This is a genomic window from Chthoniobacter flavus Ellin428 (assembly GCF_000173075.1).
In the GTDB taxonomy this organism is placed as follows: domain Bacteria; phylum Verrucomicrobiota; class Verrucomicrobiia; order Chthoniobacterales; family Chthoniobacteraceae; genus Chthoniobacter; species Chthoniobacter flavus.
In genome coordinates, this window is sequence record NZ_ABVL01000006.1 from 112556 (window position 1) to 169742 (window position 57187).

A 57187-nucleotide genomic window follows, 5' to 3' on the forward strand; every position below is an offset into this window, starting at 1 on the left:
GACGCCGACCTCGTCGCCGAACGGCGCGAGGGCCGGCAGCGGATCTATCATCTCAATTCCAAGCCGTTGAAGGACGTGTGGAATTGGATCGAGGATTTCCAGCAGGTGTGGAGTGCGCGCCTGGATGCGCTGGAGGCGCATTTGGACAAGAAGCACGGGAAGGTGAAGGGGCGGCCGGCTCGCTGACGGGAGAAAAACAGAAACGCCGCGCTTCCTTGCGGAAACGCGGCGTTGAGAACTTTTTCTGTGGTCGCTTAGGCGAGCGAGTCGAGCTTGGCGACGATCTCGGTCTTGGGCTGGCGGCCGACCAATTGGCCCTGCACTTCGCCATTCTTGAAGAAGAGCAACGCGGGGATGGAATTGATGCGGTAGCGCGCGGCGACCTGCTGATTTTCGTCCACATTCACCTTGGCCACTTTCGCGGAGCCCGCCTTGGCGGTGGCGATCTCATCGATCACCGGCGAAAGCTGCACGCACGGACCGCACCACGGTGCCCAGAAATCCACGAGGACGGGTTTGTCCGACTTCAGGACTTCGGTGTCAAAATTGGCATCGGTGACGGTGACGACGTTTGCGTTGGCCATGAGGTAATTGAGGTGGTGTGAAAGAATCAGGAAACCGAACTCGCGCTGTAGGCCCAGAAGACGAGGCCGAGCGAGATGAGTGAGATGAGGAGGGCAGCGATGCTGAGGATATTGACCATGCCATCCGGTTCGGCCTCGGCTGCGGCGCCCACGGCAGCAGTGCCGAGGGTCGGGACGGGCTGGAGGCTGCTGGCGCTGGTCACCGAGGCGGCCGGTTGCTTCACCAGCGGCTGGGTCTGCTGCATCTTGACCGTGGCCTTCGGCAGGGCGGGCTTGCCGCTTTCCGGCGGGAGCGTGATGCGCGCGGTTTCCTTCTTCGGAGCCGCAGCTCTCTGCGTCACAGGTTCGACAGCCGGATTGGAGCCACTGGCAGGCTTGGCCACACTGGCCGGCGGAGGCGTCGGCTTGAGCGGGACGGTCGGCTTGGCGCCGAGCGACGGCGGCTTCGGCGGAGGATTGACGCCGCTCATCGGCTTCATCGCGCCTGAACCCACCGGCGACGGCGGCTTGGGCGGAGGCGGAACGAAAGGCTTGCCCGCGCCGGCCGGCGGAGCGGAAATGGTTGCCGCTTCGGAGGCGGGCGGAATCTTGGTCGTTTCCTTCTTGGGAGCGCTGCTGGCGCCAGGAGTCGAGGCAGGCTTGCCAGGGAGGTTAATACGTACGGTCTCACGCTTGGCCGTCGGCTGATCCGGCTTCGGCGGCAGCGTGATGCGGATCGTCTCCGCTTTCGTAGCGTCTTCTGTGGATTCGGAGGGGGCGGGAGGAAGTTCGTCTGACATAATTTTTTTTGGCGCGTTGGGTTACATGTCACCGGTGGATTTGGCTGTCAATACGATTGTCCCCTCGGAGCGGATTTAGTGCCAGGGGCAAGAGCCAAGTGGGCAACACAATCTACGTTGGGCAGGGGGAACACTTGGCTCTCGTTACTTGGCTCTTGGCACTTCCCCCCGGCTCTTGGCTCTTGGCACTCCGCCTTTCCCTCCGTTAACCTTTGCCGATGAAGATCCTCCTCACTGGCGGCGCCGGGTTTATCGGTTCCAATTTTGCCGACCTTCTCCTGAAAGAAGGCCATACCCTCAGCGTCTTCGATGATTTCAACACTTTCTACGATCCGGCCATCAAACGGGCGAATATCGCCGGTTTTGGCAAGGATGTGCCGGTTTATGAGGCCGATTTGCGGGATTGGGAGGCCGTGGAACGGGCAGTGCGGGAGCAGAAGCCGGATTGCATCGTGCACCTGGCGGCCCGGGCGGGGGTGCGCCCGTCGATCAAGGAGCCGAAGCTTTATATCGATACGAACATCACCGGCACCTGGCACATTCTGGAGGCTGCGCGGCTGCACAATGTCCCGCGGGTGGTCTCGGCGTCGAGTTCTTCGGTCTATGGTGTGATCAAGACAGCGCCCTTCTCGGAGGATATGCTCATTAACCAGACCATCTCGCCTTATGCGGCGACGAAAATGGCGACGGAGCAGTTTTGCTCAAACTACAGCCATCTCTACGGCATCCGCACGATCTCGCTGCGCTTCTTCACCGTCTACGGACCGCGGCAGCGTCCCGACCTGGCCATCCATTCCTTCACGAAGAGCATTTGGGAAGGAAAGCCGATCAACCAATTTGGCGACGGCACCACCCGGCGGGACTACACTTACGTAGACGATATCCTGCAAGGAATGCGCGCGTGCCTCACTTACGATGGCGCGCTGTGCGATGTCTTCAATCTCGGCGAAAGCCAGACGACGACGCTGAATGAGCTCATTGCGGCGATCGAGCAGGCGCTCGGCAAAAAGGCGATCATCAACAAGATGCCCGAACAGCCCGGCGACGTGCCACTCACCTACGCGAATATCGACAAAGCGCGCCGCCTGCTCAGCTACGACCCGCACACGAAGATCGCCGAAGGCATCCCGAAATTCGTCGAGTGGTTTCACTCGGTGAGGAAGTAACTGCGGCGCCGGCCGCATCAGCGGCGATCTGTCTACATGCGATCACCCTTGATCCGCGTATTTTGACGCGGGCGGATGACGGAGGGGGGCGGAGCCGAAACTGGTTTTGATTCCGGCTTTGGCTCGGGCTCAGGCTGGGCTGGTGGTGGCGGCGGAGCCGATGGCGGTTGGGGTTGAGCGGGAACCGGAGGCTGTGGCTTTGGCTGTGCCTGAGGTGGTGGCTCTGCGGGCTTTGGTGAAGCTGGTGGTGCAGGCGCAGGTGGTGCCGGAGGAGGGGGTGTTTGAGCCACCTTGGGGGGAGGTGGAGGAGAGGGAGGACGAATGGGTGCTGCCGGCGATGCCGGCCTGGCGGGCATTTTAAGAACCGTGGGCGCTTCGGCTTCCACCTGCGCCGGCTTTTGAGGCGCAGGTTGCTGCGGTGGGGGTGTCAACGGCAAACGCGGCGGCGGAGCCTGCGTCACCGCCGGCTTGGGCGCTGGTGGTGGTGGAGGAGGTGGAGGAGGTGGCGGTGTAGCCGGGTGCGATCCTGGAACCGCCGCTTTTTGAGGCGGCTGAACAGGCGATTGTTTGAGAGGAACCCGCTGCAGGGGAGCCGGTGATGGTGCTGGGCCTTGCGGAGTTTGCTGCTTCGGCGGTGTGAAGGGAAATTTGGGCGGCGGCGCTTGCGGGGCCGGGCTGGGTGCGGATGCAGCAGGGGAGGCAGGTTGGGGCGCTTTTGGCGGAGCGGCAGGTGCAGGCTTCTGACTCTTCGGAGCCGGGGCAACGGGTGCTGCCGGTGCCGGCGATGTGGCGCGAAGGGGTTGCGGTTTCCGAGGCAACGCCAATGGCGGGGCAGGAGCCGGCCGGGCTTCCTTGGATGGCGCGGCGGGCGACGGCTTTTGTTCCGGACGCTGAGGCCGGATGATGACCGTGGAACGTGGCGGTGGCGGCACGGGTTTTGGCGCCGCTGGTGCCGTCGAAGAAGCGGCTCCGGAATTTCCGGGCGCAGCCGGTGACGGCGGGATCCAGTCCTCGAGTTCCGACCATTCCTTCATCGCAGGCGAATGAGCCGCCGGCGCGGCCTCCGAGGGCGGGGATTTCTTGCGCCGCACGAAGAGGATGATCGGGACGAGGACGATCGCTCCGAAGACGCCGACGATGGTGAAAATCAGCACTGGATCGAGGTCCTTGCCAGCGTCCTGTGCTTTTTCTGTCGCTTGGGGCGTTGCCGCAGCGATCGCGGGCGTTGCCCCAGCGATTTGCGGTTTGGGTTCCGGTGTCGACTGAGGTTCGGCTGGCGTCGCCACCAGCCTTTTTGGGACTGAAAGACGAGGTCCAGGGACGGGCAACTGTGCGGGTGCGGCTTCCGGTCGGGAAGGAGCTGGCGCCGCAGCCTCCGGCTGGGCGGCGGCGACCGGTTTCGGTGCAGGTGTCGCGAGCGATTGAGGCGTGGGCGTCGTCGCCGCCGGAGCAGGCGTGGCCGCTGCCGCGACGGATGTCGCGGGAGTCTGTTCCGAGGTGGGCGGTGGCTTGAGGAAGCGGAAGCTGTCGATGATCCCGAAGATTTCCGGGTCTTCATCCGCCTTGCCGGAATTCCAGATCATGGCGCGCACCAGATAGAAATGCCCCGCGGTCGGAATGGTGCGCGACAGCGTGGAAATGTAGTTCCCCCGCCATTCACCCTCGCCAGTGCGCTCGTAGCTCTTGATGCCCTGGACGGTGATGAATTTTCCCGAAAGGCGTTTGTTGCCACCGGTGGTGCCGATCTTCTTCTCGTAATCCTCGACGAACTTCTCATCCAACCCGCCGGGCGGCGGCGTGTCGTTGTCCACGAAGACAAGGACCATGTGCTTCCGATCCGCTGAGAGGTAGAAAGAAGCCATCCCTTTCGTGGGATTGACGTCGCTGACATCTTCCCAGCCTGCGGGCATTTCGAGGCTGTAATTATACTTCGGGTATTTCTTGAGCTCAGCGCCAAAGGTGGCAGCTGCAAAGGCAAGAAGGACACCGAAAACGATGGGGGGAAGCGTTCGGAATCGGGACAAGGTCATAAACCGCCGGCGTATCGCATGCGGCGCCCGGGAGTCTTGGGCGGGCAGTCGGTAATGTAAAGGTCAGGCATACCCTGATCCGCAGCGATTGCGCCTGCGAGAGTGGATAATCCGTGGAAATGAGAAATCATAGGTCGCGACCGAGTCGCGGAGCAGTACAACAGCATTCACCGAAGCGTTAGAAAAAGTAAAGCCACGTAGACGGGGAATCGCTGGGTGAGTTCGCAGGTCTGCGGATGGACGGCGTCGGTCGGTCAAATCCGTCGCAGATAAAGCGTGTGCTTGGGAAAGTTCAGCGTGACGACGTGTCGGGCGAAGAAGCGCAGGCCGAGGAAACTGTGATTGGCCGCGTCGACGACGAGTTGGTGAAACATCTCGCCATCGAAGGTGCCCTGCGGGAAACCAGCCTCGACGACCAGTCGGCCTTCACCGGAAGGAAACTGGCGCATCCACGCGGGCTGCTGCCGTTTCCAGGCGCGCTCGAAGAGCTGCGGCGGGATGACGGCATCGACGGTGCAACCGGTGTCCACCTGGTAGAGCATGGGGCCATTGCCGAGGAGATCCGCCTGGATGAAAATGCTGCTGCCCACCGTCTGGATCGGGTAGGGGCGGCCAAGCTCCGGGCCCGTGGCGCGCTCGGGATCGAGGAAGCGGATGGTGTGCGTCGAGAAATCGAGCTGGACGCAATAGTGTCGCAGACAATCCAGCCCGAGGATGCCGTCGATGCCGCGACCGGGCCAGACGCGGTGCAGGTCATCGCTCCACACGTGCGGGCCATTGAGGAGGAGGGTGTTATTCAGGAAGAGCCGCGGCGCATCGTGGATCTGCAAATTCGCGGCGCCCGACCACGCGTATTGCACCGGCTCAATGCCCAGCGACGGACCCAGCTTGCGGCGCACCGAGCTATTGAAAATGGTAATGGGCGAACCGGTATCGACAAGGAAGCGCCAGTTGTCGCCGCGCTCGCTCTGCAGGCGCAGGCAGAGCACGCGATCCGTGCCCAGCCCGCGATCGAAAGCTGTCTCCGGCGGTCGCCGGGGATGAAGCGCATCCGCCGGCTTCGGCGGCGCGACGGTGGCGCAGGAGGAAAGGAGTAGGGCGGCGAACGGAGCGAGGATGTGGCGAAGGAGACGGTGGAAATTCATGCGCGGGATGGGCGCGGAGAGGGAAATGACGAATGACGAAAAGGAGAAATCGAATGCAGGGCGCTGGATGAGGAGTGGCGTCGCCAATCTTTACGGTGCCCCGGCTTCCACGACCATCTTCATTCATCACATCACCCACCGCCCACCATTCGTCATTCGTTCCCGCCGCGCGGGATCATCCGCCATTTCCCTCCGCCCGCCGCCGGGTCATGCCAGATCCAATTGGTATTCCTCCATCAGCCAATGCTCCGCAGCTTCGGTTTCGCGGAAGACGCGGACGGAGAAAGAGTCGTCGACCAGCGTGGCGAACATCCGGCACATGCCGAAGACGGCGTCATTGGTCACGAGGATGGCGCGCGGGCCGGGTTTCGATTCGAGGGCCACGGCGAGCACCGCCTGGGCGGCCTGCCAGATCTGCGCGCTGGTCAAGTAGGGTGCTGAGACACCGCTCACATCGATGAGTTCGCGATAGGGCACCGTTTTATCGCGTTTCTGGGAAGCAAGATGGTTGACGATTTCCGGCACTTTGATGGGGCCTTTGGCCTCCGTGCGGACGATTTTCAACTCATGGTCGATGACGTAGGTGATAGGCATGCGCGGGGGTTTTAGTTCACATCGGGGGGTGATCGTGAAGTGGTTGGGGAAATCTGAAATTACTTCGGGTTTATACGAAGCAAGAGTCAGGCCGGAGTGGTCAGCCGTTCCGCCATGTGTCGCGCTTTTTTTCGGCGCAGACGATGGTCATCACGCCGCTCCTCTAATGAGTCGATGAACTCTCCGGGAGACTCAGGGAAAACCCGACCCGCCAGGTCGAAGGCGGCATCGAGCAATTCCTCCCGTCGCAGCCCAAGCATCTCAAAAAAGGCCTCGCGGGCCTCACCGCCGGAAATATCGCGTGGGTGTTTTTCGAGCAGGGCGCGCAGCACCACGAGATCGTGATCGTCCCCGAGGAATTCGCTGAGGACATCGAGTTCGCCGGCCAGTTCTTCCATGAAGGCCGGCGCCGCGCTGTGACAAAGGGTCACGTGATAGAGCAGGTCCTTGGTCCGCCGGCGCCAGGCGTGCAAGGTGCTGGGCTTCGGCTCGTCGCAGGCCTGGCGCCAGGCCTTCCGTGCCCGACGATAGCTGCGGCGCAGGGCGGCGCGCAGGTCCTTCCAGCGGTAGTCGTCGAGTTGCCATCCGGCGACGCGCACGCGGGCTTCGCGCAGGGTATCGAGCACCGCCTCGCAGCCGCCCGTTTTGTCCAGCTTGGCGCGGGCGCGCTTTTCCTCGGCGGCGAGCACGCGCGCCGCAGCCTGGATGATGGGCGGACGCCGCGTTTCGAAAAAGCGCTCGGCGATCTTTTCCAGCAGTGGAGTCAGCGCCTGGGCATCGCGCATCCGCTGAAACTCGCGCCCGGCATCGCGATAGAAATTTTGTTCGGCGCGGGTGCCTTTCGGTCCGAGCGGCTCGCGCAGCAGTTGCACCAGGGCGCGCAGTTTTTTGAAATGCTTGCGGGCTTCGTGGATCGCCTCGGTGGCTCCGCCGCGTTCGTAGGCCTGCAATTGCTCCTGGGCGGCCGCGATCTCCTGGTCGGCCACGCGCTGTAACTCGGCGCCGATGCGACCGTGGGTCTTGATGCAAAAACTCATGAAAAATCGAGAAGAGAGAGAACGGAATCGTAGCACCACGAATCCGTGCGCGTCCGCACTTATCGAAGTCGTTACGGGGATTTTACAATAGAGGAAGAGCAGAACATCCAACATCCAATCGAAGAAGCCCGCTGCGCACTTCGGTTACGCCATTGGATGTTGGGTGTTCGATGTTGGATGTTCAGCAAATCAGGCTGGCCGCGCCGGAAACCATCCGCGACACTCCCCGCCCATGTCCGCGCCGCGCAACGTCGTCGAACTTCTCCAGGAACTCGTCCGCATCCCCAGCGTGAATCCGCATGGGGACCCCGGCACAGATGGCATTGGAGAGGCGCGCATGGCCGGGTATCTGGCGGAATTTCTACGGGATATCGGCGCCGAGGTGGAATTGCGTGAGGTGCTGCTCGACCGGCCGAATGTGGTGGCGCGCTGGCCGGGAGACCGCGCCGGGAAACCGCGCGTGCTCTTGGCCCCACACACCGATACCGTGAGCGTGGGCGGCATGAGCATCGCCCCCTTCTCCGGCGAACTGCGGGATGGCAAAATCTGGGGACGGGGCGCGAGCGACACCAAAGGCCCGATGGCCTCGATGCTTTGGGCGCTCAAGGAAAACCGCGAAAAATTGTCAGGGTTGGAGCACGAGATTTGGTTTGCCGGGCTCATGAGCGAGGAGGCCGACCAGCATGGCTCCCGCGCCCTGGCCGCGCAGGAGCATTTCGATTTTGTCATCGCCGCGGAGCCGACGGGTCTCGAAGTGGTGCACACCCATAAGGGTTCGGCCTTCTTCAACCTGCGCACCACCGGCCGCGCCGGTCACGCTTCGCGGCCCGATCTGGGCAGCAACGCCATCGACAAGATGCTCGACGCCCTGGCCATCGTGCGCACGGAGTTTGCCGCTGAATTCGCGCAGCAGCGCGATCCCGTGTTGGGCTGCTCTACGCTGAGCATCGGGACCATTCGCGGCGGCACGAAGACCAATATCATCCCGGATTTCTGCGAGGCCACCGTGGACATGCGCTTCGTGCCCGCACATTACCAGCCGGGCATCATGGAGCGTTTCGGTCAGCGGCTAAAACAGGTGTGTCCGGATATCGAAGTCTCCTCGACTCCCGCGCCACCCCTCTACACCGACCCCTCACATCCGCTCATCGCGAAACTCGGCGAATGCGGCGCCAAACCCGTCGGCGCCCCCTGGTTCTGCGACGCCTGTTTCTTCGCCGAACGCGGCATGCCCGCCGTTGCGCTTGGCCCCGGCAGCATCGCCCAGGCTCACACCAGGGACGAATACATCGCCGTTGCGGATTTGGAGGCGGGCGTGGAATTTTTTGGTAGGTTTATTGGAAAGCTATGAAATCCGTGGATCTCCATATTCGTGAAGCTCCGTTGAAGGGACGCAACTATGCGGCGGATGAGCCGATGCATCCGTTACAGATTCGGGCTTATCGCAGGATGACGCCGGCGGAAAAATTGGATCGCATGGCTGCGCTTTACGAAAGTACACAGCAGTTTTTCGCTGCTGGAGTGCGCATGCGGCATCCAGACTGGAGTGAAGAACAAATAAAACGCGAGGTGCGCGATAGCATTCTCTATGGGGTTTCCTAAACCCTTCGTCTACTTCCTGGAGCCTATGGAAGTTTCAGAGCTTCCTTACTGCGTCACTGGGTCTGTGGCTGCCGGTATTTACGGACAAATTCGGACGACCCACGACATCGACTTGGTATTACTGATGGAGGTGAAGGATATCGCCAGGTTGCAGGCGGCGTTTCCAGAATCGGAATATTATGTGCCGCCCCAGGAAACGCTGGTGACAGAGCTCCGTCGCGGACAGCGTGGCTGCCTAAATCTTTACCATCACGAGAGCGGCTTCAAAGCCGACTTGTTCTTTGTCGTGCATGATCCGCTTCATCTGTGGGCGATGAAAAATCGTCGGAGGGTAGGTTATGGAGACCGCCAAATGTGGATCGCCCCGCCCGAATATGTCCTACTTCGCAAGCTGGAGTTCTTCCGGGAAGGGCGTCAGGATAAACACATCGGTGACATGCGCTTTATGCTCGCCGTGACCGAGATGGACCGCCCGTTCATTGAAGCCCAAGTGGAACGCCTCGGATTAAAAGACCAATGGGAAGAATTACTTGAAGCTTATCGAGCAACCTACCGAGAGAATTTCGACTGACTCATAATTCTGCACTTCCGCCGCCGCACATCTGCGCCTAGCTTGCTCCTCCCTTTTTGACCATGAGCCAGCCCCAAACCGCCATCACCCCACGCCGCGACGAAGATTTCCCCGAGTGGTACCAGCAGGTCGTGCGCGCCGCCGATCTCGCCGAGAATAGCGACGTGCGCGGTTGCATGGTCATCAAACCGTGGGGCTATGGCCTGTGGGAAAACATGCAGCGCATTTTCGACGGCATGCTCAAGGAGACCGGCCATCGCAACGCTTACTTCCCGCTCTTCATCCCGCTCTCGTATCTCGCGAAGGAAGCGGCGCACGTGGAAGGCTTCGCCAAGGAGTGCGCGGTGGTGACGCATCACCGGCTCGAGGCGGATGGCCGGGGCGGCCTGCGTCCCGCACCCGCCGCGGAACTCACCGAGCCGCTCATCGTGCGGCCCACCAGCGAGACGATCATCGGGGCCAGCTACGCGAAGTGGGTGCAGAGCTATCGCGACCTGCCCATTCTCATCAACCAATGGTGCAACGTCGTCCGTTGGGAAATGCGTCCGCGCCTTTTCCTGCGTACCGCGGAGTTCCTCTGGCAGGAAGGCCACACGGCGCACGAGTCCGCCGAACAGGCGCTGCAGGAGACCGACCTGATTCTCGGCCTCTACGAAAAATTCGCGCGCGATTACCTCGCGCTGCCGGTCATCACCGGCGAGAAGAGCGAGGCCGAGCGTTTCCCTGGCGCGGTGAAGACGCTGTGCATCGAGGCGATGGTGCAGGATCGCAAGGCCATCCAGGCCGGCACCTCGCACTTCCTCGGCCAGAATTTCGCCAAGGCCAGCGAGATCAAATTCCAGTCGCGCGAGGGCAAGGAAGAATACGCGTGGACGACGAGCTGGGGCGTGAGCACCCGGCTCATCGGCACGGTGCTCATGGCGCACTCGGATGACGACGGTCTCATCCTGCCGCCGCGCATTGCGCCCGCGCAGATCGTCATTCTGCCGATCGCGCCCAAGCCGGAGACGCGCGACGCCGTCTTTGCCGCGGCCGACAAGCTGGCCGCCGAACTGCGCGCGCAGACCGCCTTCGGCGAGAAGATTTCCGTCGAGGTCGACAAGCGCGACATCGGCGGCGGCACGAAGAGCTGGGAGTGGATCAAGAAGGGCGTGCCGATCCGCATCGAACTCGGACCACGTGACCTTGAAAAAGGCACCGTGGCCGTGGCGCGCCGTGACCGCGGACCGAAGGAAAAGGAATTCGTGCCGAATGCGGAGTTCGTCGCCAAGGCGGGTGCGGTGCTGGAGGAATTCCAGGCCGGCCTGCTCGCCCGCGCGGCGGCCTATCGCGATCAACACACCGTGAAGATCGACACCAAGGAAGAATTCTACGCCTTCTTTACGCCGAAGAGTTCCGACAAACCGGAAATCCACGGCGGCTTCGCCCTCGCGCACTGGAACGGTTCAAGTGCGGTCGAGGAGAAGATCAAGGAAGACCTCAAGGTCACGATCCGCTGCATCCCCTTCAACGCTCCCGAAGAAGACGGGAAGTGCATCCTCACCGGCGAGCCGAGCAAACGGCGCGTGGTCTGGGCGAAGTCGTACTGAGGCCCGCTTCTTACGAGTGCGGCTGCGCTTTGACGATCTTCTCGACGTCGCCGATGAACACATCCGGGCCGCCCGGCTTGTAGTCGACCGTGCCCAGCTTCTTGCCGTCCGGAGAAACAATCAGAATCGTGGGTAGCGCGATGTCACCCGTGAGATATTTGCTGACCAAGGGAGCGCCTTTGCGCGGCACGGAAATCGGATCGGGGAAATCCACCCGCAACAGGACGAATTTCTTCGAGTAATCCTCGAACTTCGGTGTGGAGAAGACTTCCTTGTGCAGCGCCATGCAAGCCGGACACCAGGTCGATCCGGTGAAATCGAGCAGAACGAGTTTGTTTTCCTTCTTCGCTTGAGCGAAGGCCGCCTTGCCGTCGTCCAGCCAGTGCAAGTTGTCCCTGGCGTCCGCGTTGAACAGCCAGAATCCGCCCATGCCCAGGAGGAAGAGCAGGAAAATCTTTAAGAACGTAGACTTGTGCATGCGGCAGGGTAGACGCGTTTCGTAAACGTGTCGTTCATTCTTAGTGGCTCGTTTGCAGGATCTTCATGGCCACCGCTCCAGCCACGGCGATGATCCCGCCGATGACCGCCCGCCGGGTTGGACGCGTTCCATCGATGAAAAAGGTGAGGATGATCGTGACCAGTGGGGAAGTGGCGACGATGGGCAGGACCAGTCCGCTGGGCGTGCTGCGCAGGGCCAATTGATAGCAGCCGACGCCGAGCGTGGGACCGGCCAGAGCGTTACCGAGGACGAAGACGCCGCCCTTCCGCCAGCGATCCGCGGGCTTCGGCGTGTCATCCTTCGGCAGGGTGCGGCGGAGGAGCAGGAAACCGATGATGGTCATGAGCAGGCCACCGATGATCCGTTGATAAGCCGCTGTGCCGCCATCGATGACATACCCAGTGAGCGCCGCAGCCTCATTGGCCTTGCGGCTCAGCACCGCACCACTCGCCTGGCCGAGTGCGGAGCCGATGCCGAAGAGGGTTCCGATCCAGAACGTGCGCGGTGACACATTCATGCCATGGTCCGGCGCCAGCGCCACCGCGACACCCACGAGAATCACGCCCGCGCAAACGAGATCCAAGGGGCGTACCGTGGTGCCGAGCCAAAGCCATTCGGCGAAGGCCGCGATGGGCGCAGCGAGACATTGCGTGATAAGGATGGACAGCCGCGGTCCGATGCGCGTCAACGCGCCGAAGAGAGCCATGTCGCCCAGCCCGAACCCGATGACCCCGCTGGCAAAAAACCACGGCAACCCTCCACCGTGCAGGCCTTGGCCGAAACAATGCGCCCAAATGGCCAGGATGACCGTGGCCAGGCTGATGCGCCCGAGATTCGCCGTCTGCCCACCGAGCAGGCGGGCGGAGCGCGCGGCGAAAATCACCGACAGCGAAAAGAAAATGGTGGTGAGAAACGCGGGCAGCACGTGGCGGAAGAGCCGGGCAGTTCAGCGCAGCGCGCGCGAACTGTCGAGAGTGGAGGCGGATGCTGTGGCGGCGGCCTGTGACCGTCGACGAATAGGAGGAATGGGAAAAATAGGAGGTATAGGACTCCTATAGTTCCTATCTCTCCTATTCCTCCTATCTCTTCGGGCAGTACCTACCGTAATTCGAAGCCATTCCCTGCCTTCGTATAACGAATCGCAATCGTGCTAAACCGCCCCTGCTCATCGTAGTAGGAATCGATATCGCCCCAGGCATATTTTCCCGCCTGTACACCGACCTCCGAAGCCAGCCAGCGCTCGTGAAAAGCCTTGCGGGCAAGCTCGCGTTCCTCCGACCAATTTTCCCATGAGGTGCCAAAGCAATGCGCGCCATGGCAAAGAGCGAGCGAGACAAGCTCTTCACCGTGAAACTGAACGACGATGACCAGCTCTGTGTACTTCTGCGGAATGGCCGGCAAGCGATAGCTGCACCACGGCTCGCTGCGCACAAAGACCCTCGCCTCGAAAAACTCCGGCGTCTGCAGGAACTGCGAGCGCGAAAGACCGGCCACGATGGTCGCCCCGATCTCGGGCAACGTGATGACGCCGGTCTCCTGCGTAATCGTCATGGCAACCTTCGCGCGCCGCGACGGACCCGCTAGCTCCTCAAGAACCGCTCCAGCGCACCGCCGAAGAGGTCGCGCACATCGCGCTCGATTTCGGCGCGCGTGGGTTCCCAACCGGTGGCGGCGAGGTCTTCGTATTTGTCCGCCAGCACTTTCCCGAGAATGCCTCGCGAATGCTGCCATTTGTAGACGAGCTGATCAAGCACCCGGCAATCGCTGTGCTGTGGCGTCATGCTCAGGCCGATGAGCTCGAGCCGCATGCGGGTGATCTCTTCGATGAGCGACGGGTTGTTCATGAACCACCAGCAGCCGAAGATGTGGAGATTGCGGAACTTGCGCGCGGCGATGCACAGCTCGTGCTGGTTTTCGCGCGAAAGCATTGTGCAGAGGAATTTGTTGTCGGGATATTCGACGCAGAGATTTTCCACCGCGGTGACATCGGCCTTGCCGAGGCTGTCGCCCGCCAGGCGCAGGCGTGGGTTCACATTGCGGCGCACGCCGATCATGAGCGCGAAGGCCTGGTTGTATTCGCGCCCGTGCGGCATGATCGCGTGCTGGATGAGCTGCGCGGTGTCGGTGTGTGCGGGGAAGGTGAAGTCGGGCGTGAGCGAGACCATGCAGTACTGCGCGTTGATCTTTTTCGTCCAATCGCCGAGGAAGCGGCGCACTTCGTCGAAGGTCCTGCTGGAGAAATCGACATTCACGTCGTAGCCCCAGTCGCGCAGCTTCGGCGCGGTATTGGGCCAGTCGAGGAGCAGGGGATCGATGCGCAGCGCGGCGACGAAACGCGGGTCGCGGGTAAAGCCGCGCTCCCACACCGGACGCTCGAGATCGTCGAATGGCGAGTTCGTCATGCAAATCTGGCGCACATTCGCGAGCTCCATGCAGCGGGTGATGAAGTCGTCGACCTTCCATTTGGCGAAGTGCTGGCGCAGCGCCGGGAGGTCGCGCTTCTTCACGTCGAGGCCGAGCGCATTCAGCGCGGTGAGCACGCCGCGGCACGCCTCGGAGATAGGCGAATGATCGATAAACAGCGCCTGCCAGATGGCATCGGCTTGCTGTGTCTTGGTCATCGACCAGAACTTGTCGTAGGGCATGTCGAACTGCCGGAAGCTCTCCGCAATGAGATAGTGATAGATCAGCAGATCATCGACGCCCCAGAGCAGCAATTCGCCGAAAGCGGGATCGTAAAGATGCGTATGAATGTCGTAAACCGGCGTGTGCTGAACGACGTCAGCTACGGTGTCGCGGAGAGCGGCGGGGGCGTGCATGACTTTGTTGTAAGCTCACGGGCGAAAAGTTCCATCTTCTTTCGCGGGGTTGGTCACTTGCTGAGAGAAGCGAAAACTGGCATGATCCGACCATGAGCAGTGTCATTGCCGCAGAAACTTATCGATGGACCGTGGGGGAATACCAACGGCTCGGCGAGACCGGTTTTTTCCATGAAGACGACCGGGTGGAACTGCTCAACGGAGACATCGTCATTATGGCCCCCATTGGAATCCGTCATATAAAAGCCGTTCGGAACCTCAATCGAGTGATGGTGCTCCGATACGACGGACGCGCCCTTGTGGACGTTCAGAGCCCGGTCGTCATTGATGGTCACTCCGAGCCGCAACCCGATATTCTGCTTTTACATCCCAGGGCCAAATCCCGGGAATCTCTTCCTATTCCCGAGGACGTGCTGGTGTTGGTCGAAGTCGCCGAATCTTCTCTCGCTTACGATTTGAAGGATAAGCGCCAAGCCTATGCGCGGGCCGGCATTGTGGAATATTGGTTGCTCGATCTCACCAAGAGCCAGATGTACGTCTTCTGTGATCCCACCGAGGAAGGTTATCGCAGCGAGAAGATCGTGGCCGCGAATGAATCGGTCGCTCCGCTGGCGTTCCCAAATGAGCCGATTGCGTTGAGCGAGCTACTCGCTCCCTAACGAGCGGCAATTACCACTGCGCCAACTGCCGCGGGAACTGGCACCGGGCGCAATCGGAGGCGTCGCGCAGGCAGAAGTCTTCGTAGATCTGGAGCAGGCCCTGCTGAAGGGCGACGGATTTCAGGTATTCCTTCTTGCGCGCGCCTTCGCCGAAAAGACGGAGGGCGGCGACTTCGACGCGTTGGTTGGTCAGTGGAGCGCGCAGTTTCTTGAAATCGGCCCAGCGGTTTTCGTCCTGCGCAATCGCCATCGGGAGGAAGACGTTGGCCAGCATTTCGATGACCCGCGACTCGCCGACCAAGGCCATTCGGCGCGGGGAGGTCTTCGAAGTGACAGTGTAGTGGTAGTCCCAGTATTCGTCCTTCAGCTGGTCGAAAAATTCGTGGATTGCGGTGGCTTCGGCGCGATCGACCAAAGCGCGAATCTTGGGCCAAAGGCGCACCATCTGCGCGAGCGCAGCAAGCCGCCGTTGGGGATGATTGGCCGGTCGCTGGCCGCTCATCCGCCAAAGCGGCGGATCGATTTTTAGCCGCTCGAATTCCGCGCGCCGCGGCCACCAGTTTTCCCACAGCCCGCGCAGATAGGTGCGCGTGGAGGATTCCAGACTGGCAAGATCGTGTGGCAGAAATCCACTGGCGCCGAAGAGCAGGGTATCGGCCTCACTTTTGCGCAGGAGTCGCAGGGGAAGACGTTGGGCGAGCAGTGTGAAAGGAAGCTTGTTGCTCTTGTAGCCGAGCGTCGCGGCGAGTGCCTGGAAGAGCGCTTCATCCGGCCCGTGCAACTCGGCGAGACGCGCCAGCGCGGCCGCTTTTCGGCGCAGGCGAAATTGCGCGGCGCCGAAAAGGACCTCATACGCCTTTTCATCTGGGAGCTCGCGCAGCGGGCCGGAGCAACGGCCGAGCTTGGCCTCGGGCGGGGAGGGCACCACATCATCGGAGAGCCGCGAAAGATCCAGCAACACCTGCGGGACGAGCCGATGCTCCGCCGTGCGCGTGAAAAATTCCGCGCCGCTCGGCCGCGTGAAAATGTGCAGCACCACCGATTCGTAGTCTGGATTCGTTGCATGCCCGTGGCGCTCCCAATCCCGCGCATCGAGGTCGATCTCAATCGCGCCACGCACCGGTTCACCGTTGTCGAATGACACCGCCGCCTCGGCGAAATCCGGCCCCGCCTCGCGATTCCACACGCCGAATTGCACGATCCGCACCGGTTGCCCGGTGGTCGTCACGAATTCCCGCCCGAAATCGCCGGCAAACCAGTGGGCCTGCAACTCCAGCTCATCCCAATCCCGCGGCGTGGTCACCAGCGGTTCCTCGCGCACGAGGGTGCTGCGCAAATTCTCGTAGCGGGTCCCGGATTTCATCCCGCCATCGTCTCCACAGCCGGGGAGAAATTCAATGTTTTGCCGAATTCGCCGTCTGCACGGCCGCCGGCGCCGCGGGAGCACGTGATTCCGTGAGCGAGCGGAGCAAATCCACGGCGGGCGAATGCGGAGAAGACGCGATCATTTTCTGGGCGAGATTCTTCGCATCCGCATCGCGGTTGGAGCCTTCCAGTTGAATGATTTCGTGAATGGCCACGCGCATGGAGTCGTCGCCCTTGCCGTAATACTCGCGGGCCTGCGCGAAGCTGGCCAGCGCCGCGTCGCGGTCGTTCACCGAGAGCTGCAACAGCCCGAGTCCTTCCATGATCATCCCGCTGTGATCTTTCTTCGCCAGGGCGCGCAGATCTTCATCGCCCTTTGTGCGATCGGCGGAAAACCACGCGCTGCCCGCTTCCCGAAAATCCGCCCACTCGCCGGAGGTCGGCTTCTCCTCGAGTTCCGCGGCACCCTTGAACGGCCGATAAAGCGGATCGCCCACAAAGGTCGTCATCCACGAGAGCGCGCGCTGGGCCATATAACCGCTTTCGGCAAAAGTGAAGCCCGCGCGGAGACGATCGTGAAAGACATCGAGCTGCGGCGTGAGTGAAAGATACGGCTCATAAACATTGCCGAACGTCGCCGCGGCGCCGGAGGCCAGCAGCGGCCCCACCCAATGATGCAGCGGATCGCGCAATGTCGCAGCGCTGAAGGAATGGATGTGCACAGCGACGGCCCCGCGCGCGAACCGGAAATCCGGCCGCACGAAAGGCCCGCTCATGTGCTCGGCATACCAGCCGAAATAAAGCGAGGCCTGCGTCATGGGATAGCTCTCGGGAAAAAGCCCCGGGCCGTTGTCGAGCACCACGGGCGTGCCGTGGCGGCGCGCCGAATTGGCCAGTGCATACAGCCAGGTGTCGCCTTCCAGATAGCCCGCTTCCTTGATATTGCGCGCATCGACATAGGCGATGCCGGTCAGCCCATTTTCCTCCGCGGCGAGCGAGTCGTTGATCATCCGCTTCACGATGTCCGCGCTGGGCGCATCGAGCCGGCACACCAGCATCAACTCCGGGTGCCGCGCATCCGCGATGGCTGTGAAGCTGCGGAAATACGGATTCGGCACTGCCCCGGAAATTACCTTCATGCGATAGCCGAGAATCGAAAGTTCGGAATCCACCGCCGCGGCATTGGTACTGCCCACCGGTCCCGCCGCCGTCACCTTGTCTCCCGCGTAGCCCTGGGCTTGGGCGATCTTCAGCGGAATGCCGCGAATCAACGCCACGAAACGAATCTTGTTCGACTCCACGGGCCCGAGCGGATCCGTCGGCTCGCGCAGCTTCCACCAGTTGTTCGCGGTGAATGTCTTCCGCAGGGGCTCGGCGATCGTCCGATCATACTCCTCACGGGTGATCTCTTCCCCCTTCGAGCATTTCAGCCCGATGATCTGCTCCTTCGGAATGCCCCGCCGTTCCGCGTAAAAATGTGCGAGTTCCACCGAGTCGTGATCCGTTTCATTATAAACGACGATCGTCGCCCCCGCGTAGGGGCTTGCCACCGGTACGGCCCGGGGCGGCGTCGCGGCGCGCACCGCTTTCGGCGCAGCCATCGCCATCGGAATGAGCAGGCACGCGAGAGCGAGCGCGGGCAAAAGCGTGACACGAGGGAGGAATTTCATAGTTCGATCTTCAGGCCGTCGTAAGCAAGGCGCACCTCGGGGGGAAGCTCGGCTTCCGCCTCGGCGTGCATTACGTCGTGGCACAAATGAGTGAACCATGTCTTGCCCGGACAGACGTCCTGCGCAAGAGCAAGTGCTTCCTCAATGTTCATATGTGTGGGGTGCGGGGTGTAACGCAGGGCGTCCACCACGAGGTGCCGGACCCCGCGCACCGCCTCGCGCGCCGCCGCCGGCACTTCCTTGCAATCGCTCAGGTAAGCCAGCAACGGCTCGCCATTTCGGCGGAGCAGATACCCATTCACCGGGGTGCGCCCATGCAGCACCTGCAAGGGCGTTATCTCTGTAGAGCCGAGACGAAATGGCCCATTAATCACGTAAGGCATCGGTCGCAAATAGCCCGGCCAGCGGTTCTGCCCATTGAAAGCGAAGACAAAGACGCGCTCCAGATCACGCATGGTTTCCGGCGAGGCATAGACCGGCAACTCCTTCTCGCCGAAGCAAAAAGGACGCAAATCATCGAGCCCCATGATGTGATCGGTGTGCGAGTGGGTGAAGACCACCGCATCGATCCGTCGCACGCGCTCGCGCAGTGCCTGCGTGCGGAAATCCGGACCGGTATCGATGACCCAGGCGTAATCCTCGCCCTGGACATAGACCGAGGCGCGGGTCCGTTTATCGCGCGGATCGGGCGAGCGACAGATCCGGCAGTCGCAGCCGATCATCGGCACACCCAGGGAGGTGCCCGTGCCGAGAAAAGTAATCGTCAGTTCTGCCATGCGTGCGGATTGAAAAGCGGGCGCAGCCTTCCATAATCCCGCCGTGCCCGCAACGCTCACCTCCCTTCGCATTCGCAATCTCGCCCTCGTCGAGGAACTCGCCTGGACGCTGCTTCCCGGCTTCACCGCCATCACCGGGGAGACTGGTTCGGGCAAATCGATCATCGTCGGCGCGCTCAAGCTCATCCTCGGCGAACGCGCGGACAAAACGCTCGTCCGCACTGGCGCGGAGAGTTGTACCGTGGAGGCGGTATTTCAATTCGACGATACGAAAGCGCTGAACCGTGAGCTGGAGGAATTCGGCGTCGAGCCGTGCGAAGGCGGCGAACTCATCCTCAAGCGTGTCTTTTCCGCGACCGGCACGAACCGCCAATTCATCAACGGCAGCCCGACCACGCTCGCCGTGCTCAAGCAGCTCGGCGACGGCCTCGTGGACTTGCACGGCCCGCACGATCACCAGTCACTGCTCGCGGATGCCAAGCAACGCAGCCTGCTCGATTCTTTCGCTGGCGCCGATGCGCTGCTGGAAAAATACGAGGAGCAATTCCGCAAGCTGAACCAACTCATCGACGAACACACCGAGCTATCCACCAGCGAGGCAGCGCTGGAGCGCGAGGTCGATCTGCTTCGACATCAGGTGCACGAAATCGAAGCCGCGCAATTGAAGCCCGACGAAGAAGGGGAACTGCTCGCCAAATACAACGTCGGCGCCAACAGCCGCCGCCTGATGGAACTCTCCACCCAGGCCGTCGGCCGCCTCTCCGAAGAAGAAGACGCCGTGCTCGGCCGCCTCACGGAAATCGGCAAGCTCATCCGCGATCTCGAGCGGCTCGATCCCGCCGCCGCGCGTTTCAGCGAATCGCACCTGCGCGCCGCCACCGAGCTCGAAGACCTCGTGCAATCGCTGCAGGACTACGCTCAGGAGATGGACCTCGACCCCGAGCGCCTCGCCCAGATGGAAGAGCGCGTGTCTCTTTTCGAAACGCTCAAGCGCAAGTACGGCGGCAGCCTCAAGGAGGTCATCGCCTTCGGCGACCAGGCCGGCGAGCGTCTGCGCAAGATCGAGTCGCGCGGCACCGAACTCGCGCGCCTCGCCAGCGAGATCGAAATCGGACACAAAGCCGTGCAGGAAGCCGGCAGGAAACTCAACGCCAAGCGCGCGGCCGCCGCGCCGAAACTGGCCACGAGTGTTACCTCGCAATTGCGCGATCTCGGTTTCAAGAAATCCGATTTCCGCGTCGGCCTCAACGCGCTGGAAAAGCCCGGCCCGCACGGCTTGGAAAGCATCGAATTCCTCTTCGCACCCAATCCCGGTGAGCCGCCCAAACCGCTCAAAGCCATCGCCTCCAGCGGTGAAATCTCGCGCGTCATGCTCGCAGTGAAATCCTCCCTTGCCGCGCAGGACACCATCCCGCTGCTCGTCTTCGACGAAATCGACGCCAACGTTGGCGGCGAGATCGCTCACGCCGTCGGCGCGAAAATGAAATCGCTCGCCGGCGAACATCAGGTGCTGTGCATCAGTCACCTCCCGCAAGTCGCCGCCCAGGCGAACACGCAATTCGTCGTCACCAAGGAATTCACCAGGGACCGCACCACCTCACAGCTCGAGAAAGTGGAAGGCAAAGCGCGCGTCGAAGAAATCGCCCGCATGCTCGGCGGCAAAAGCGACTCGGCGCTCGCGCATGCGAAGACGCTGCTCGGGGCGAAGTAGCTGAATCGCCTAAACGATTGGTTATCCTGATTACCTATGAGCGAACCCGTTTATATGTTCGATGGTGCCGAACCGGCCATGCACCAAGCGTATGTGAATGCGCAGAAGTCCTTTAGATATTTCTGGCGCGAGTTGTCCTGGGAGCATCGCAGGATCGTTCCAGGCCTCGACATGTCGATGGTGAAAATGCCTTTCACCGATGGCCCGCGCACGGACGGCAAGCCGGCTTACGAACACATGTGGGTTGGGGAGGTAGACTTCGATGGAGAGACCATTTCGGGCAAACTCCTTAACTCCCCCAACTGGCTGACTTCGGTCCGCGAGAGAGCAACCATTCGTTTGCCATTCCCGAAGCTCGAAGATTGGATGATGGTGGTCCAGGGAAAGGCGTATGGCGGATACACTGTCAATGTCGTGCGAGCGAAGATGGGAGCGAGCCAACGCAAAGAGCACGACGCGGCTTGGGGTCTGGATTTCGGCGATCCAGCTGTCATCCGCACGGAGATTGGTGAGCGGGCGGAGAAGCCCAAGAGATCCTTCTTTGAAAGTCTCTTCGGTAGCGGCAAAACGCCTACGCCGGACCAGGAAACTTTCCGCGATCACCCGATGTGCGTGAACATGCTCGGGAAGATCGAAGAACAACTGAAAGGCGATGGTTCGATCGCCCGTTCGACCGATCACGAAGGCTGGACTTTGCTGCAGCGGGAGGCGCTGGCGGGCAACCTCGGAGTGGTGAAACTGCTGGTGCGCTATGGGGCAGATGTCACTGCCAAAGCCGGCCCGGGTCGCACCGCCTCGGAGCTTGCGCGCGGCATCGGTTGGTCGGAAATCGCCGATTTCCTCTACCAATCCGCACTCAATTAGCAATGCTTGGCAGAAGCGGTTCTGCCCTTGCCCCAAAATGGCGCTACGCGCGTTGGGTCGGTCGGCGACTGGGAAGTCGCCGCTCCCAAGTTCAATCTGCTGGCATCGGTCGCCCTTCCGTTGACCACTGGCGAGGCCGATGCGCCTTTTGCCGCCCATCACGCTCCCAGCGGTTCATCACCGGCGTGATGAAGGCCACCACCAATCCCAAGGCCACCGCGTTCTGCCACGTAAACCGCGCCGGCGCCGCGGGTCGCGGATACTCCGGCGTCACGCCGGCGGCGATCAGTCGGTCATACAGACTCGGATGACTCAACGTCGCGGGTGTCACCGCTGGCACCTGGTTGAGCTCATAGAGCCGCTCCAACGCCCGGGCGTAAACTCCCGGAGACGGTCCTTCGTGCGTTTTCGCGGCGGAATCCGCCCGTTGCTCCATGCGGCGGCGAAAGGCCCTGACCAATCGCGAGACTACGATCAACAGCGCGCAGATGCCGAAGTATCCCGCCCAGCCAAAAGCATGCGTCGCCGGTTTGAAAAAGATGGCCGGCAACAAGGTGAATGTCGAAAGCACGAGCATCGCCACGGTGCCTCGCGGCTCGCTGAGATGGCCGAATTCATGTGCGCAGACCGCCCCCAATTCGTCGTCCGGCAGGACGTCCATGGCCATTTCCGTCACGGCCAAAGTATTGAGTAGCGGAAAGGCAATGGCGTTGGCACCGTAGAGGCGCAGCAACCCCACGCGCGGCATCGGCAGATCCATCCGCGTTGCGATCTCACGGACGATCTCTTGCAGCCGCGGCGGCGCGGGGATGAGGACACCCATCCGTCGCAAAATCCAAAGCGCGCCTCCCCAGACGAGTCCGAGATTGAGCGCGATGACGAGCGCGGTGACACCCACCGCGGTCCAGCCCAGATGATTGGGCATCAGGAAAATAGCGGCGATCAGGACGCCCACCGCCATGAGCCGAATGACAAAGACGGCGGCGAGATTGCGCAACCACCGACCCAGGGCCAGGTTGGGAAAGACGGCCTTCGCGGTCGGCCACATTCCGAGGATGACACCGGCAAAGCCCGCCACCGCCGCGGGGAGATAAGCCAGCGGGATTTCGGGAAACTGCGAGTATTGAGCGGCGGCGAGGACGGCCGGAAAGATGAAGAACAGCAGGCCGTTTGTCTTCCGGATCGGCCAAAGGAGGCGAGCTCGCGCGGTCCAGTGAGCGTCCCGCGTCCGCCGCCAGGGCACGAGTGCAAGTTGGTTCATTCCGTAAACCACGATCGCTGCGAGGGCGAAATGGCAGGCCAGCAAGGTCGCGAACAACATGCGGCGACGGTAGTGGGCCACAGTGTGTTCGGCGAGTCAGTTCCATCCCAGTATTGAAGAGAAGGAATGACCACGGGGTACGCGGATTTCACAGATTTCAGAGAGGATTGCGCAGCCGCTTCTGTAATCCGTAAGATCTGTGTCATTCGTGGTTAAAACAACCCGCAGTGGTCCGGCACCCATACAGCCTGGTGCGTGGTGGGCGGGACTTGCCGCCCCGCCGACACGCGCTAGCTTGTGCGCGATGCGGCGTCTCCCCCTTTTCCTTTCCCTGCTCCTCCTGGCACGGGTTGCGCCTGCCGAAACGCCGGTTTCGCCGCGGATCGTCGAGCGCTATAAACAGATGCTGGCGGCTTCCCCGGTGGAGGGGACCGCGCTGGATCGCCTGTGGAAAATCTATGCCGACCAGGGGCAGACCGGGCGATTGCTTGATGAATACAAGGCCAGCGACACCTTTGCCGCCCAGTTGATCCTCGGCCATCTTCTGCGCCGCGCCGGTCGCGCCGATGAGGCCGCGGCCGCCTATCGACATGCCGCGACGCTTGATCCCAAAAGCTACCTGCCCGCGCTGGCCCTGGCGCACTTGGAGAGTGAGCGCTCTCATCCGCGCGACGCCGCCGACTGGCTGGAAAAGGCCGTCGCCGCTATGCCCCCCGGTGATGCGCGCCTGTCCGAGACCTTGCTCCAGCTCGGCACGGCATGGCTCGATGCCGGCGAGACCGACAAAGCCGCCGCCGCTTGGGAAAAGACTGTGGCTCTCAATCCCGAGGACCTTGCGCTGCGCCGCAAGCTCGCCGCCGCCTACGAACGCAATTTCCTGCCCGAGCGGGCCATCGAACATCTCTCCTACGTCGAGGCTCACTCCACGCCCACGGAACGCCCGTTGGTCCTGCAACAGATCGCCCGGATCCAACAAGGTGCGGGGCATCAGGATGCCGCCATCGCTGCGCTGGAAAAGGCGCTCGCCCTCACCGGCCCAGGCAACTGGCTGCGTGGCGACCTGGAGTCCCAACTCATCCGCCTGCATCAGCGCTACCATCGCACCGCGGAACTGGAGGAGCGCTGGAAGAAATACGCCACCGAAAATCCGCGCGATCTCGGCGGCTGCCTGCAACTCGTCGAACTCTACGAGCGCCTCGGCGATCTCGAGCAGCAGCGGGTGTGGCTGGAAAAACTCACCGCCCTCGCGCCGAAGAATTTCGAGTATCGCGAGAAGCTGGCGCGCTTGCTCCTGCAGATGGATCAGCCGGAACCGGCCACGGCGATTTACGACCAGTTGCTGAAAGACCAGCCGACGAATGCGGATTACGTCTTCTCCCGGGCGAAGCTGGACGTGCAACGCGACGCCGCCGCGACGGCGAAACAACGCATCGACGCGCTGCTCGCCGCGCGGAAGAACGACGATTCCGTCCGGGCCAAGGCGCTGGAATTCTACCAGCAAAACCATCTCACCGATTACATCGAGGAGCACCTCACGGCCGACGCCGCGGGCAATGGCGAGGACGCGCTGGCCGCATTGGCCACGTTCTATTTCAGCCAGCATCGCGATGCCGAAGCCCGACGCGTGTTGCAACGCATGGTACGCCCCGCCGAATCGGTCGCCCGCCAGGCCGCTGCGCATTTCCACATCGCCCAGATTTTGCGTGGGCAGAATGACTTCGCCAATGGTGCCGCGGAACTCGGCGCGGCCGCGAAATTGCAGCCGGACAATCGCGATTTCCATCTCGCGCTCGGCGATCTGCACGCCGTGCATGGCGACTATAAACTGGCCCAGGCGGATTTCGAAAACGCGGAGCGCTGCAGCAAAAGCGATGTGGAAAAAGTCGAGGCCGACCAAAAGCTTTTCGAAAGCTACCGCGCGGCCACCCCGCCACACGAAGGTCACGCGCCCACACCGTTCAGCGTGCCCGGTGGAGAGCCGCCGCCACAGGATCCCAACCCCGCGCTGGATCAATACATCATCGCGTTGGAGAAATCCGCGCATGAGCAAAACACCGAGGCCGCGTGGCTGCGGTTGGCCCGGTGGCGGATGTGGAATCGCGACACGAAAGGCGCGGCCTACGCCACGGAGAAAGCGCTGGAGCTGAATCCTAATTCCGTCACGAGTTACGAGTTGCTGGTCAAGCTGCAGACCTCGAATGGCCCCTCGCCGGAAGCCGTGCAGGACCTCGGGGAGCTCGCGCGCATCGATCCCGCGAACCGGGCGAACTATTCGCGCCGCGCGGGCCAACTCGAGCTGCAGGCTGGCCATATCCCGGAAGCGCTCGCCATCTTCGAAAAGCTCGTCGCGGAAAATCCCGGCAACGTCGATGCGCTCACCGACCTCGCGCTCACCCAGCAGCGGGGCGAGCATTGGCCCGAGGCGTTGGCCACGTGGAAGCAAGTCTACGACGCCAGCCCGGTCTCGCACCGGCACGAAGCGCTCAACTCGCTCCTGCATGTGCTCGAGCGGCTCGACCAGCCGCAGGCCTCCGCGGATTTCCAGCTCAAGGCGATCGAGTCGGAACCGAACGATCGCGAACGCTTCGCGCTCTTCAACGAACTGCTCACCCATTGCACCAAAAATCATCTGCTCGACTGGCTGCGCGCCCAATTTGAAAAGCGGCGCAAGCTGCATGCGGATGATTATTTTACCGAGGTGTCGCTCGGTCGGATTTTGAAAGCGAGCGGGCAGATTCCCGCCGCTTTCGAGGTGCTCGCGGATGCTTCCTACGCCGCACCGAACCAGGCCGATGCGTTGCCCGACCTGATTCGCGAAGCCGAGGACCTGCACAAGCTCGACGCCGCGGTGAAGCTGCAGGAGCAACTGCTGCGCATCGCCCCGCAGGAGACGCCCGATGGGTTGATCAAGCTCGCGCAATTACAGGAAAAGAATTTTGCCATCGAGGCCGCTGAGCAGACATGGGAGCGCGTGGTGCAGAAGTTCCCGCGCGACACGGTGGCGCTGAATCACGCCACTGACTTCCAGCTCGCCTGGGGCACGCCGGAACGGGCCATCGTCCTGCTACGCAAAACGCGCACGCTCGACCCCGCGAATGCCCGTTCGCTGGCCGCGCTGGCCACGCTCGATATCGAAGCCGGGAACAACGCCGAGGCGCGTGGATGCCTCGAGGAAGTGCTCCGCGTCACGCCGCCGGAAAAGACCGGCGATCCCATGCATTTCCCAGCGGTGAAGCCGACCGAAGCCGGTCGTTTGCAGACCGCTTATCTCGCCGCGGTGGGCCAGCGCAATGGACGTCCCGCGCCGGAGGCGATGCGCGCGCTGCGCAGCTTTTGGGTGGATGAAGCGGCGGAGAAAAGCAGCGGCGATACGAAGAGCGACCGCGACCTGCGCTTCAATGCGATCCGCCAGCTCGCGCAGATCGTGGCCTCCAGTGGAAATGCCGCGGACCGAGCGCAGTGGGTCGACCGCTGGCGCAAGAACGCGGACTCGCCGAGCGAGGTGCTCTGGGCGCTCTTCTACGTCGGCGACGGTGCAGCGACGCTCGATCGTGTGCAGTCGATGATGAGCGGGCAGATTCATGACCCGAAAATGGCGCAGGCCTTCATCTGGCTGGCCTTGCAATCGAAGCAGTACGCGCGGCTCGCCGAATGGTTCCGGGACAAGCATCGCACGCCGAGCGAGCGGGATTATCTGATGATCGCCCTCGGCCAGGCATTGGATAACAGCGACCAGAAGACCGATCCCGCGATGATCGAGACGCTGTTCGGTGAAGGCACCCATCTGCGGCCCTGGCAGGCGGCGGAACTTTTCGCCAGCCGCAATCGCTTTCACGAAGCTATCCAGCTCGGCCAGCGCGTCTTCGACAGCTCGACCTCGCAACGCGCGGTCTGCGGTCTCGACCTGGCCCAGTGGCATCTCATGCTCGGCCAGGTGGACGAGGCCCGCGCCCTTCTGCACACGACCATTTCCTCCTCCGCGGAATCGCTCGACGCGCCGGTCTGCGCCGCATTGCGCGAGTATTACCTGCTCCTGCCGGAGCCGGATCGCCGGGCCTTCGTCGAAACCTATCTCGCCGCGCATCAGTCGCAGCCGCTGCATGCCGCGCTGGCCGGTGCGCTATTGCACGGGCTCGCGGGCGATGAAAAGGCGGCCGAGGCGGACCTCGACCGGCTCATCGAAATGCGGGCGCTGTCGGGCAATCAATACGACGACACGACCAGCTCCGGTTCGCGCCAGTTGCGTTTCGTGGTCGAGACCGGGACGCAGCTCGAGGCACTGAAGCTGGAAAATCTCGCCGCCTATTTTTGGGAAAATGCGCTGGCCGATGAAGCGCTGGTGCAGCTTCAGGGGGACCAGGCGGCGAGCCTGGCACGCGACATTCGCCAGCGGCTTTGTATCCTGCGCGCCGCCGATGCGCCCGCCGGCGAGCTCACTCAGTGGCTCGATCAGTTCACCCGCCTCTCCCCCGGTGATGGGTTGGGGCCGCTGGCCAATGCGCTTTCCAGCATGGGCGTGCATGCACGGGCCATCGCCATCTATCGGCAAATTTGGGAGCGCGATCCGGCCGACACCGAATCCGTGCGTAATCTGCTCACGGTCTGTCGTGCGGCGGGCGACAACGACACTTCGGGAAACGTGCTCCGCACGGTCCTCAACGACAACGGTGGGCGCTTGCCCGACGGCGCGCGGCGCGAGTTTCTGCTGCAGTATGCCGACGTGCTCGAGCACAAGGGCGACCTCGACGGCGCGCGGACGGCGCTCGGGAGCGCGGTGGAAAGCACGCCCGGCGATACCCGGTTGCTCTTGCGCCTCGCGGAGTTGCACGACCGGGCCGGGCATGCCGACCAAGCGATGGCGACTTATCAGCGGCTGCTCGTCATGGAGCCGGGCAATCTCGCCGCCCGTCTCGCCCTTTCCACGATCTACGAAAATCAAAATCGCCTGAACGATGCGCTGGTCCTTTTCCAGTCTGGAACCGGGCCGGATATGGATGCGCGCCTGGCGATTCTCCAGTGTAAGAACAATCAGCCCGAGGCCGCGCTGACCACGCTCGACCGCATCCTACCGCCGCAGCACATCACGCCGGCGCTGAATCTCGCCGCGGCTTTCGTCGCCCGCGATGACCGCCCGCATGCCCGCGCGGCCGTGCAGAGCGCGCTCGCCCACACCACCGAGGCGCGGCTCTGCTTCCCGCTGCAGTGCAAACTGGTTGAGTTACTCACTCCTGAGGATGACCCAGTGATGGCGCGCCGGGAATTGCGCCGGTTGCGGCGCTTTGCCACCGAGGGGGATCATCCCAGTTTGCTGGAAAATTATCTCGAGTTCGCCGGGCCACAGGCGGCGCGACTGAACATTCACGCGGATTTTACGGCTGAGGTGCAGGCCCTGTGGGCGGGAGGGAAGGGGCCGGCGCCGGCCGGTGTGGCGTTGCTCGTGGCGCTGAGCGATGGCGGTGGCAAAGGTCCGCTCGATGTCGCGCTCAAGCAAGTCCTGGCGCGCGAGGATGTGAACGACAAGCTGTTGCAGATGGCGGCCGATGCCTTGGAAAAAGCGGGCAATCGCGAAGCGCTCGCCAAAGTGCAGGAACGCATCGCGCAGGTGAATCCGATGAACGAGCAGAACGTCATCAACCTCGCGCACACCCTTCAGCAGCTCGGGCGGACGGATGCCGCGCGGTCGCGGCTGGAGACCCTCGCCCTGCGCGCGACGCTCAATGAAGATAGCATCGGCAAGGTCGCGCAAGGCTTCGCGGATATCGGCGATACGCAGCGGGCGCTGGCGCTGTATGCGCAGGCGGCGCGCGGGGATCGCTACGCGCGCAATTGGGCGACGCTGCTGCCCTATGCGAAGTTGCAGACGGCGCAGGGCGATTTCGCTGAGGCCAAGAAGACGCTGCGCCGGGCTTTCAGTGTTCCGGCGAATGTCGGTTACGGGGAGATCGTTGACTGGATGGTCGCGGCCAAACGGCTCGATCACGCCGACGAGGAAACGGGTGATTTCGATTTGTCCCCGGGGCGCGCGGATGCGCTGCGGCGTGCAGTGTTCGATTATTGCGAGAAGGCCGGGCAGGCGGTCGAGGCACTGGTCCTCGCGGAGGCGCATCCGTCCATGATCCAGCCGGCATTGGCGGCTCGGGTGCGCAAGCTGGCCGTGACCGCCCACGAATTTGAACGGGGGACGAAGCTGCTGGAAAAGCTCGCCGCGCAAACCGATTCGACGGTGGAATATTCGTTGGAGCTGGCGCGGCTGCTGGGTGACTGGGCGCAGGCGGAATTGACCGGCGGCCATGCGGATAGCGCACTCGCTCATCTGCGTACCGCGCACGAGCAGCATCCGGAACTATTCGATATCACCATGCGCCTGAGCTCTTTACAACAGGAGCGAGGCGATCACCGAAACTCCATCGAGACGTTGGAGAGCTTCCTCGCGGTCGCGAAGGATCCGGGTGAGATCGAGCAGGCCAAGGCCCGGCTAAGTAAATTGAGATGACGCGTCTGAGGGAGGTCGGGAGGAAGTAATTAGTAATCAGTATTCAGTGATCAGTGATCAGTGGGAGCTGGCAATACTGAATACTGAATACTGATTACTGATCACGGAACACCCCCTCGCCGCCTCGTCCTTTACGAACCCCCCGACCTGTGGCATCTCTTCGCCGTGCGTTTTCCCCTCCTCATCGCTGCCTGTGCCGCTTTCGCTCTTGTGGGCTGCGCCTCTGCGCAGCAAAAGGCGGCGAAGGCCGCGACCAGGGCGGAGAAGGAGCAGGCCGCCGAGAATTCGCGATCCAAGGAGCGCCGGCGGATGGAGGCGGTCGAAAATGGCGACGTGAATTCCGTGCGCGGCGCGGAGATCCTGGAATATAGCCCGGACAAATCTTTCAACCCCAGCGCGGCCACGGCCGCCGCGGCCCACGGGGTCTCCACCGGCAAAGCAAACTCGAAGGGTTTCTATTCCGGCCAGCAGTTGCGCGTGGATACTTTCCAGTCGCGCGACTTCTACGACTCGAAGCCTAACCAGGCCTCGCAGCGGGCCTTTGCCACCAACGAGGCGAATACGAAGGGCCGATTCCTGAACCTCTTTGCGAAGAAGAAAGCCGATACCAAGACCGCGGCGACGAAGACGGCATGGGATGCCGGGAAGTCCGCCGCCACGCGACCGCTCTATGACGGCAAGCGCCAGTATCTCGGTCCGGAAAGCAAGAAGATGGGCCAGTCGACGGATCCCGCTGAGTTGGCGAATTGGCGTTCGGGTGGTGGCGAATCGGTCGGGTATGGCGACGGCACCGTCGAGCGGGTGAGCAACCTGAAGCAGCTCTCCGTCGGCGATATTCGCGATCTGTTAAATAAAAGTAAGTAAGCGCCACGCCTGCGCATCCTTGCGTAGCGTGAGGTTTTGCGGGCTCGCGTGATTTCTTGCTCGCTTCCCGCGCCAAGAGGCCCTTATGCAGTCCATAGCCTTTGTCCATGCAATCACCTGAAGCGCAGCTTGAAATCCTGAAACGCGGAGCGGCTCAAATCATCAACGAAGCCGAACTCCTCGCGAAGCTTCGCCTTGGTCGCCCGCTGAACGTCAAACTCGGTGTCGACCCGACTGCTCCCGATATTCACCTCGGGTTTACCGTGGCGCTCACCAAGCTGCGGCAATTCCAGGACCTCGGCCACCAGGCGATCCTCATCATTGGGGATTTCACGGCGATGATCGGCGACCCATCCGGCCGCTCGAAGGCGCGCCCGCAGCTTACCCACGACCAGGTGATGAACAATGCGCGCAGCTTCCAGGAGCAGGCCTACAAGATCCTCGATCCGGAAAGGACACGGACGGTTTTCAATGGGCAGTGGTTCGAGATGATGACCTTCGAGGAGGTCATCAAGCTCAATGGGCGGGTGACCTTGCAGCAGATGTTGCAACGCGAGGATTTCAAGAACCGCCTCGAACGCGGCGACGCCGTGCACCTCCACGAGATCCAGTACCCGATCATGCAGGGGTGGGATTCGGTGGTGGTGAAGGCCGACGTCGAGATCGGCGGCACGGACCAGCTTTTCAATATCCTCGTCGGCCGCGATCTGCAGCGCGAGGAAGGCCAGCCGCAACAAATTGTCTTCCTCATGCCGCTGCTCGAGGGGCTCGATGGTGTGCAGAAGATGTCGAAGAGCCTTGGCAACTATGTCGGAGTGAGTGAGGCGCCGACGGAGATGTTTGGCAAGCTGATGAGCATCACCGACACGCTCATGGCGCGGTATTATCTGCTGTTGCTCGGCGAGGATGTGCCCGACATCCATCCGATGGATGCGAAGAAGCAATTGGCGCGGCGGATCGTGGCGCGTTACCACGGGGAAGAGGCCGGCAATGCAGCACTGGAGGATTTTAATACGAAGTTCAGCAAGCGCGACGTGGAGAATGCCGAATGGCCGGTGGTGGATTTCGCCGGGGTGAATCAGGACATCGTTTCGATCGTCGTCGCGGGCTACGAGAAGGGGTATCAGATCGCCAAGTCGCGCGGTGACGCGCGGCGGCTCGTGGAGCAGGGGAGCATCCAGCTTCACGAGGAGAAGATCACTGATCCAAAAGCCACGCCCACATTGGCCGCGGGCACGGTGCTCAAGCTCGACAAAAAACGCGCGGTGCGGGTGGGGTAGGAAAATCTCTCTTCGGTGTCATTCTGAGCGGAGTGCCCCGGTGGTCAGGTGGCGGGGCACGCAGTCGAAGAACCCCGCCGTTTTACCAGAGACCATCGCTGGTAAAGCGGCGGGGTTCTTCGACTGCGTTCCGGTCGTTACACTCCCTCCACTTCGCTCAGAATGACACCGAGGAGAGGGCGGCTGTGAGGGCATCGCCCTTACTTTTTCTTCTTCCGCGGCTTCTTCTTCGCCTGCGCCCGCTCCGCGGCTGCGATCCCTTTGCGTGCCCATTCGCAGAGCATCTCGCGATCATCCATCGCCGCGGCTGGCGGCTCGTAGTAGTCCAGCGTCGCCTTTGTATCGCGCACCTCATAACGAAACGGCTTCAAATCGAACGCCTCGAATTCCCCGCGGCTGACGTCATCGACTTTCACGTAAAACCCGTCATCCGCGACGATCGCGAAAAAGCGTTCGTCGGCATAGAAGCCCCAGCCGCCGAACATCGATTTCACCCGGATCGTGCCGAGCGGCTGCAGCATTTCCACGAGGTACTCTACGAACTCACTTTTCTGCGGCATGGGGTAGTTTCCTGGAACGCACCTCGGCGATCAGCGCGGCGTAGGTCTCCGCCGGTCGGTCGCCATCGGGATCGGCGACCTGACGTTCGAGGCTGTTGGGGTAATCGATGGAATACAATCCGAAGCGCGGCGTGTAGGTGCCCCACTCGTAATTGTCGAAGAGCGACCAGTGCAGATAGCCGGCCAGCGGAATGGCATCGGCGCGAATCCGCGCCACTTCGTGAACGTGCAAACGGAGGAACTGACTGCGGGTCATGTGATCGCGCCGGGCACGCCGCCGTGAACCCGGCCGCCGCCGCAAAGCCATCCCGTTTTCCGCGATGAGCACCGACCGGCCGAAATCTTCCGCGTAGTGCTGGCAGAAGAAATGCAATCCTCGCGGCAGGACGCGCCAGTCCCACCACTTGCTTGTCACCGTGGCCAGCATCCACGAACGGAACGAGCGGTTCTTGAACTCGTGATCCCACAACACCGGGAAACGGAAAGCGTGCGCGGCGAAGGGATCGTAATAATCGATGCCGATGTAATCGATGAACCGTGTTCGCTGCTGTGCGTAGATGGTGTCGAGCAACGGCGCGAAATCGGCCGCGTCAAATTGACGGTAACCGAGCCAATTGCTGACCCGCTTGAACAACGCGCCGAAGTAATAGGCCAGATCCTTGTGCAGCGGAATGCGGGCCGCTTCGAAGGCTGCCTCGAAGGCATGAGCGCACCCGCAGATATATTCCTCCACGCCTTCGCGCGGAATGCCGCGCTCGCGGACACAAACGAGATCGAGCAGTAACTTGTCCGACCAATACATGTCGCTGCAGTAGTTATTGAACGTGACCAGCGGAGCCGGCCAACCGCGCGCGGCGTAGAGGTCGTGTACTGCCGCATAAGCAAGGATATGCGCCCGCAGGAGCTGATTGTAGGCCGTCATCATCGGCCGGAATCCGGAGCGATGTTTCGCTGGAAATTGCCGGCCGAGATACGAATTGAGCACGAGCATGTTGGGCTCGTTGATGGTGATGAACCAACGGATGGGCCGCGGCAGCCGCTCGTTCACATAGCCCACGGCGAGACGGACGTATTCAGCGAAATGCGCGGCGGTCGTGGGCTCCAGCCAAGGATCGGTCCCCAGCCATGCCGGGTGCACGAAATGGTGCAGCGTGACCACTGGTTCCAGCCCGCTCTGCTGGCAGGCCGCAATCATCGCCGCGTAGTGATCGAGTGCCGCGTAGTCGAAAGCCGTGGGCGCAGTGTCCGCGGGGTCACGCGTGGGTTGAATGCGGCTCCACTCCAGCCCGAGGCGGAAAGCGTTCAACCCCATCTCCCGGCACCGGGTGAAATCCTCCATGTAGCGATTCCAAAAATCGGCAGCCTTGCCAACGGCAGCGACATCCTCGCGCTTTTCCGCCGCAGCCCAATTCGTCAGCGGTTGCCCGGGACCATTATAACCGCCTTCCGCCTGGTAGGCCGATGTCGCGACGCCCCAGAGGAACTCAGCCATTGTTTGGAGTGCGTGCCGCGGCCAGCGCGATGGCTTCCCGCTGCTCGTCGTCGAGCGCGAGGCTGGGGAGATGGTCGTCGAGCAAGGTCTTCACCACCGTGCGAGCCGCATCGGGATGCCCCATCGCCTTCGCCGCCGCGCGCATGGCGCCGAGCCGCGTGGGGTCATCGAGCAACCGGTCGATCTTGAACGGCAGCGTGGTCAGTTCGTTGCAGCGAATGCCCGCGCCTTCCTCCAGCAGGTGGTCCGCATTGCGCTCCTCCTGGCCGGGAATCGGCGAAAAGATCGCCATCGGCAGACCGCAGGCCAGCGCTTCGCTGGTGGTCAGGCCGCCCGGCTTGCCGATGAAAAGATCGCTGATGTGCATGAGTTCATGCATGCGGTCCGAATAGCCGAGAATGCAGAAGCGATTGCGCTGCGTGGCCGCGGCCTTTGCGACGCGCTCTTTCACCTCTTCGCTGCGCCCACACACGACGATGGTCTGCACGTCGTTCCGGAGCTGTTTGAGCCGCTCGACGATCAACTCCGTCGGCCCCACGCCCAATGCCCCTGCCGAGAGCAGCAGCGTGGTCTTTTCCGGATGCAGTCCGTACGAAGTCCGCACCAGCGCGCGGTCGACAGGCTGGCTGAATACCGGGTCGATGGGAATGCCCGAGACCGTGATGCGTTCCGGCGGCAACCCGAGCGCCTCGAGGTGTGCCTTCGTTTCGTCGAGGGCCACGAAGTAGCGATGAAACGTCCGCGAAAGCCACATCGCATGGCAGTCGAAATCCGTGACAATGATGGAGTGATGCGTGTGCAGCCGTTTCGTCTCCTGCAGATGCGAGATGATCCCTGCCGGCATGAAGTGCGTGCAGACCGTGATGTGTGGATCGAATTTCTCGATGAAGCGGATGAGCTTCAGGGTATTGAGCCGGTCGAGTTGCAGCCGCGCGGCCTCACCTTTCCACGGTTCGTCGCTCGCCTTGTAGACCCAACCGAGCAGGTCCGGCGCGCTGCGGACCAGCTTCATGTAGAGCGTGGAGTAGAAATCGCGAAAGAGCTTGTTGGTGAACTTCAGCGCATCCTCGTGCACCACCTCGCCGACCCGCGGATCACGGATGAATTCCTGTTCCAGCGCCTGGGCTGCCCGCACGTGGCCGGTTCCGGCGCTGGTCGAAATGATAAGGACACGCTTTTTCATGCAGGGTCCGATGCTGCCAGCGGCGGGAAGGAGTGAAAGGTGAAAGTGTGGCCGGGAATCAGGGGGGAGTGATCAGTAATCAGTGATCAGTGATCAGTATTCCCGGTCCGCGATCACTCACCGGTCATTACTGAATACTGAATACTGATTACTCATCCCTCCCACTTTCCACCTTCACTTTCACTTTCACTCCCCCTAGCGTATCCGCCCCATGCTTGATATCCGCCTGCTCCGCGAACAACCCGACCTCGTGAAACAGCGTCTCGCGACGCGTGACGCGAAGCTCGTTTCCGCCGTGGACGAAATCCTCGCCTGCGACCAAAAACGCCGTTCCGCGGAGACCCGCCTGCAGCAGCTCCAGGCCGACCGCAAGCGGATCAGCAAGGAAATCGGGGCGAAGAAAGCGAAGGGCGAAGACACCACGGAGATAGAGGCCCAGGTCCGCGCGCTCGGCACGGAAATGACCGAGTTGGAAAACGAGACCAAGCAACTCGATGCCGCGCAGCGCACCCTGCTGCTCAATGTCCCGAATCTCCCACATGACCAGTGCCCGGTCGGCACCACGGCCGAGGATAACCCGGTCGTCCGCACCTGGGGTGAGAAGCCGGCTTTCGCTTTCACCCCGAAGAGCCACGTCGACCTCGGCAAGGATCTCGGGCTCCTCGACTTCGAGCGCGCCACGAAGATCAGCGGCAGCGGCTTCGCCCTCTACACCGGCCAGGGCGCACGACTGGAGCGGGCGCTCATTAATTTCCTGCTCGATCTCCATACCCGCGAACATGGCTATGGCGAGGTGAGCCCGCCGTTCCTGGTGAACTCGGACGCGCTGGTCGGCACCACGCAGCTCCCAAAATTCGAGGAGCAGCAGTATCGCTGCGAGCGCGACGACATGTATCTCGTCCCCACCGCCGAAGTGCCGGTGACCAACCTGCACCGCGAGGAAATCCTTCGGCAGGAGCAATTGCCCATCCGCTATGCCGCCTACACCCCCTGCTTCCGCCGCGAAGCCGGCGCCGCGGGCCTCGGCACGCGGGGACTCATCCGCATCCATCAGTTCGACAAGGTCGAGTTGGTGAAGATCACCACACCGGAAACGTCGTTCGCCGAACTCGAATCGCTGACCGCGAACGCGGAGAAGGTGCTCCAGTTGCTCGGCCTGCACTACCGCGTCATCGAGCTGTGCACCGGCGATATCGGCTTCGGCTCGGCCAAGACGTACGACATCGAAGTCTGGGCGCCGGGGCAGAATGCCTATCTCGAAGTCTCCAGTTGCTCGAATTTCGGCGACTTCCAGGCGCGCCGCATGAACCTGCGCTTCAAGAACGCCGAGGGCAAAAATCAATTCGCCCACACCCTGAATGGCTCGGGCACCGCACTCCCGCGTCTCTTCGTGGCGCTCACCGAGACGTATCAGCAGGCCGACGGCACGATCGCCATTCCCGAGGCCTTGCGCGGCCACTTCGGCGCCGAGCGGATCGGCTAAATGAACACCGCATTTTCGCCGGAAGAAAGATGCCTCATCGGCGTCTCCGGCGGGCGTGATTCCGTGGCGTTGCTGCACCAGTTGCACGCTGCCGGGTTCCGCGAACTCATCGTCTGCCACCTGGACCACGCCCTGCGCGCGGAGAGCGTCGCGGACGCGCAATTCGTCGAGAAGCTGGCGCGCAAATTGGATTACGCCTTTGTCCTGCAGCGCGAGGACGTCGCCACCCTGGCCAAACAACGGAAAAAATCCCTGGAGACCACGGCCCGCGAGGCGCGCATCTCCTTCTTCACCCATGTCGCCCGGGAACATGATTGCCCGCGCCTCTTTCTGGCGCACCATGCTGATGATCAGGTCGAGACCCTGCTTTTCAATCTCTTCCGCGGCGCCGGCGCGGCGGGGCTGGCGGGGATGAGCGCGCTGAGCACCCGCACGATCGATGGCGTGACGTTGCAAATTTCCCGCCCCTTTCTCGGCACCTGGCGCGAGGAAATCGAAGCCTACATCCTGCGGCACAAACTCTCCTTCGTGGAGGACGCGTCCAACTCCGATCGCAAGTTCACCCGCAATCGCCTGCGCCACGATATCATCCCCGTTCTCGAGCAGGCCTTCGGCCGCGACATCCGCCGTTCCATCTGGCGCTCCGCGGAAATTCTCCGTGCGGAAGACGATTTGTTCGCCGATCTGCTGGGAAATACGCCGCCCGAATTGAGCGTGCCGGCCCTCGCCGCCGAACCCATCGCCATTCAGCGCCGCCGCCTGCGCGCATGGCTCAAGCTCCACGGCGTGGCCGACATCGGCTTTGAAGAAGTGGAAGCCGTACGCGCCTTGCTCAAGGGCGGCACCGCCAAGGCCAATCTCCCTCGCGGATGGCACGCCCGCCGGCGTGCCAAGCGGCTTTTCCTCGAGCCGCCGCGCAATGGGCTTTCGGATTGATCCGCGCCCAACGCTTTTTTAAACTCCGTCCGCATGCTTGCTGAAACGATCGACGGTTCCTCCATTGCCATTGAGGCCGTCGCCATCCCGGCGTTGTTCGCCATCACCCTCGGCCTCGGACGGTTTCTCAAGCGCCGTGCGGGCGTGCAGCTCGGCCTCCTCTACCAGCTTTTCTGCATCGTCTTCGCAATCTGGTTGCCGATGGAAATCGTCGGCACGGATTTTTCGAATCGCGAGCCTATCATGCACGTCCTGCGCGCGGCCAATGTGCTCCTCGGGACGATCTTCATCCTCGCCCTTTTGCGGCGCTATTACTGGGAGCTCTGGTTTGAAAAGCATCAACAGGGCAAGGCGCCGAAATTCATCAGCCAGCTCTTTGGCCTGATCCTTTTCATCATCGCCCTCTTCGTCGTCATCGGCGGCGTGTACGGCTATCCGATCCAGGGCGCGGTCTTCGGCTCCACGGTCGTCGTCGGTATCGTCGGCTTCGCGATGCAGGATTTGCTCGGCAATATCATCGCGGGCATCGCGCTGGAAATCGGCAAGCCATTCAAGACTGGAGACTGGCTGAAAATCGACCAGCAGTACGCCGAGGTCATTGGAGGTCAACTGGCGCTTCTACGCGGCTGCGGCACGAACGACGACATCTATCTCGATATTCCAAACAAAGCGATTGCCGGCGGCTCGATCATCAATCTCACCTACCCCACGCGACAGCACGCCGTGCGGCTCAACGTGGGCTTCGACTACGGGACCGCGCCGAATTTCGTCAAAGACATCATCTCCCGCGCCGCGGCTTCGGTGCATGGCGTCCTCCCCTCGCCGCCGCCCAAGGTCTACCTCAAGGATTTCGCCGACTCGGCGGTGCACTACGAGATCAAGCTCTGGATCGACGACCAGGCGATGTACAACGACATCATGGATGGCGTTCGCACGAATATCTGGTACGCCGCGCAGCGCCACGGCATCAAGATTCCGTATCCCATCCGCACGGTGCAGATCGAGCGGGTGACCGCGGGCGCGAAGGACGTCATGTCCATCGCCCGTGCCTGTGTGCGCAAACAGCCGTTCCTGCAACTGCTCGACGAAGGGCAGCAGGAGAAGTTGCTCGGCCACGCGAAGTACCTCCGCTACGGGCGCCGCGAGAAAGTGATCATCCAGGGCGCTTCCGGCGCATCCATGTTCATCCTGCTCCACGGCGAAGCGCACGTCTATGTGCAAGCCAACGGCACGGAAACACGTGTGGCGACGTTGCAGACCGGCGACTATTGCGGCGAGATGTCGCTGCTCACCGGCGACCCGCGCAGCGCCACGGTCGTGGCCGCGACGGATTGTGAGATGTGGGAGATCGGCAAGGAAGTGCTCGCGGAAATTCTGCAGCAGAACGAGACCCTGGTGCAGAAGCTCAGCGAACTGCTCGCTCAGCGGCGGCTGGAGACGGAGGGCATTGTCGCCTCGAGTTCAGAAATCACGCAGCTCGCGACCAAACAGAAGGAATACACCGAGGGATTCCTCAAGAAGTTGTATTCGTTCTTTGAGTTGTAGGCCGCCGATAGTCACTGCCGCGAGGTGTTCCGCCGCAGTCTGCGTGCAGAAAAAAAAGCGCGAAGCGCGTTCCGAAAAACCTGTCATCCTGAGCGCAGAGAGGGAGTTTAGCGACCGAGCGAAGTCGAAGGACCTCCAATATCCTTCTTTTCTTTAGTTAGGCTGAGAGCACGGTGAAGTGAATAGCGAAGACGCGTCGGCTCTTGTGAGCCGGACGGCTCCGCGCGAAAACCCACGGAAATTGGAGGTTTGCCCCACAGTCCCATAGGCGTCTCGCAGACTCGGCTTTCGACTCCGCCCATGCTTCCCCGCTCCGCTCAGGATGACAGGGTTGTTGGGATGCGCTGCGCGCGCTTTCTGCTAACTCACCGCGCGATGTTCACATTCAATCGCCGGCCCTTGAACTTGATGCCGTTCAGCTTCTTCAACACCTGGTCCGCGCATTCATCGGACACATCGACCAGCGATTCCCGGTCGAGGATCTCGATCCGGCCGACGACTTCCTTGGGAAGTCGCGTGACCCCGGCGATGACCCCGACGAAATCTCCGGGCTCGATCTGATGGGCATTCCCCACGTTGAAAACGAGCCGAACCATGCCCTCTTCGTGCGACGCGGCAGAGGGTTCCCGTCGCGGCGAGCGCGAAGGTTTTTCACGGCGTTCCGCGGGCGCGTGGAATTCCTTGCGGGCCGCGGCTTCGCGCGGTTCACGAGACTCACGATGTTCACGCGGCGCACGCGCTTCTGTTTCGCGAGGCGATGACTTCCGCGACTCATACTTTGGATATTCGCGTGACTGGTAGTTGGGATATTCGCGACGCGGCTGTTCCTCGACGATCGGCTGCGCTGCCGGTTTGTCGCCGCCGAGCAGATGAATGAGCGCGCTGGCGATGTCCGTCGCGGAATACCCCTGGTCGAGCAGTTGATCGATCACCGTGTCCTGCCGTTTGTATTCGCCCTTCTCCAGGGTTTCGCGCAAGTTCTCCAGAAATTCGCTCGTCCGCTTCTGCTCTACTTCCTCGGCGCTCGGCACGCGCTCGCGGCGCACCTTGCCTTTGGTGAAGCGGATGATCTGCTGCATCTTCCAAATCTCGCGTCCGGCGACGAACGTGACCGCGCGCCCACTGCGCCCCGCGCGTCCCGTGCGGCCGATGCGGTGCACATAATCCTCCGCGTCCTGCGGTAGGTCGTAATTGAACACGACTTCGATGTCATCCACATCGAGCCCACGCGCTGCGACATCCGTGGCGACGAGGAACTCGAAGCCGCGCTTGCGAAACTTCGCCACCACGCGCTCGCGCATCGATTGGGAAATATCGCCATGCAGCTTGTCTGAACTGTAGCCGCGCGCTTTCAGGTGATCGGAGAGTTCATCGACCATCATCTTCGTCGCGCAAAAGATGATGCCGTATTTGATATCCTGCAGATCGATCAGCCGGCAGAGCACCTCGAGTTTCGAGCGGCGATCGACCTCGTAATAACTCTGGTCGATGGCGGGGACCGTCATCTCCTGCGCCTGGATGCGCACGTTCACCGGCTCCTTGGTGTATTTCTTGACGAGCTGGTTGATCGCCGGCGGCATCGTCGCCGAGAAAAAGACCGTCTGCCGCTCGGCGGGCGCCTGGCCGAGAATCGTTTCGATGTCATCGCGGAAACCCATGTCGAGCATGCGGTCCGCTTCATCGAGAATGATCATGCCCACCTGATCGAGGCGCAGCGTCTTGCGCTCGAGGTGATCCATCACGCGCCCCGGCGTGCCGATGATAATCTGGGCGCCATCGCGCAAACCGCGGAGCTGGCGGTCGTAGCTCTGGCCGCCGTAGATCGGCAGTTCGCGCACGCCGCGTTTGAAGAAAGCGAGCTTGGCCACTTCCTCGGCCACCTGCATGGCGAGTTCGCGGGTGGGGCAGAGAATGAGGACTTGGGGGGCGCGCAGATTGCCATCCACCCGCTCAATGGCGGGAATCGCGAAGGCCGCGGTCTTGCCCGAGCCAGTCTGCGAAAGACCGACGACATCCGCGCCAGTAAGCAATTGCGGGATCGTCTCCGATTGAATCGGCGACGCTTCCTCGAAGCCCATTTTCGCGACGGCCTTGAGCAACTCCGGCGACAGGCCGAGCTCGGTGAATGGTTTTTTCTGCATCCGGGCTTCTAGCCCGTGAAACTCCGGGATGCGAATGGAATCGCGATTTTAGTGTAATTAAACGGCAGTCGACGCGCTGCGGATTTCCGGGGGGCGCACGCTCACCCATCAACCGGCCTCCGCTATTCCCCTCCGCCTCTTCGGTCCCGGGTGCTGGCGACGGCGTCTCGCCTTCGCGGACTTTCTCGCGTGATTCCTCATAGGTGACCTGATCCCTTTCCCAACGATATGGTAAGTTCGTTTCGGCGAGACGCCGAAACCAGCACTCGGGACGAGCGCGCTCCCCAGAGATCTCCTGCCACGCTATTTACCCGTCCCGATGCACCACAAGTGCGCATGCGTGCGGATGAAAATCTCCCCATCCGACACGGCGATCGAGGCATTCGTCATTCCATCGCCCAGCACGTTATCCGCGAGCATCTCCATCTTGGGATCCGCGCGGAAGACCAGCGTGTCCGAGCTCTTGGTCAGGAGATAGAGCCGGTCTCCCGAGCGGACGAAGGAGGACCACGACGACGCCTTCTGTGGAGGCACCGGGGCGCGCTGGTCGAGCAACCGCTTTCCCGTCTGCGGATCGATGCACTGGATGAAACCGGGGTCGCTGCCCAGGTAGATCTTGCCATCCACGACCACGCCGGAGCCGACGCGCTGCGGAGTGCGCCGGTCCTGCCACAAGCGGTTCGTGGAAGTGATATCACCCGAGCCGCCAGCTTTCACGCCGAGGGCAAAACCATTGAAGCCGCCGAACCCGACGACCACATCGCCAACGACGATCGGCTCCGCATAGGCGAGGGGATTGAGCCCGTTGCAGTGCCAGATTTCTTTTCCCGTCGCGGGATCGAGGCTGTAGACGGCGCCGGGCAGATCGGCGATGAGTTCCTCGCGCCCGTCCAGTTTGGCGATGACTGGCGTGCTCCAGGTGCCCGTCCAATTCTGTCCGGACCCCGGCCCTTCGGGCGTATCCGGCGGCGGCACTTGGAAGCGCCACACTTCTTTGCCGGTGTTTTTATTCACCGCCACGACGAAGCTACGCGGCCCGGGCCCGAAATTGAGGAAACACAAGTCACCACTCAACACCGGCGAACTGCCATAGCCCCAGATGTGGTCCTGCTTGCCGAGATCGACGTGCCATAGCTCCTTGCCGGCGAAGTCGTAGGCATAGAGGCCCGCCGAGCCAAACCACGCGATCACCCGCTCGCCATCGGTGATCGGCGACGAGGCGCAGGGTGGGTTCGCCTTGTGCGTCTGTTCCGTCTCCGACCACGTCGGGCCTTGCTGCCACAGCACCTTGCCATCCTTGCGATCGAAGCACATCAGCAGGCGCTTCTGGCCATCGGCCTGGGTGAGAAAGATGCGGTCGCCCCAAATGATTGGCGTCGAATTTCCGCCCTCGGGCAGCTCGACCTTCCACTTCACATTTTCTGTCGCGCTCCATTTCAGCGGCAAATTCGTTTCGGAGGTGACGCCATCACCTTGCGGCCCGCGCCAGGTTGGCCAGTTCGCGGCGAAGCCAGTCGCCGCTGTCAGCAAGAGAGGAAGGAACAGTCGGAGGGGAGACATGGAGGCACACTAGCGGACCGCGCTCGGTGTACCAAGCCTGAGAATTGGGACGATCAAGATGGCAGCGGCATCCTGCCGCTGATCCTCAAACGCCAGTGGTAGGATGCCGCTGCCACTCTATTCTTCCGGTTTCGGCCGGTAGAAGACCGCTACGTTGCCTACCTGCATCACTATCGCGCTGCCGGTGCGTTCGGCGATTTGCGGGGCGAGGGTTTTCTTCTCTTCCTTGAAATCAGCGAATTTCATTTTCACCAGGCCATGCTGGTTCAGCGCCTCGTCGAGGCTGTGAATGAAAGCGTCGCTCATGCCGCCGTGGCCCAATTTTACGACAGGCTCCAGGCGTTGCGCCTGGGCTTTCAGGTCGCGTTTTTCGGCATTGGTCAAAGTGGTCGGCATCCGTTTCAATGTGCGCGGCGCAGGAAGGGAGGACAAGCACTCCTTCACGCCACCTCGATCGACCATGTCTCACCTCGGCCTCATTTGCCCGGAATTGAGCGGCCATCTCAATCCCATGACCACCCTCGGCCGCGAACTCCAGCGGCGCGGGCATCGCGTGACCGTGGTCGGGCGGCTCGATGCGCGGCGGAAAGCGGAGAGCGCGGGGCTGAATTTTGCGCCCATCGGTGAGGAAGATTTTCCGGAGGGCTCGATGCAGACCACCTCGCGGGAGCTCGGGCGGCTCAGTGGATTGAAGGCGGTGCAATTTACCGCGGAGCTGCTGCGCCGGAGCGTGGTCAGTATTTTGCGCGATGCCCCGCCCGTCGTGGACCGGGAGAAGATCGATGCGCTGCTCGTCGATCAGGTTTCGCCAGCGGGCGGCACGGTCGCGGATCTGACTGGTCGTCCCTGGGTGATGGTGAGCAACGCCCTCGCGCTCAATCCCGATCCGCATCTACCGCCGTGTGTCCTGCCGTGGGATTACCAGACCGGGATCCTCGGGCGCTGGCGCAATGCGTTCGGCGATACCGTGCTCAAATGGCTCGCGCGTCCGATCATCGCCGAGATCAACCGCCATCGCCGCGCGCATCGTCTCGCACCGCTGGCGGGCACATTCAGCCCTGGGTCCTGCCGTCTGCAGATCGCCCAGCAGCCGGCCTTTTTCGATTTTCCCCGGCGGCGGCCAGCAGCGGAGTTGCACTACACCGGGCCGTGGCATCACGCGGCCAGCCACGAGGAAATTCCTTTCCCGTGGGAAAAGCTCGACGGGCGTCCGCTCATTTATGCCTCGATGGGTACGCTGCAAAATCGGCGGCAATTCATCTTCGAGACCATCGCCGCGGCATGTGCGGGGCTGGATGCGCAATTGGTCATCTCGCTCGGCAGCCGCGACCAGGATGCCGAAGCGGCGGCGAAAAACTTTGCCGGCCAGCCGATCGTGGTGTCCATCGCCCCGCAACTCGCGTTGTTGCAAAAGGCGACCCTGACCATCACCCACGCCGGTCTCAACACCGCGCTGGAATCGCTGAGCTGCGGCGTGCCGATGGTGGCCATTCCGATCACGAACGACCAACCCGGCGTGGCCAGCCGGCTCGCCTGGCTCGGCGCCGCCGAGGTGGTGCAACCCGCAAAGCTCACGGTCCCGCGCTTGCGTGCGGCGGTCGAGCGAGTGCTGCGGGAGCCGGGTTATCGGAAGGTGGCCGAACGTTGCCGCGCGGAAATCCAGCAGGCGGATGGGCTCCAGCGTGCCGCGGATCTGATTGAAGGGGTGTTTGTTGAGACAGAGCGGTCCGAATATAAAATCCGAATGTAGTGAGATCTGCTGCGCCGTCCCCGGGGCAAAGAGGCCAATCCTCCCAGTTCCTTGAAAACGTTCCACAAATCCATTTGCGCACGGACGCGTACGGGTGTGATAGTAGCCCCCCTTATGACTCTGACTGAAAAAGTGCTCGCGCGTGCCAGTGGCAAAGCGCACGTCCAGGCTGGCGAAAACGTGTGGGTGAACGTCGACGTCCTCATGACTCACGACGTTTGCGGGCCGGGCACGATCGGCGTCTTCAAGCGCGAATTCGGCAAGGCGGCCAAAGTGTGGGATCCGAAGAAGCTCGTCATCATCCCCGACCATTACATTTTCACCGCGGATTCCATGTCGAACCGTAACGTCGACATCCTGCGCGAGTTCGCCAGGGAACAGGGTCTCCCGTACTTCTACGACGTGATCGATGACCCGAACGGGCACTGGAAGTTCGATACCGAGCAGGGTCAGCTCAAGAAGCAGTACGGCAAGAGTTACACCGGCGTGTGCCACACCACGCTGCCGTGGAAGGGCCACACCCGCCCGGGCGAAGTGCTCTTCGGCACGGACTCGCACACCTGCATGGCCGGTGCTTTCAATGAATTTGCCACCGGCATCGGCAACACCGACGCGGGCTTCATCCTCGGCACCGGCAAGCTGCTCGTGAAGGTGCCGGAGACGATGCGCTTTTTCCTCGAGGGCGAACTGCCCGCGGGCGTAATGGCCAAGGACGTGATCCTGCACGTCATCGGCGACATCGGTTTTGACGGCGCGACCTATCGCGCGATGCAGTGGGAAGGTCCGGGCGTGTACGGCATGTCGATGGACGACCGCATGACCATCGCCAATATGGCGATCGAAGCCGGGGGCAAGAACGGCATCTTCCCCTTTGACGAAAAGACCGACGCCTATGTGAAGGATCGCGTGCAGGAAAACGGCACGAAGAGCACCTTCGAGCCGGCCGAGATCGATCAGGATCAGAAGTTCATTTACGACAAAGTGTTCGATCTCTCGAAGCTCGAGCCCACCGTCGCCTGCCACCCCGATCCGGGCCAGCGCAAGACGGCGAAGGAGCTGGCCGGTGTCTCACTGGATCGCGCTTACATCGGCTCCTGCACCGGCGGCAAGACAAGCGACTTCCTCGCCTTCGCCCGGGTGGTGAAGGGCAAGTCGGTGAAGATCGATACCTTCGGCGTGCCCGCCACGACCAAGGTCGTGCAAGAGCTCAAGGACACGCAGTGGGACGGCCAGAGCGTCTGGAACATTCTCGAAAGCGCTGGCGTGCGCATGACGGAGAATGCCTCCTGTGCCGCGTGCCTCGGCGGTCCGGTCGATACCTTCGGCCGCATGAATACGCCGCTGAAGTGCATCAGCGCCACGAACCGCAATTTCCCCGGCCGCATGGGCCACAAGGAGTCGCAGGTCTTCCTCGCTTCGCCCTACACCGTGGCGGCCAGTGCGCTCACCGGCAAGATCACCGACCCCCGCGAATTCATTGGCTAAAGCAGAATGCGCGTGGCTCCGGCCCGCAGTCGAAGACATCCCCCAAGTTTCCGACGCTCTCCCATGTTTCGGTCGCCGCTCCTCCGCCTTCTGCCCGCCCTGGTGACGATGATCCTGCTCGCCGCCTTCAGCGCTTGTGAGTCGAACAACAACATTCCCTCGGGATCGAGGTGGGTCGTCTCCGTGGCGAAGGCGCCGTTCTACAAGTTCGGCCCGGTGCAAACATTCGGCCCGGACTTCGTGCTCACGGAGGGCGCGGAGGTCACCATGCTCGAGCATTCGTCCGGCTATTGCCGGGTGATGACCGCGGATGGCACCTCCGGGTGGGTCTCCACCGAAGATTTGAAACCCAAGCCCGCGTCCTACGCGACCTCGCGCAACGTCTCGACCAATTACACCACGCAGTTGAACCGTCCGATATTCGATACGCCGAGCTCTTCCTCGGTCGAGAAGCACAGCAATGTGCCCTCGACGAAGGGTTCACCGCTCTTCGATCAAGGCGATGCACCGCTGCCGCAAAATTCTAACACACCAAAACCTGCTCCGGGCTTCCGCTATTAAACACGCATCTTCTTAATCTTAATCCTAATCTTAATCTTACTCTCCGGGGGAGGATTAAGAGTAAGATTAAGATTACGATTAAGAGTCAGCCGCCAAGCCCTCTACTCGAAACACATTATGTCCAATACCATCACCAGCCCTGTCTACGTCGTTCAGGACAATATCGATACCGACCAGATCATTCCCGCGCAGTATCTCACCCTCGTGCCCACTATCGCCGAGGAATACGAGAAGCTGGGCAGCTACGCGATGATCGGGCTGCCGGACGATGCGTATCCGACGAAGTTCATACCCGCCGGTGAGATGAAGACGCCCTACAAGATCGTGATCGCGGGCCGGAATTTCGGCTGCGGCAGTTCGCGCGAGCACGCGCCCATCGCCATGGGCGCCGCGGGCGTGGAAGCGGTCGTCGCGGATTCCTTCGCGCGCATCTTCTTCCGTAACTGCGTGGCGACCGGCGAGCTCTATCCCTACGATGCCAACGAGCGCCTCTGTGCGAAGATCAAGACCGGCGACGTAGCGACGCTCGATTTCGATGCCGACACGCTCACTGTGAATGGCACGACCTACAGCCTGAAGCCGCTCGGTGAAGTGCGCCCGGTAATCGACGCCGGCGGCATCTTCAACTATGCCCGCAAGAGCGGGATGATCCCGGCGCACAGCTGAGCGAAGTCCTGTAGTCGAGAGCGCGATTGTAGGGCGGCGATCTTCGCCGCCGAGACTGGAAAGATGGCGTCGCGTGTAGCTGGGTGGCGGCCAGGATGGCCGCCCTACAACCGTGCCATCGGAAGTCGAGGCGGCCTTACTGGGAAACCTCCCGTAGCCATTCGCGCAACGCGCCAACCGTGGCGTCGCGCTGATCGTCATTGAAACGATTCTTGCGCATGTCGCGAAAGGCTTTGGCCAGCGTGCGGCGCAGGTCGTCGGGTGCTTGATCGGAGCCGGCCTTGGTGGATTGCAGGCGCGCCGCGAGGGCCGCGGCATCGAGCGTTTCGCGATCCTGCCGGGCGTGCGCGCGACGGGAGACGGAGACGAAAATGCCGAGCGCGCGATCGAGAACGATCCACGGGAAATTGTCGTGTTTGATCGGACCGGCGACGAGTTCCGTGCCGACGATGGCGCGCGAGAAGTAGGGGAGCCGGGCCTTGAAACCGGGCGCGGTGCGACTGCCGGCGAGGGCCGCGCCGCCGCCGACCGCGCCACCCACTGCCGCACCGAGACCCCAGGTCGCCCCGCCAAACATGAGGTCGATTTTCGCCCCGACCAGCGCGCCTCCACCCGCACCGGCGGCGAGCAAACGCCAGCCACTGAGACCGAGCAGCGACCAGGTGCGCTCGACGAAGAGCCCATCGGAAAGCCACTCGCGCGCCCCATCCTCATTCACCGCGACACGTTGATGCGCGAAGGCGCGGATGATCTCGCGATGCGCCTCGAGTTCGTGCGCGATGAGTTTTTCGCGGAAGCGCTCCTCCACTTCGCGCCGCTGGGCGGCGACGCGCAACGGATCGCGCAACGCTTCCACGTGCTTGTCAGTAAGCAGATCGGAGAGCAGGTCGACGATGATGCGCGCAGTGGTGTCGAGCTTGTCCTCGCGGTCCTGCTTGAGCACTTCGACCGCCTTGCGCAGCTTCGCCTTGCCGGCGAGATCGACCGTGGCCAGCGCTTCCAGCAGGGCGAGGCGATTGGAAAAGTCCGCGCGATGGGCGTCGAAGTCGATGACCGTGCTGAAGTTCTGCCGCAGCCGCGCTTCCCATTCCGCGCGATACCGCGGCTCGCCGGTCTGGTTGAGCAACGCGATACGCGGCGCACCGGTGAGACGCAGGATCTCGGTCTCGGCATCGTGCCGCGGTTCGAGCGGTTGCGCGAGGTCGACGACGTAAAGCAGCGAAGCGCCTTCGAGCACGGGCTCGAGCAGGCGCACTTCGTGAACGAAGAAACGGTCGTCCTTGTGGCGCGCCACGAAATCGCGGAAGACGGAAAGGGGATTGGAGGCGGTGCCGGCTTCCTTCAACTCCCGCAGGGCTTCGCGGGCGTTTTGGAATCCGGGCGTGTCGACAAACTCCAGCAGATCGCGCACCCGGAAACGCTGGCACTGCGTGGTGGTGGGAAACGCGCCGATCCGCACGGAATCGTCCTCGGCCAGCGTAGCGACCACGGAGGATTTTCCGTGGTTCACGTCTCCGAGAATGGCAATGACCGGCAAGTCGTTCGTGCTCATGGCGCGTAACTGAATGTGACGCAGCCGGTCTCTTCCGCGCGCAGAAAATCGCTCCAGTAGCGCATCCATTCCGGGTCTGGCGCTTTGGGCTTGCCCTGCGCATCGAGCGCGACCACGACGACGAAACCTTCGCTCTTTGTGGTCTCATTCGTAAGCGCGCCGACTCGGGCCGCAAACTGGGTGAACGCCGAAAACGCGGTAAAAGGAGCGGGCACGGCGATGAGCCAGCAAGGCGCCGCTGGAAGCGTCGCTGCTACTCTCGCGAGGGCCGCGTCATTGCCGCTCGGGTAGTCCACCTCGACGACTTCGCTGCAGGCCAATTTCCAGCCGAGTTGTTTCGCCACCCATTGCTCAATCTCCCCTTTCGCGCTGACCAGCGACGTATCGACGAGCAGGCAGCCGATTTGTGCGCGTGTGACGGAGGTGGCGGTGAATCCATGCTGAGAGGACGGCGTGGCTTCGGAGACTGGCCGGTTTGAATGAATAACCGGGCCAGTGAGGCGGTGCCAGGCCGCGCGATGCCGGGGTTCGTCAAATGAAAGCTGGCGCATGGCAAGACGCATGCGCGTGCGAAAATAGGTCCGCAGCAAAGAGCGAGGAATCATCCCGTAGACGAAGACGAAAAGGATCAGCCAGGGCCACCACGAGACAGTGGCGCCGCGATCCAATGCGGCCATGCCTGATTGATAGTGAAACCAGCTATGCTCGACTTGCTCCAGCGAGGGGCAAAAATTCAAACCGAACAAAAGCCATGGCGTGGCCAGCGCTTTGACGAGCGCGTACATGCCATTGGGGCTGTTGGCCACGGTGGATTCCCATCCAAAGGCAACATCGGTGAAGAGAACCCGCGCCAGTAGGGCGAGAAGAACCCCGGCATTCCAAAACACCCCGAAAGACTGCAACGCGAGCAAGGGAGTCCAGACGAGAGGTTGCAAATTGCGGCCCGAAAGCTGGCGAAGGGTTGCGAGCTCTGCGCGCAAGCGCATGCGCCGTTCGCCGGAGAGATGATCGGCCACACTGGCCAGTGCCTGACCGATACCTTCGCCCAGCCGGGCTAGCAGATGCTGGGAGGTCGCGCGGATGCCGCTGGAAAGCATGACGACCAGCGTCCACAGGAGCAGGATCCACTGGACGCCGACGGTGACCGCGAGGAAGACGGCAATGTTCACCGGGCGCTCCCCAGCGTAGTAAAGCGCTCCGCTCGCCACGGCGAAGCCGAGGACGAGTCCGGCGAGAATCGCGCTGGCGTTGAACCAGCGCGATGTGCTGGTGAACCATTTGCCGGGCAGAATCTCGCCAGGACGGCGCGCTTCCAGCCAGCGATGAAAGACGGTGGCACGATTGGACCTTTCCTCCGCGTTCAACGATGGCGCGATCTTCTCCTCCCACAAGCGCGCATCGCGCGCGGCAATGGCCGCGAGGTCGGTGGCCCGCTCATCGGCAGCGACCAACGCTTCAAAGTCGAGCCGGTCGGCGAGAGTCCATTTTTCGGAGCGGGGCACGGAGAACACCTAGTTTTCCGGGTGCGCGCTGTCAGGCAGATTCTTGGAGGGCGCTGCTCCGTCCCTCAGCATGACCCCGCATCTTTGGTCGGTTTAGGGACAGCGGGGAATTCGGCTGCGGCTCACTGGGAGGGGCGACTTCCTAGTCGCCCTCAAAGAGAGGCGCTGCGCGCATCGGTTTTTCGGTCAGCGACTGGGAAGTCGCCGGCTCCCCACAGGTGCGCCATCCCTTTCGATATCTAAACACCGAGCAAAGATGTGGATAATGCTTAGGCTCCGTCAGCGCCCCAAAATTTGGGCGGCGACGGAGCACCGCCCTCCAGTGGCCTCAGCTCCACTCCACCGGCACGCTTTTGCGCTGCTGGAAGCGGTCGTTGTAAAAGAGCTGTTTCTTGGCGATGCCAAATTCGTGGACGAGCTTCGTGCACTTCACGTCGAAGCAGCAGTATTCCGCGATGTCCAGCAGCCGGCCTTCGCGCCACCAGCGGATGGCATCGAGGCCATCGCCCGTCTTGCCCACGCCGAGCGACGCGCTGGCCACCGCATCGAGCCCGAGGCGGTGCCCAAGTTTTTTCTCGATGTCCACCATGAGATCGAGCGTCTGGCAAAGGTGCGGGAGATCATAGGCCATGTAACCCATCAGCACCTCATAATCAAAATTGATGACGTTAAAGCCGACCACCAGATCGGCCCGCAGGAGTTGTTGCACGAGTTCCTCGACCCGCTGTTCGCGATAGATCCGGTATTCGCCGAGCCGCGTGCTGTAGGTCACGCCCAGGCTCATGCCCATGTCGCGCTTCCGATCCCAGCCGCCGGCGTCGTTGGCCGTCCGCTGGGTTTCAAGGTCGAAGTAGACGATGTCGGGCGGCATAGAAATGACGAATGACGGATGACGAATGACGAATCAATCACGAATCGACCCTTGGTCCAATTCGTCATTCGCCATCCGTCATTCGTCATTTATTTCCCTCGCCCTTCCATTCGTAATCGCCGGCGTCGAAGGCCATCATGTTCGCGAGCTTGTGCGCCTTGAATTCCTCCACCACGGCGCCATCGCTTTGGAAGACAGTGAGCTGCCGACCGCTCCCTTCGCGGCCGATGACTACCCACTTTAGACCAGGCGTCTCGGTGATCCGGCGCAGCGGCAGGCCATCGGTTGTCTGGATGAAGCTGCCGCCGCTGTTGAAGCCGATATCCACGTGCGCGGTGGTGGGCTCGTTTTTGATCAGCGGATTCTCGATGAGATGGACCACGAATTCTTTGTCCGGGACGAAAGGCTTGCCGCTCGGACGCTTCAACAGGTCGTGGATGGAATCGAAGGTTTCTCCCAGCCAGATCTCCTTTTCCATCACCGTCTCCCAAGCCGGGGCATCACCCGTCGTGGCCTTTTGCGGCAGCGCCAGGGAGCGCACGCGTTGCATCCGATCGTTCGTCTCCAGCAGCATGATCTTCTCGCTCCACTTGGCGGGAAATTGACCGCGGGCGGCGAAGATGCGTTGCGGCACAGGTTCACCAGCCGTGTAGGCCAGGCGGCGCAGAAATTCCCCACCGTAGGTGTAGGCGCGTACTTCCGTGCCAGTCGCGCCGCGCACGATGACCCACAAGCGATCGGGCGCACCGAGCGCCGCGTCGATCGCCACTTCATTGGCAGCGAGCGAGAAATCGCGTGGGGTTCCGCCGACATTCAATTTCACCTTTCCCTCCACGACACTCACGCTGGCGCCATCGCCGGAGTTGCCTTTCGGATCGGTGTCGAAACTCAACGTGCGATCCACTTCTTTGCCGTCGCCCGTGCGCAGGACGGCGGTCACCTTGTCGTCGCCCGCGGCCCGCAGTTCCACCAGCCGCGTCGGCCGGGGGCCATCGTCATCAGTGATCCAATCGTTGCCGTGCAGGGCGATGCCATCGACATCCACTTCACCCACGCTGTAACCGCGCGCGGAATAGAGCCCGGGCGGCATCAGCTTGCCGGTGTCGTCCTTCCCGTCCCAAAAGGTGATCAGCCCATTGAGGCCGACGACGAAATCCTTCGACGTGCCTTCGCGAACGAGCGCGCGGACGAGCTTCCCTTTCCTGTCGTAGATGCCGAGGCTGAGCGAGCCCTCCATCGGCGGCGGGAGAAACATGATCTTCATCCCCGTGCGCTGTGGCGCGGCAGGTTGTTCTTCATTTTGCGCGCAAACGAAGGATGAAGGATGAAGGATGAAGGATGAAAGAAGGAGCGCGCCGAGCTGAGCCAGCAATCGGCGACGGGAAGAAAAGGCGAAAGGGAAAATGGCGGATGGCAGAGGTGCTTTACGCATAGTATCGCCAATCGAGATTCGGGAAAATGTTGTCGCGCCATTCGCAATTCGCGAGGAAAGCTTCATCGATGTCTTGCGCGCGGATCTGGTCGTAGAGCCGCGTGAAGCGCAGCAGGTGATCCTTCGTGCGCTTGGTCGCGTACGAGCGGGCGGTGCCGGTTTTCATGAGGAAGGCCCAGTCGCTCGATTGCGCGAGAAGAAGCTCGCGGGCTAACTGACGCAGCGCGCGCTGGGTGCGCTCGGGGATGTCCTCCTGCTTCGCATGGACGCGGGCGACTTCGGTCATGCGTTTCGCAGCCATGTGCAGGTGCGGATAAATCCACGAATTCGAATCGTCGAGCCACACTTCCCAATAGCCCTTGTGTCCCCAGCTCGAGGCGGCTGGCGCGACCATCTGCTGGGTGTCGTTTTCCTTGAGATAAAGCGACGGCGTGGTCAGCTGGAAAGCGTCCTGGTCGTAGACCGATTTGCGGATGAAGAGGTTGAGAAACTCCGGGCCCTCGAACCACCAGTGCCCGAAGAGCTCAGCATCGAAGGGACTCACCACGATCGGCGGGACGTTCATGTTCGACCGCAGATGCTGGATCTGCGCGGCCCGCGCGCCCATGAAGTGGCCGGCATGATGATCCGCCGCGCCCATCGCCCAGCCGCGATTGTAGAGATCCTTGTCCGGCGTGCGGCCGGTGATGCGGTGATATTTGATGCCGGTGAATTTGCGCGTGCCGTCGCTGGGCAGCGCGTCGCCAAGGTATTCGCGCGAAAGATCGAAGCCGATATCACGGTAGAAATCGCGATACGCCGGATCACCCGGATACCCCTCCTCGGCGCTCCAGACCTGCCGGCTAGATTCGCGATCGCGCCCAAACGCCGCCGCGCCCGCCGGCGTGAAGACCGGCGTATAGATCGCGTAACGCGGCCGCGGGTTGCCAAACATCACGCCGTGCGAATCGAGCACGAACCAGCGCAGATTCGCCTCCTGCAGGACCCGGTCGAGACTGGCCACATAGGCGCATTCCGGCAGCCAGATGCCGCGCGGATCGCGCCCGAACATTTCGCGATAGTGGTCGCGGGCGAGGAAGATCTGCGCCCGTACCGATTCCTGGAAATTCTCCATCAGCGGCAGAAAGCCGTGCGTGGCTGCGCAAGTGATGATCTCGATCACGCCGCGCTCCTGCAGTTCGGCGAAGGCCGTGACGAGATCGCGCTTCCAGCGCTCGCTCCAATCGCGGCGCGCCTCGTTCAGCCGAGCCTGGTAAAATTGCGCAAGCTCGTGAATCTGCCCCTGGCCGCGCGTGCGCTCGATTTCCCGATTGGCAAGCGCGATCGAGCGTTCGAGATAGCGCCCGTAACGCTGCTGGAGCAGCGGATCGCGCAGCATGTGGCAGAGCGGCGGCGTGAGCGTGAGCGTGAGATGAAAAGGAACGCCATCCTCAGCGAGCCGATACAGCACCGAGAGGAGCGGGAGGTACGTCTCGGTGATCGCCTCGTAAAGCCAGTCCTCCTCGAGGAATTCATCATACTCCGGATGCCGCACATAGGGCAGGTGCGCGTGGAGAATGAGGGCGAGGTATCCGTTGGGAGCCATGGAGTGCGGAGGGTGCGCGGAAGGTACCACCGGCCCTCACGACGACAAGCGCGGAAGCGCGCTTCTTAATCGTTGATCTTTAATCGTTAATCCTTAATCCCCCCCGCTGGATTAAGAATTAAGGAGCAAGGATTAAGATTAATGAACCGCCGGTCCATCGCCTCAATCGTTTTCCAGCAGCCGCAGGACACCGCGCAACGGGATGGGGAGCCACGGAGGGCGGTTGTTGATCTCGTAGACGATTTCGTAGAGCGCCTTTTCGAGGAGGAAAGCTTCGAGCAGGTGATCCTCCTCGGCGTGGACCGTCGAGCGGAAGGGCGCACCTTCCGTGGCGACGAGCCAGGCGTCGAGAAAGGCGAGTTGTGCCTTGGCGGACCACTGCTCGGCGTAGGTCGAGAGCGTGGGGCGATACTCGGCGTGCGCTTCGAGAGCGGCATGCGCGGCGTAATCGAAGGAGCGCAACATGCCGGCGACATCTCGGAGCGGAGAGCGCTTCTCGCGGCGGGTGGCGAGGGAGCGCAGTGGTTCGCCCTCGAAATCGATGATCACGAAATCACCGCCCGTCTCGAGCACCTGGCCGAGATGGTAATCGCCGTGAGTGCGGGTCTTGATGGCGTTGACCGCTGTGCCCAGCGAATCGGTCCGCTGCCGCAGTGCCCGCTCGTGAGCGACGAATTGATCGGCGAGCTCCTGGATCTCAGGAGGGAGTGTCGTGCGTTTTTTGCCGATCAGCTCATGCACCTGGCGCAAGGAAGCGCGAATGCTCTCGGCGAGCGCTTTGCCGTCGGCGGACGTGAGCGGCTCCGCGGCGAAATCGGGGTCCGTGGTTTCCTCGGCCAGCGCGCGGTGCATTTCCCCGGTGCGGGTGCCGAGCTGCGCGGCGCGGGCCAGCGATTCGCTCTCGATTTTCCCGGCCGCTTCCGTCTTCCCGAGCAGCAAGTTTTCGAACCAGCGCTTCAATTCTCCCAGCGTGAAACTCCATGCATCGCTCTGGTGCGGCACGAGGCCGGTCGCGAGCGCGAGGACGCAGCATTCACCCCGTGGACTGCGATGCTCGATGGCCCCGGCGAAGGGTGGCGCAGAGGCGAAGTGGCGGCCGCTGAGAAACCGCAGAATTTCCGCATCGGGATTCATGCCGTGCTCGAGCCGGCGATAGAGCTTCAGGAAAATCTGGTCGCCGTAGACGATCGAGGAGTTGCTCTGCTCCACGGCCAGCGCGCGGGAGGCGGGCGTATCTTTGATCAGGCCGAGTGCCGGGCCGGTCTGTCCCGTGAGGCTGCCGTGTTCGCCCCCTCGCGTGACTTCGCCGGCCATCAGGGTGAAGAGCGCATCACGGAATGCCTGGTCGTGAATGGCGTCGCAGAGCACGCCATCGGCGGATTGCGCGAGGACGGCATTGGGTTGGTTCGCGGCGAGTTCGCGCGCTGCCGGGCCGCGGAGGATTTGTAGTGGCAGCAGATAGGTCTCCGTCGATTTGTCCGCATACTCCACATCGATCAGCACGAGCCGCGCGGCATCCGGCGCGGGGCTCACGGGAATCACATCCTGCACGGAGAAGCGCTGGGGATCGCGCGCCTTGCCGGCGAACCAGCGGCAGCGCGGAATGTAAGCAGGCAAAATGTGGCTCTCGAACGATTCCCGCTGCGGCCCCGGCGCGAACAAATCTTCATGGGCGAGATCGGGCAGAGGGCAGGGCGTTTCTGGAGTGCTCATGGCGACGGTCATTAAATAGTCCGAACATTTATTCGGGCGCGAGCCATGAACCTGCCGGATTATTTTGAGAGAAAAGGATGAAGGCGGAAGGATGAAGGATGAAAAACCGCGCAGCGCACTGCTCTTCATCCCTTTCTTACACCCCCGCCGTGCTACTCTTGCTCGCGGTGTCGGCGACCAACCCAGCCTTGTCGGTGTGACGATACGCGCTGTTCCTGGCGTAGGAATAGAGCGGGACGTATTCATTGGCGCCGGCGCGGTCGGCGGGGATGGCGTGGTTGAGCATCGTGCAATCCAGGATCCACCACTGGCCTTCGTGCTCCCATAGGAGCCACGCGTGGCTGACGTGCGAACCGCGCTCCAGTTTGCCGATAACGAAGCGGACGTTCTGGTCTTTGAGCTGGTCCATGAGCCAGAGCGCCTTGTCCTTGCAATCGCCGCAATGACGGGCGGCGGTTTCCTGGGGGCGGCCGGGACATAGGGTTCGGCATGGGCGTAGCGGAAGGCGCGGCCTTCGCGCATCAGCGCATTCACGCGATCCAGCGTGGCGCCTTCGCCGTGGGTGTTGTTGAGGACCTGCTTCACCGGGGTGAGGAAACGGTCGTAGGGAGTGGCCGCGTGCCGCGGTGCCGAGGTCGACCGCCGCGCTGGCGGAAAGTTTGGCGGTGAGGAAGAGAGCAGCGAGGGCGAGGAACTTTTTCGAACGGGCGGAGCGGGAAGCGAAATTTTTCATACCCCGCTGTTGAGAAGCCGCGCGGGGTTGTGACGCGGGGAACGAAAGATTTTTGAAAAATCTCGGAGGGAAGCGCTCCCGCGCGCTCCCATTTCTCATTCCGTCCCGCCATCGAAAGTGGGAACGCGGAGGAGCGCGTCCCTCCGCGGGGTCGGCTTAGTGCCGCAGGATGCGCGCGAGGAAATCGCGGCATTCCTGGCTCTGCGGATTGGCGAAAAGCTCCTCGGCTGGGGCGTGCTCGATGATGCGGCCCTGGGCGAGGAAGGCCACGCGGTCGGCGACGTGGCGGGCGAAGCCCATTTCGTGGGTCACGAGCAGAAAATCGCGGCCTTCGTTTTTCAGCTCCTCGATGACGTCGAGCACCTCGGCGGTCATCTCAGGATCAAGCGCGCTGGTCGGTTCATCGAAGAGCAGCAGGCGGGGCTTGATGGCGATGGCCCGGGCGATGGCCACGCGCTGTTTCTGGCCACCGCTGAGTTCGGCGGGTTTTTTGTGCGCGTGATCCGCGAGGGCGAAACGACGCAACGTTTCGCGCGCCAGTTCCGCGGCTGCGGCCGGGGCGAGGCCGTGCACCTTTTCGAGCGGCAGGGTGATATTCGTCAGCGCGGAAAGGTGCGGGAAAAGATTGTAGGCCTGAAAGACCACGCCGAGCTGGCGGCGATGGGCGCGCAAGGCGGGTTCGTTGAAGCGCAATTGCTCGCCATTGAGGGCGATGTCCCCGGAATCCGGCGCCACCAATCCGGCAATGATCCGCAAGAGCGTGGACTTGCCCCCGCCACTCGGGCCGATGAGTGCGAGGCTGCGCAATTCGCCGAAATCGACGGTCATGTCGTCGATCACACGATTGGCGTCGTAGCTCTTGTTGAGATGGCGAAGGTCCAGTCTCATGTCTCGAAGCGGGCGCGCTGCTCGAGGCGCTGGGTCCAGAGCGAGATGGGCAGGGTGAGGATGAGATACCCGAGCGCCACCGGCAGATAGATCTCGAAGGTGGTGTAGGTGATCGAGTTGGTCTGCGTGGCGGCGAGGCTGAATTCCGCGATGCCCAGGACGGAGAGCAGCGAGGAATCCTTGATGATGCT

At 62.2% G+C, this 57187-nt stretch carries 48 protein-coding genes (2 of these 48 cut by a window edge); 19 read left to right on the top strand and 29 right to left on the bottom strand.

All coding sequences use genetic code 11. The annotated features are described in order from the left end of the window. A protein-coding gene (locus CFE428DRAFT_RS11930) for an ArsR/SmtB family transcription factor (protein WP_006979795.1) crosses the window boundary here: on the top strand, positions 1-186 show its 3' portion. Its footprint begins 162 nt before the window's first position; the window shows 186 of its 348 coding nt (coding positions 163-348); its start codon lies off the left edge, out of view; it ends in the stop codon at positions 184-186. A 68-nt stretch (positions 187-254) separates the two neighbouring features. On the opposite strand, the gene trxA is transcribed toward CFE428DRAFT_RS11930, so the two are convergent. Further along, complete coding sequence (gene trxA, locus CFE428DRAFT_RS11935; RefSeq protein WP_006979796.1) at positions 255-584, bottom strand: thioredoxin; 330 nt, start codon at positions 582-584, stop codon at positions 255-257. Between the two features lie 26 nt (positions 585-610). After that, positions 611-1363 (bottom strand): hypothetical protein, encoded by a 753-nt coding sequence (locus CFE428DRAFT_RS11940; RefSeq protein WP_006979797.1) that lies wholly within the window; start codon positions 1361-1363, stop codon positions 611-613. Between the two features lie 218 nt (positions 1364-1581). Between CFE428DRAFT_RS11940 and CFE428DRAFT_RS11945 the strand changes: the two genes are divergently transcribed. Further along, on the top strand, positions 1582-2529 hold the full coding sequence (locus CFE428DRAFT_RS11945) for an SDR family NAD(P)-dependent oxidoreductase (RefSeq protein ID WP_006979798.1): 948 nt from the start codon (positions 1582-1584) through the stop codon (positions 2527-2529). Positions 2530-2561: 32 nt separating this feature from the next. On the opposite strand, the gene CFE428DRAFT_RS37240 is transcribed toward CFE428DRAFT_RS11945, so the two are convergent. The 4 genes from CFE428DRAFT_RS37240 to CFE428DRAFT_RS11980 form a co-directional block, all read right to left on the bottom strand. Next, positions 2562-4553 (bottom strand): hypothetical protein, encoded by a 1992-nt coding sequence (locus CFE428DRAFT_RS37240; protein ID WP_157447488.1) that lies wholly within the window; start codon positions 4551-4553, stop codon positions 2562-2564. Positions 4554-4813: 260 nt separating this feature from the next. Beyond that, positions 4814-5704 (bottom strand): hypothetical protein, encoded by an 891-nt coding sequence (locus CFE428DRAFT_RS11970; RefSeq protein WP_006979800.1) that lies wholly within the window; start codon positions 5702-5704, stop codon positions 4814-4816. 207 nt (positions 5705-5911) lie between these two features. Then, positions 5912-6298: a hypothetical protein gene (locus CFE428DRAFT_RS11975; RefSeq protein ID WP_006979801.1), complete on the bottom strand. Its 387-nt coding sequence runs from the start codon at positions 6296-6298 to the stop codon at positions 5912-5914. Between the two features lie 86 nt (positions 6299-6384). Beyond that, positions 6385-7335 carry a CHAD domain-containing protein gene (locus CFE428DRAFT_RS11980; RefSeq protein WP_006979802.1) on the bottom strand — a complete coding sequence of 317 codons (951 nt, stop codon included), beginning with the start codon at positions 7333-7335 and terminating at the stop codon, positions 6385-6387. Between the two features lie 232 nt (positions 7336-7567). Between CFE428DRAFT_RS11980 and CFE428DRAFT_RS11985 the strand changes: the two genes are divergently transcribed. From CFE428DRAFT_RS11985 to proS, 4 genes are all read left to right on the top strand, one after another. After that, entirely contained in the window at positions 7568-8686 is a 1119-nt protein-coding gene (locus tag CFE428DRAFT_RS11985) for a M20 family metallopeptidase (RefSeq protein ID WP_006979803.1), read from the top strand. Next, positions 8683-8937 carry a hypothetical protein gene (locus CFE428DRAFT_RS11990; RefSeq protein WP_006979804.1) on the top strand — a complete coding sequence of 85 codons (255 nt, stop codon included), beginning with the start codon at positions 8683-8685 and terminating at the stop codon, positions 8935-8937. The genes CFE428DRAFT_RS11985 and CFE428DRAFT_RS11990 overlap by 4 nt, the downstream gene beginning before the upstream one ends. Then, entirely contained in the window at positions 8924-9508 is a 585-nt protein-coding gene (locus CFE428DRAFT_RS11995; RefSeq protein ID WP_006979805.1) for a hypothetical protein, read from the top strand. The genes CFE428DRAFT_RS11990 and CFE428DRAFT_RS11995 overlap by 14 nt, the downstream gene beginning before the upstream one ends. A 62-nt stretch (positions 9509-9570) precedes the next feature. Further along, entirely contained in the window at positions 9571-11097 is a 1527-nt protein-coding gene (gene proS, locus CFE428DRAFT_RS12000) for a proline--tRNA ligase (protein ID WP_006979806.1), read from the top strand. Between the two features lie 10 nt (positions 11098-11107). On the opposite strand, the gene CFE428DRAFT_RS12005 is transcribed toward proS, so the two are convergent. From CFE428DRAFT_RS12005 to CFE428DRAFT_RS12020, 4 genes are all read right to left on the bottom strand, one after another. Beyond that, entirely contained in the window at positions 11108-11575 is a 468-nt protein-coding gene (locus CFE428DRAFT_RS12005; RefSeq protein WP_006979807.1) for a thioredoxin family protein, read from the bottom strand. 40 nt (positions 11576-11615) lie between these two features. Then, a complete protein-coding gene (locus CFE428DRAFT_RS12010) occupies positions 11616-12521 on the bottom strand; it encodes a DMT family transporter (RefSeq protein WP_006979808.1) in 906 nt (301 codons plus the stop codon). A gap of 173 nt (positions 12522-12694) precedes the next feature. Beyond that, positions 12695-13147: a hypothetical protein gene (locus CFE428DRAFT_RS33500; RefSeq protein WP_006979809.1), complete on the bottom strand. Its 453-nt coding sequence runs from the start codon at positions 13145-13147 to the stop codon at positions 12695-12697. A 29-nt stretch (positions 13148-13176) separates the two neighbouring features. Beyond that, on the bottom strand, positions 13177-14415 hold the full coding sequence (locus tag CFE428DRAFT_RS12020) for a glucuronate isomerase (protein ID WP_006979810.1): 1239 nt from the start codon (positions 14413-14415) through the stop codon (positions 13177-13179). A gap of 92 nt (positions 14416-14507) precedes the next feature. On the opposite strand from CFE428DRAFT_RS12020, the gene CFE428DRAFT_RS12025 reads away from it, so the two are divergent. Then, a complete protein-coding gene (locus tag CFE428DRAFT_RS12025) occupies positions 14508-15074 on the top strand; it encodes a Uma2 family endonuclease (protein WP_006979811.1) in 567 nt (188 codons plus the stop codon). Positions 15075-15084: 10 nt separating this feature from the next. Here the strand turns inward: CFE428DRAFT_RS12025 and CFE428DRAFT_RS12030 are convergent, their stop codons facing one another. The 3 genes from CFE428DRAFT_RS12030 to CFE428DRAFT_RS12040 are packed head-to-tail and all read right to left on the bottom strand — an operon-like array spanning position 15085 to position 18885. Then, the gene (locus CFE428DRAFT_RS12030) at positions 15085-16437 is read right to left on the bottom strand and encodes a DUF2851 family protein (protein WP_006979812.1); all 1353 of its coding nucleotides are present in this window, start codon (positions 16435-16437) and stop codon (positions 15085-15087) included. A 31-nt stretch (positions 16438-16468) separates the two neighbouring features. Beyond that, a complete protein-coding gene (locus CFE428DRAFT_RS12035) occupies positions 16469-18109 on the bottom strand; it encodes a TIGR03790 family protein (protein ID WP_006979813.1) in 1641 nt (546 codons plus the stop codon). Further along, entirely contained in the window at positions 18106-18885 is a 780-nt protein-coding gene (locus CFE428DRAFT_RS12040) for an MBL fold metallo-hydrolase (RefSeq protein WP_006979814.1), read from the bottom strand. Before CFE428DRAFT_RS12040 ends, CFE428DRAFT_RS12035 begins: the two co-directional genes overlap by 4 nt. A 43-nt stretch (positions 18886-18928) precedes the next feature. Between CFE428DRAFT_RS12040 and recN the strand changes: the two genes are divergently transcribed. Next, complete coding sequence (gene recN, locus CFE428DRAFT_RS12045; RefSeq protein ID WP_006979815.1) at positions 18929-20596, top strand: DNA repair protein RecN; 1668 nt, start codon at positions 18929-18931, stop codon at positions 20594-20596. Between the two features lie 36 nt (positions 20597-20632). Continuing rightward, on the top strand, positions 20633-21460 hold the full coding sequence (locus CFE428DRAFT_RS12050) for a DUF2314 domain-containing protein (RefSeq protein ID WP_006979816.1): 828 nt from the start codon (positions 20633-20635) through the stop codon (positions 21458-21460). Between the two features lie 91 nt (positions 21461-21551). On the opposite strand, the gene CFE428DRAFT_RS12055 is transcribed toward CFE428DRAFT_RS12050, so the two are convergent. After that, complete coding sequence (locus CFE428DRAFT_RS12055) at positions 21552-22781, bottom strand: M48 family metalloprotease (RefSeq protein ID WP_006979817.1); 1230 nt, start codon at positions 22779-22781, stop codon at positions 21552-21554. 244 nt (positions 22782-23025) lie between these two features. Here CFE428DRAFT_RS12055 and CFE428DRAFT_RS12060 point away from each other — a divergent pair, with 244 nt between their 5' ends. The 3 genes from CFE428DRAFT_RS12060 to tyrS all read left to right on the top strand — a co-directional run bounded on the left by CFE428DRAFT_RS12060 (position 23026) and on the right by tyrS (position 31358). Next, positions 23026-29214 carry a tetratricopeptide repeat protein gene (locus CFE428DRAFT_RS12060; protein WP_006979818.1) on the top strand — a complete coding sequence of 2063 codons (6189 nt, stop codon included), beginning with the start codon at positions 23026-23028 and terminating at the stop codon, positions 29212-29214. A 165-nt stretch (positions 29215-29379) separates the two neighbouring features. Continuing rightward, a complete protein-coding gene (locus tag CFE428DRAFT_RS12065) occupies positions 29380-30078 on the top strand; it encodes a hypothetical protein (protein WP_042724865.1) in 699 nt (232 codons plus the stop codon). A gap of 107 nt (positions 30079-30185) precedes the next feature. Beyond that, the gene (gene tyrS, locus CFE428DRAFT_RS12070; protein ID WP_006979820.1) at positions 30186-31358 is read left to right on the top strand and encodes a tyrosine--tRNA ligase; all 1173 of its coding nucleotides are present in this window, start codon (positions 30186-30188) and stop codon (positions 31356-31358) included. 200 nt (positions 31359-31558) lie between these two features. On the opposite strand, the gene CFE428DRAFT_RS12075 is transcribed toward tyrS, so the two are convergent. Genes CFE428DRAFT_RS12075 through CFE428DRAFT_RS12085 form a run of 3 tightly spaced genes read right to left on the bottom strand, consistent with a single transcriptional unit; the run spans position 31559 to position 34593 of the window. Then, positions 31559-31918, bottom strand: coding sequence for a TfoX/Sxy family protein (locus tag CFE428DRAFT_RS12075; RefSeq protein ID WP_006979821.1), 360 nt, complete (start codon positions 31916-31918; stop codon positions 31559-31561). Continuing rightward, positions 31902-33410, bottom strand: coding sequence for a family 1 glycosylhydrolase (locus CFE428DRAFT_RS12080; protein WP_006979822.1), 1509 nt, complete (start codon positions 33408-33410; stop codon positions 31902-31904). Before CFE428DRAFT_RS12080 ends, CFE428DRAFT_RS12075 begins: the two co-directional genes overlap by 17 nt. Then, positions 33403-34593, bottom strand: coding sequence for an MGDG synthase family glycosyltransferase (locus tag CFE428DRAFT_RS12085; RefSeq protein ID WP_006979823.1), 1191 nt, complete (start codon positions 34591-34593; stop codon positions 33403-33405). Before CFE428DRAFT_RS12085 ends, CFE428DRAFT_RS12080 begins: the two co-directional genes overlap by 8 nt. Positions 34594-34804: 211 nt before the next feature. Here CFE428DRAFT_RS12085 and serS point away from each other — a divergent pair, with 211 nt between their 5' ends. Genes serS through CFE428DRAFT_RS12100 form a run of 3 tightly spaced genes read left to right on the top strand, consistent with a single transcriptional unit; the run spans position 34805 to position 38557 of the window. After that, on the top strand, positions 34805-36076 hold the full coding sequence (gene serS / locus CFE428DRAFT_RS12090) for a serine--tRNA ligase (RefSeq protein WP_006979824.1): 1272 nt from the start codon (positions 34805-34807) through the stop codon (positions 36074-36076). Then, a complete protein-coding gene (gene tilS / locus CFE428DRAFT_RS12095) occupies positions 36077-37012 on the top strand; it encodes a tRNA lysidine(34) synthetase TilS (RefSeq protein ID WP_006979825.1) in 936 nt (311 codons plus the stop codon). Positions 37013-37045: 33 nt separating this feature from the next. Continuing rightward, the gene (locus CFE428DRAFT_RS12100) at positions 37046-38557 is read left to right on the top strand and encodes a mechanosensitive ion channel family protein (RefSeq protein WP_006979826.1); all 1512 of its coding nucleotides are present in this window, start codon (positions 37046-37048) and stop codon (positions 38555-38557) included. A 365-nt stretch (positions 38558-38922) separates the two neighbouring features. Here the strand turns inward: CFE428DRAFT_RS12100 and CFE428DRAFT_RS12105 are convergent, their stop codons facing one another. The 3 genes from CFE428DRAFT_RS12105 to CFE428DRAFT_RS12115 form a co-directional block, all read right to left on the bottom strand. After that, the gene (locus CFE428DRAFT_RS12105) at positions 38923-40698 is read right to left on the bottom strand and encodes a DEAD/DEAH box helicase (RefSeq protein ID WP_006979827.1); all 1776 of its coding nucleotides are present in this window, start codon (positions 40696-40698) and stop codon (positions 38923-38925) included. Positions 40699-41001: 303 nt separating this feature from the next. Continuing rightward, a complete protein-coding gene (locus CFE428DRAFT_RS12110; protein ID WP_006979828.1) occupies positions 41002-42258 on the bottom strand; it encodes an outer membrane protein assembly factor BamB family protein in 1257 nt (418 codons plus the stop codon). 117 nt (positions 42259-42375) lie between these two features. After that, complete coding sequence (locus CFE428DRAFT_RS12115; protein WP_006979829.1) at positions 42376-42654, bottom strand: YhbY family RNA-binding protein; 279 nt, start codon at positions 42652-42654, stop codon at positions 42376-42378. Between the two features lie 64 nt (positions 42655-42718). Here CFE428DRAFT_RS12115 and CFE428DRAFT_RS12120 point away from each other — a divergent pair, with 64 nt between their 5' ends. From CFE428DRAFT_RS12120 to CFE428DRAFT_RS12135, 4 genes are all read left to right on the top strand, one after another. After that, positions 42719-44008 carry a glycosyltransferase gene (locus tag CFE428DRAFT_RS12120; RefSeq protein WP_006979830.1) on the top strand — a complete coding sequence of 430 codons (1290 nt, stop codon included), beginning with the start codon at positions 42719-42721 and terminating at the stop codon, positions 44006-44008. A gap of 114 nt (positions 44009-44122) precedes the next feature. Further along, the gene (locus CFE428DRAFT_RS12125) at positions 44123-45493 is read left to right on the top strand and encodes a 3-isopropylmalate dehydratase large subunit (protein WP_006979831.1); all 1371 of its coding nucleotides are present in this window, start codon (positions 44123-44125) and stop codon (positions 45491-45493) included. A 63-nt stretch (positions 45494-45556) separates the two neighbouring features. Further along, a complete protein-coding gene (locus tag CFE428DRAFT_RS12130; protein WP_006979832.1) occupies positions 45557-46054 on the top strand; it encodes an SH3 domain-containing protein in 498 nt (165 codons plus the stop codon). A gap of 117 nt (positions 46055-46171) precedes the next feature. Beyond that, on the top strand, positions 46172-46720 hold the full coding sequence (locus tag CFE428DRAFT_RS12135) for a LeuD/DmdB family oxidoreductase small subunit (RefSeq protein ID WP_006979833.1): 549 nt from the start codon (positions 46172-46174) through the stop codon (positions 46718-46720). Between the two features lie 136 nt (positions 46721-46856). On the opposite strand, the gene CFE428DRAFT_RS12140 is transcribed toward CFE428DRAFT_RS12135, so the two are convergent. The 9 genes from CFE428DRAFT_RS12140 to CFE428DRAFT_RS12180 all read right to left on the bottom strand — a co-directional run. Continuing rightward, positions 46857-48272 (bottom strand): DUF3482 domain-containing protein, encoded by a 1416-nt coding sequence (locus tag CFE428DRAFT_RS12140; RefSeq protein ID WP_006979834.1) that lies wholly within the window; start codon positions 48270-48272, stop codon positions 46857-46859. Beyond that, a complete protein-coding gene (locus CFE428DRAFT_RS12145; protein WP_131989435.1) occupies positions 48269-49774 on the bottom strand; it encodes a DUF2868 domain-containing protein in 1506 nt (501 codons plus the stop codon). The genes CFE428DRAFT_RS12140 and CFE428DRAFT_RS12145 overlap by 4 nt, the downstream gene beginning before the upstream one ends. 328 nt (positions 49775-50102) lie before the next feature. Continuing rightward, a complete protein-coding gene (locus CFE428DRAFT_RS12150; protein WP_006979836.1) occupies positions 50103-50645 on the bottom strand; it encodes a ribonuclease H-like domain-containing protein in 543 nt (180 codons plus the stop codon). 85 nt (positions 50646-50730) lie between these two features. Then, positions 50731-52077, bottom strand: a complete 1347-nt coding sequence (locus tag CFE428DRAFT_RS12155; protein WP_131989433.1) for a flagellar hook assembly protein FlgD — start codon at positions 52075-52077, stop codon at positions 50731-50733. After that, the gene (locus CFE428DRAFT_RS12160) at positions 52070-53662 is read right to left on the bottom strand and encodes a glycoside hydrolase family 57 protein (protein WP_006979838.1); all 1593 of its coding nucleotides are present in this window, start codon (positions 53660-53662) and stop codon (positions 52070-52072) included. Before CFE428DRAFT_RS12160 ends, CFE428DRAFT_RS12155 begins: the two co-directional genes overlap by 8 nt. Before the next feature lie 162 nt (positions 53663-53824). After that, positions 53825-55375 (bottom strand): putative maltokinase, encoded by a 1551-nt coding sequence (locus tag CFE428DRAFT_RS12165; RefSeq protein ID WP_157447489.1) that lies wholly within the window; start codon positions 55373-55375, stop codon positions 53825-53827. Positions 55376-55511: 136 nt separating this feature from the next. Further along, positions 55512-55784, bottom strand: a complete 273-nt coding sequence (locus CFE428DRAFT_RS37245; RefSeq protein ID WP_006979840.1) for a hypothetical protein — start codon at positions 55782-55784, stop codon at positions 55512-55514. A gap of 480 nt (positions 55785-56264) precedes the next feature. Further along, positions 56265-56996, bottom strand: coding sequence for an amino acid ABC transporter ATP-binding protein (locus tag CFE428DRAFT_RS12175; protein ID WP_006979841.1), 732 nt, complete (start codon positions 56994-56996; stop codon positions 56265-56267). Further along, positions 56993-57187: the 3' portion of an amino acid ABC transporter permease gene (locus CFE428DRAFT_RS12180; RefSeq protein ID WP_006979842.1), read on the bottom strand. 549 nt of this gene lie beyond the right edge of the window; only the last 195 of its 744 coding nucleotides appear in the window; its start codon lies beyond the right edge, outside the window; its stop codon occupies positions 56993-56995. The genes CFE428DRAFT_RS12175 and CFE428DRAFT_RS12180 overlap by 4 nt, the downstream gene beginning before the upstream one ends.

Excerpts from the sequence above, each read along its gene's own strand:
- CFE428DRAFT_RS37245 (WP_006979840.1), bottom strand. The coding sequence starts at position 55,784 with ATGGACCAGCTCAAAGACCAGAACGTCCGCTTCGTTATCGGCAAACTG.
- CFE428DRAFT_RS12175 (WP_006979841.1), bottom strand. The coding sequence starts at position 56,996 with ATGAGACTGGACCTTCGCCATCTCAACAAGAGCTACGACGCCAATCGT.
- CFE428DRAFT_RS12025 (WP_006979811.1), top strand. The coding sequence starts at position 14,508 with ATGAGCAGTGTCATTGCCGCAGAAACTTATCGATGGACCGTGGGGGAA.
- CFE428DRAFT_RS12150 (WP_006979836.1), bottom strand. The coding sequence starts at position 50,645 with ATGCCGCCCGACATCGTCTACTTCGACCTTGAAACCCAGCGGACGGCC.
- CFE428DRAFT_RS12020 (WP_006979810.1), bottom strand. The coding sequence starts at position 14,415 with ATGCACGCCCCCGCCGCTCTCCGCGACACCGTAGCTGACGTCGTTCAG.
- tyrS (WP_006979820.1), top strand. The coding sequence starts at position 30,186 with ATGCAATCACCTGAAGCGCAGCTTGAAATCCTGAAACGCGGAGCGGCT.
- CFE428DRAFT_RS12040 (WP_006979814.1), bottom strand. The coding sequence starts at position 18,885 with ATGGCAGAACTGACGATTACTTTTCTCGGCACGGGCACCTCCCTGGGT.
- CFE428DRAFT_RS11970 (WP_006979800.1), bottom strand. The coding sequence starts at position 5,704 with ATGAATTTCCACCGTCTCCTTCGCCACATCCTCGCTCCGTTCGCCGCC.
- CFE428DRAFT_RS11975 (WP_006979801.1), bottom strand. The coding sequence starts at position 6,298 with ATGCCTATCACCTACGTCATCGACCATGAGTTGAAAATCGTCCGCACG.
- CFE428DRAFT_RS12155 (WP_131989433.1), bottom strand. The coding sequence starts at position 52,077 with ATGCGTAAAGCACCTCTGCCATCCGCCATTTTCCCTTTCGCCTTTTCT.
- CFE428DRAFT_RS12105 (WP_006979827.1), bottom strand. The coding sequence starts at position 40,698 with ATGCAGAAAAAACCATTCACCGAGCTCGGCCTGTCGCCGGAGTTGCTC.
- proS (WP_006979806.1), top strand. The coding sequence starts at position 9,571 with ATGAGCCAGCCCCAAACCGCCATCACCCCACGCCGCGACGAAGATTTC.
- CFE428DRAFT_RS12060 (WP_006979818.1), top strand. The coding sequence starts at position 23,026 with ATGCGGCGTCTCCCCCTTTTCCTTTCCCTGCTCCTCCTGGCACGGGTT.
- CFE428DRAFT_RS12085 (WP_006979823.1), bottom strand. The coding sequence starts at position 34,593 with ATGAAAAAGCGTGTCCTTATCATTTCGACCAGCGCCGGAACCGGCCAC.
- CFE428DRAFT_RS12055 (WP_006979817.1), bottom strand. The coding sequence starts at position 22,781 with ATGTTGTTCGCGACCTTGCTGGCCTGCCATTTCGCCCTCGCAGCGATC.
- CFE428DRAFT_RS11980 (WP_006979802.1), bottom strand. The coding sequence starts at position 7,335 with ATGAGTTTTTGCATCAAGACCCACGGTCGCATCGGCGCCGAGTTACAG.
- CFE428DRAFT_RS11995 (WP_006979805.1), top strand. The coding sequence starts at position 8,924 with ATGGGGTTTCCTAAACCCTTCGTCTACTTCCTGGAGCCTATGGAAGTT.
- CFE428DRAFT_RS12135 (WP_006979833.1), top strand. The coding sequence starts at position 46,172 with ATGTCCAATACCATCACCAGCCCTGTCTACGTCGTTCAGGACAATATC.
- CFE428DRAFT_RS11990 (WP_006979804.1), top strand. The coding sequence starts at position 8,683 with ATGAAATCCGTGGATCTCCATATTCGTGAAGCTCCGTTGAAGGGACGC.
- CFE428DRAFT_RS12005 (WP_006979807.1), bottom strand. The coding sequence starts at position 11,575 with ATGCACAAGTCTACGTTCTTAAAGATTTTCCTGCTCTTCCTCCTGGGC.
- trxA (WP_006979796.1), bottom strand. The coding sequence starts at position 584 with ATGGCCAACGCAAACGTCGTCACCGTCACCGATGCCAATTTTGACACC.
- CFE428DRAFT_RS11985 (WP_006979803.1), top strand. The coding sequence starts at position 7,568 with ATGTCCGCGCCGCGCAACGTCGTCGAACTTCTCCAGGAACTCGTCCGC.
- CFE428DRAFT_RS12030 (WP_006979812.1), bottom strand. The coding sequence starts at position 16,437 with ATGAAATCCGGGACCCGCTACGAGAATTTGCGCAGCACCCTCGTGCGC.
- CFE428DRAFT_RS12140 (WP_006979834.1), bottom strand. The coding sequence starts at position 48,272 with ATGAGCACGAACGACTTGCCGGTCATTGCCATTCTCGGAGACGTGAAC.
- CFE428DRAFT_RS12130 (WP_006979832.1), top strand. The coding sequence starts at position 45,557 with ATGTTTCGGTCGCCGCTCCTCCGCCTTCTGCCCGCCCTGGTGACGATG.
- CFE428DRAFT_RS12120 (WP_006979830.1), top strand. The coding sequence starts at position 42,719 with ATGTCTCACCTCGGCCTCATTTGCCCGGAATTGAGCGGCCATCTCAAT.
- CFE428DRAFT_RS11940 (WP_006979797.1), bottom strand. The coding sequence starts at position 1,363 with ATGTCAGACGAACTTCCTCCCGCCCCCTCCGAATCCACAGAAGACGCT.
- CFE428DRAFT_RS33500 (WP_006979809.1), bottom strand. The coding sequence starts at position 13,147 with ATGACGATTACGCAGGAGACCGGCGTCATCACGTTGCCCGAGATCGGG.
- serS (WP_006979824.1), top strand. The coding sequence starts at position 34,805 with ATGCTTGATATCCGCCTGCTCCGCGAACAACCCGACCTCGTGAAACAG.
- CFE428DRAFT_RS12075 (WP_006979821.1), bottom strand. The coding sequence starts at position 31,918 with ATGCCGCAGAAAAGTGAGTTCGTAGAGTACCTCGTGGAAATGCTGCAG.
- CFE428DRAFT_RS12110 (WP_006979828.1), bottom strand. The coding sequence starts at position 42,258 with ATGTCTCCCCTCCGACTGTTCCTTCCTCTCTTGCTGACAGCGGCGACT.
- CFE428DRAFT_RS12165 (WP_157447489.1), bottom strand. The coding sequence starts at position 55,375 with ATGAGCACTCCAGAAACGCCCTGCCCTCTGCCCGATCTCGCCCATGAA.
- tilS (WP_006979825.1), top strand. The coding sequence starts at position 36,077 with ATGAACACCGCATTTTCGCCGGAAGAAAGATGCCTCATCGGCGTCTCC.
- CFE428DRAFT_RS12080 (WP_006979822.1), bottom strand. The coding sequence starts at position 33,410 with ATGGCTGAGTTCCTCTGGGGCGTCGCGACATCGGCCTACCAGGCGGAA.
- CFE428DRAFT_RS12160 (WP_006979838.1), bottom strand. The coding sequence starts at position 53,662 with ATGGCTCCCAACGGATACCTCGCCCTCATTCTCCACGCGCACCTGCCC.
- CFE428DRAFT_RS12050 (WP_006979816.1), top strand. The coding sequence starts at position 20,633 with ATGAGCGAACCCGTTTATATGTTCGATGGTGCCGAACCGGCCATGCAC.
- CFE428DRAFT_RS12115 (WP_006979829.1), bottom strand. The coding sequence starts at position 42,654 with ATGCCGACCACTTTGACCAATGCCGAAAAACGCGACCTGAAAGCCCAG.
- CFE428DRAFT_RS12125 (WP_006979831.1), top strand. The coding sequence starts at position 44,123 with ATGACTCTGACTGAAAAAGTGCTCGCGCGTGCCAGTGGCAAAGCGCAC.
- CFE428DRAFT_RS11945 (WP_006979798.1), top strand. The coding sequence starts at position 1,582 with ATGAAGATCCTCCTCACTGGCGGCGCCGGGTTTATCGGTTCCAATTTT.
- CFE428DRAFT_RS12035 (WP_006979813.1), bottom strand. The coding sequence starts at position 18,109 with ATGAAATTCCTCCCTCGTGTCACGCTTTTGCCCGCGCTCGCTCTCGCG.
- CFE428DRAFT_RS12100 (WP_006979826.1), top strand. The coding sequence starts at position 37,046 with ATGCTTGCTGAAACGATCGACGGTTCCTCCATTGCCATTGAGGCCGTC.